The sequence below is a fragment of the Streptomyces sp. MMG1533 genome (assembly GCF_001279775.1).
In the GTDB taxonomy this organism is placed as follows: Bacteria; Actinomycetota; Actinomycetes; order Streptomycetales; family Streptomycetaceae; genus Streptomyces.
In genome coordinates this window covers 1-57,671 of sequence record NZ_LGDG01000230.1, presented here as the reverse complement: position 1 = coordinate 57,671, position 57,671 = coordinate 1, and the positions used below count along the sequence as shown (strand labels likewise).

General features: G+C 71.5%; 44 protein-coding genes and 1 pseudogene (1 of these 45 running past the window's edge). 15 read left to right on the top strand and 30 right to left on the bottom strand.

Annotated features, from left to right (window positions below; genetic code table 11):
• From ADK57_RS28580 to ADK57_RS28565, 4 genes are all read right to left on the bottom strand, one after another.
• Positions 1–1,300, bottom strand: partial view of an extracellular solute-binding protein gene (locus ADK57_RS28580; protein WP_053752482.1) — the 5' portion only. 71 nt of this gene lie to the left of the window's left edge; the window shows 1,300 of its 1,371 coding nt (coding positions 1–1,300); the start codon lies at positions 1,298–1,300; the stop codon falls past the left edge of the window.
• 144 nt (positions 1,301–1,444) lie between these two features.
• The gene (locus tag ADK57_RS28575; protein WP_053752481.1) at positions 1,445–2,071 is read right to left on the bottom strand and encodes a hypothetical protein; all 627 of its coding nucleotides are present in this window, start codon (positions 2,069–2,071) and stop codon (positions 1,445–1,447) included.
• Positions 2,068–6,300, bottom strand: a complete 4,233-nt coding sequence (locus tag ADK57_RS28570; RefSeq protein WP_053752480.1) for an NEW3 domain-containing protein — start codon at positions 6,298–6,300, stop codon at positions 2,068–2,070. Before ADK57_RS28570 ends, ADK57_RS28575 begins: the two co-directional genes overlap by 4 nt.
• A 133-nt stretch (positions 6,301–6,433) precedes the next feature.
• On the bottom strand, positions 6,434–7,321 hold the full coding sequence (locus ADK57_RS28565) for a MurR/RpiR family transcriptional regulator (RefSeq protein WP_053752479.1): 888 nt from the start codon (positions 7,319–7,321) through the stop codon (positions 6,434–6,436).
• A 121-nt stretch (positions 7,322–7,442) separates the two neighbouring features.
• Here ADK57_RS28565 and ADK57_RS28560 point away from each other — a divergent pair, with 121 nt between their 5' ends.
• Positions 7,443–8,207, top strand: coding sequence for a sugar isomerase domain-containing protein (locus tag ADK57_RS28560; protein WP_053752478.1), 765 nt, complete (start codon positions 7,443–7,445; stop codon positions 8,205–8,207).
• 52 nt (positions 8,208–8,259) lie between these two features.
• Here the strand turns inward: ADK57_RS28560 and ADK57_RS28555 are convergent, their stop codons facing one another.
• From ADK57_RS28555 to ADK57_RS28540, 4 genes are all read right to left on the bottom strand, one after another.
• Positions 8,260–11,319: a beta-N-acetylglucosaminidase domain-containing protein gene (locus ADK57_RS28555; RefSeq protein ID WP_199830704.1), complete on the bottom strand. Its 3,060-nt coding sequence runs from the start codon at positions 11,317–11,319 to the stop codon at positions 8,260–8,262.
• A 112-nt stretch (positions 11,320–11,431) separates the two neighbouring features.
• Positions 11,432–14,584 (bottom strand): KGGVGR-motif variant AAA ATPase, encoded by a 3,153-nt coding sequence (locus tag ADK57_RS28550; protein ID WP_053752477.1) that lies wholly within the window; start codon positions 14,582–14,584, stop codon positions 11,432–11,434.
• Positions 14,581–15,822, bottom strand: coding sequence for a TIR-like protein FxsC (locus ADK57_RS28545; RefSeq protein ID WP_053752476.1), 1,242 nt, complete (start codon positions 15,820–15,822; stop codon positions 14,581–14,583). Before ADK57_RS28545 ends, ADK57_RS28550 begins: the two co-directional genes overlap by 4 nt.
• 235 nt (positions 15,823–16,057) lie before the next feature.
• Positions 16,058–17,374: a hypothetical protein gene (locus ADK57_RS28540; RefSeq protein ID WP_053752475.1), complete on the bottom strand. Its 1,317-nt coding sequence runs from the start codon at positions 17,372–17,374 to the stop codon at positions 16,058–16,060.
• A gap of 113 nt (positions 17,375–17,487) precedes the next feature.
• Here ADK57_RS28540 and ADK57_RS28535 point away from each other — a divergent pair, with 113 nt between their 5' ends.
• Positions 17,488–18,744, top strand: coding sequence for a molybdopterin-dependent oxidoreductase (locus ADK57_RS28535; protein WP_053752474.1), 1,257 nt, complete (start codon positions 17,488–17,490; stop codon positions 18,742–18,744).
• Positions 18,745–19,075: 331 nt separating this feature from the next.
• Here the strand turns inward: ADK57_RS28535 and ADK57_RS28530 are convergent, their stop codons facing one another.
• Genes ADK57_RS28530 through ADK57_RS28520 form a run of 3 tightly spaced genes read right to left on the bottom strand, consistent with a single transcriptional unit; the run spans position 19,076 to position 21,179 of the window.
• Positions 19,076–19,849: a class I SAM-dependent methyltransferase gene (locus ADK57_RS28530; protein ID WP_053752473.1), complete on the bottom strand. Its 774-nt coding sequence runs from the start codon at positions 19,847–19,849 to the stop codon at positions 19,076–19,078.
• Positions 19,846–20,457, bottom strand: coding sequence for a TIGR04282 family arsenosugar biosynthesis glycosyltransferase (locus ADK57_RS28525; RefSeq protein WP_053752472.1), 612 nt, complete (start codon positions 20,455–20,457; stop codon positions 19,846–19,848). The genes ADK57_RS28530 and ADK57_RS28525 overlap by 4 nt, the downstream gene beginning before the upstream one ends.
• A complete protein-coding gene (locus tag ADK57_RS28520) occupies positions 20,454–21,179 on the bottom strand; it encodes a glycosyltransferase family 2 protein (RefSeq protein ID WP_053752471.1) in 726 nt (241 codons plus the stop codon). Before ADK57_RS28520 ends, ADK57_RS28525 begins: the two co-directional genes overlap by 4 nt.
• A 103-nt stretch (positions 21,180–21,282) precedes the next feature.
• Here ADK57_RS28520 and ADK57_RS28515 point away from each other — a divergent pair, with 103 nt between their 5' ends.
• On the top strand, positions 21,283–21,999 hold the full coding sequence (locus ADK57_RS28515) for a response regulator transcription factor (RefSeq protein ID WP_053752470.1): 717 nt from the start codon (positions 21,283–21,285) through the stop codon (positions 21,997–21,999).
• A gap of 2 nt (positions 22,000–22,001) precedes the next feature.
• Positions 22,002–23,114: a sensor histidine kinase gene (locus tag ADK57_RS28510; RefSeq protein WP_053752469.1), complete on the top strand. Its 1,113-nt coding sequence runs from the start codon at positions 22,002–22,004 to the stop codon at positions 23,112–23,114.
• A gap of 4 nt (positions 23,115–23,118) precedes the next feature.
• Here the strand turns inward: ADK57_RS28510 and ADK57_RS28505 are convergent, their stop codons facing one another.
• The 3 genes from ADK57_RS28505 to ADK57_RS28495 are packed head-to-tail and all read right to left on the bottom strand — an operon-like array spanning position 23,119 to position 26,383.
• Positions 23,119–24,108: an NAD-dependent epimerase/dehydratase family protein gene (locus ADK57_RS28505; RefSeq protein WP_053752468.1), complete on the bottom strand. Its 990-nt coding sequence runs from the start codon at positions 24,106–24,108 to the stop codon at positions 23,119–23,121.
• A 53-nt stretch (positions 24,109–24,161) separates the two neighbouring features.
• Complete coding sequence (locus ADK57_RS28500) at positions 24,162–25,619, bottom strand: sensor histidine kinase (RefSeq protein ID WP_053752467.1); 1,458 nt, start codon at positions 25,617–25,619, stop codon at positions 24,162–24,164.
• Entirely contained in the window at positions 25,616–26,383 is a 768-nt protein-coding gene (locus ADK57_RS28495; protein ID WP_078973390.1) for a response regulator transcription factor, read from the bottom strand. The genes ADK57_RS28500 and ADK57_RS28495 overlap by 4 nt, the downstream gene beginning before the upstream one ends.
• A gap of 91 nt (positions 26,384–26,474) precedes the next feature.
• On the opposite strand from ADK57_RS28495, the gene ADK57_RS28490 reads away from it, so the two are divergent.
• The 4 genes and pseudogenes from ADK57_RS28490 (at position 26,475) to ADK57_RS28475 (ending at position 30,065) form a co-directional block, all read left to right on the top strand.
• The gene (locus tag ADK57_RS28490) at positions 26,475–27,812 is read left to right on the top strand and encodes a ferric reductase-like transmembrane domain-containing protein (RefSeq protein WP_199830699.1); all 1,338 of its coding nucleotides are present in this window, start codon (positions 26,475–26,477) and stop codon (positions 27,810–27,812) included.
• Between the two features lie 10 nt (positions 27,813–27,822).
• Positions 27,823–28,303, top strand: a pseudogene (locus ADK57_RS52595) (FMN-binding protein).
• Between the two features lie 2 nt (positions 28,304–28,305).
• Complete coding sequence (locus ADK57_RS28480; protein ID WP_053752464.1) at positions 28,306–29,046, top strand: FAD:protein FMN transferase; 741 nt, start codon at positions 28,306–28,308, stop codon at positions 29,044–29,046.
• A gap of 476 nt (positions 29,047–29,522) precedes the next feature.
• The gene (locus ADK57_RS28475) at positions 29,523–30,065 is read left to right on the top strand and encodes a hypothetical protein (protein WP_053752463.1); all 543 of its coding nucleotides are present in this window, start codon (positions 29,523–29,525) and stop codon (positions 30,063–30,065) included.
• A 64-nt stretch (positions 30,066–30,129) separates the two neighbouring features.
• Here the strand turns inward: ADK57_RS28475 and ADK57_RS28470 are convergent, their stop codons facing one another.
• Positions 30,130–32,205, bottom strand: coding sequence for an ArnT family glycosyltransferase (locus tag ADK57_RS28470; RefSeq protein WP_053752462.1), 2,076 nt, complete (start codon positions 32,203–32,205; stop codon positions 30,130–30,132).
• A complete protein-coding gene (locus tag ADK57_RS28465) occupies positions 32,202–33,095 on the bottom strand; it encodes a glycosyltransferase (RefSeq protein ID WP_053752511.1) in 894 nt (297 codons plus the stop codon). The genes ADK57_RS28470 and ADK57_RS28465 overlap by 4 nt, the downstream gene beginning before the upstream one ends.
• 185 nt (positions 33,096–33,280) lie before the next feature.
• On the opposite strand from ADK57_RS28465, the gene ADK57_RS28460 reads away from it, so the two are divergent.
• The 4 genes from ADK57_RS28460 to ADK57_RS28445 all read left to right on the top strand — a co-directional run bounded on the left by ADK57_RS28460 (position 33,281) and on the right by ADK57_RS28445 (position 37,131).
• Entirely contained in the window at positions 33,281–34,480 is a 1,200-nt protein-coding gene (locus ADK57_RS28460; RefSeq protein ID WP_063786023.1) for a DUF1266 domain-containing protein, read from the top strand.
• A gap of 124 nt (positions 34,481–34,604) precedes the next feature.
• On the top strand, positions 34,605–35,762 hold the full coding sequence (locus ADK57_RS28455) for an ABC transporter ATP-binding protein (protein ID WP_053752460.1): 1,158 nt from the start codon (positions 34,605–34,607) through the stop codon (positions 35,760–35,762).
• Positions 35,759–36,466, top strand: coding sequence for an ABC transporter permease (locus ADK57_RS28450; protein WP_053752459.1), 708 nt, complete (start codon positions 35,759–35,761; stop codon positions 36,464–36,466). Before ADK57_RS28455 ends, ADK57_RS28450 begins: the two co-directional genes overlap by 4 nt.
• On the top strand, positions 36,463–37,131 hold the full coding sequence (locus ADK57_RS28445) for an ABC transporter permease (protein ID WP_053752458.1): 669 nt from the start codon (positions 36,463–36,465) through the stop codon (positions 37,129–37,131). The genes ADK57_RS28450 and ADK57_RS28445 overlap by 4 nt, the downstream gene beginning before the upstream one ends.
• 51 nt (positions 37,132–37,182) lie before the next feature.
• Here the strand turns inward: ADK57_RS28445 and ADK57_RS28440 are convergent, their stop codons facing one another.
• From ADK57_RS28440 to ADK57_RS28425, 4 genes are read right to left on the bottom strand one after another with little or no spacing between them, the layout of a single operon-like run.
• Positions 37,183–37,785, bottom strand: coding sequence for a GTP-binding protein (locus ADK57_RS28440; protein WP_053752457.1), 603 nt, complete (start codon positions 37,783–37,785; stop codon positions 37,183–37,185).
• Positions 37,772–38,218: a DUF742 domain-containing protein gene (locus ADK57_RS28435; protein WP_053752456.1), complete on the bottom strand. Its 447-nt coding sequence runs from the start codon at positions 38,216–38,218 to the stop codon at positions 37,772–37,774. The genes ADK57_RS28440 and ADK57_RS28435 overlap by 14 nt, the downstream gene beginning before the upstream one ends.
• Before the next feature lie 36 nt (positions 38,219–38,254).
• Complete coding sequence (locus ADK57_RS28430) at positions 38,255–38,731, bottom strand: roadblock/LC7 domain-containing protein (RefSeq protein ID WP_053752455.1); 477 nt, start codon at positions 38,729–38,731, stop codon at positions 38,255–38,257.
• A complete protein-coding gene (locus tag ADK57_RS28425) occupies positions 38,728–41,688 on the bottom strand; it encodes a HAMP domain-containing histidine kinase (RefSeq protein WP_053752454.1) in 2,961 nt (986 codons plus the stop codon). Before ADK57_RS28425 ends, ADK57_RS28430 begins: the two co-directional genes overlap by 4 nt.
• A 381-nt stretch (positions 41,689–42,069) precedes the next feature.
• On the opposite strand from ADK57_RS28425, the gene ADK57_RS28420 reads away from it, so the two are divergent.
• Complete coding sequence (locus tag ADK57_RS28420) at positions 42,070–43,026, top strand: ABC transporter substrate-binding protein (protein ID WP_053752453.1); 957 nt, start codon at positions 42,070–42,072, stop codon at positions 43,024–43,026.
• Between the two features lie 100 nt (positions 43,027–43,126).
• Here ADK57_RS28420 and ADK57_RS28415 read toward each other — a convergent pair whose 3' ends face one another.
• The 6 genes from ADK57_RS28415 to ADK57_RS28390 all read right to left on the bottom strand — a co-directional run bounded on the left by ADK57_RS28415 (position 43,127) and on the right by ADK57_RS28390 (position 50,804).
• A complete protein-coding gene (locus ADK57_RS28415) occupies positions 43,127–44,506 on the bottom strand; it encodes a glycoside hydrolase family 43 protein (RefSeq protein ID WP_053752452.1) in 1,380 nt (459 codons plus the stop codon).
• Positions 44,507–44,612: 106 nt separating this feature from the next.
• Positions 44,613–45,530 carry an ROK family protein gene (locus ADK57_RS28410; RefSeq protein WP_053752510.1) on the bottom strand — a complete coding sequence of 306 codons (918 nt, stop codon included), beginning with the start codon at positions 45,528–45,530 and terminating at the stop codon, positions 44,613–44,615.
• A 5-nt stretch (positions 45,531–45,535) separates the two neighbouring features.
• Positions 45,536–47,173: a dipeptide ABC transporter ATP-binding protein gene (locus ADK57_RS28405; RefSeq protein WP_053752451.1), complete on the bottom strand. Its 1,638-nt coding sequence runs from the start codon at positions 47,171–47,173 to the stop codon at positions 45,536–45,538.
• On the bottom strand, positions 47,170–48,042 hold the full coding sequence (locus tag ADK57_RS28400; protein WP_053752509.1) for an ABC transporter permease: 873 nt from the start codon (positions 48,040–48,042) through the stop codon (positions 47,170–47,172). Before ADK57_RS28400 ends, ADK57_RS28405 begins: the two co-directional genes overlap by 4 nt.
• Positions 48,043–48,086: 44 nt before the next feature.
• The gene (locus ADK57_RS28395) at positions 48,087–49,046 is read right to left on the bottom strand and encodes an ABC transporter permease (protein WP_053752450.1); all 960 of its coding nucleotides are present in this window, start codon (positions 49,044–49,046) and stop codon (positions 48,087–48,089) included.
• A complete protein-coding gene (locus ADK57_RS28390) occupies positions 49,047–50,804 on the bottom strand; it encodes a peptide ABC transporter substrate-binding protein (protein WP_053752449.1) in 1,758 nt (585 codons plus the stop codon).
• A gap of 175 nt (positions 50,805–50,979) precedes the next feature.
• Between ADK57_RS28390 and ADK57_RS28385 the strand changes: the two genes are divergently transcribed.
• Together ADK57_RS28385 and ADK57_RS28380 are read left to right on the top strand one after the other, a co-directional pair.
• On the top strand, positions 50,980–52,215 hold the full coding sequence (locus ADK57_RS28385; protein ID WP_053752448.1) for an ROK family transcriptional regulator: 1,236 nt from the start codon (positions 50,980–50,982) through the stop codon (positions 52,213–52,215).
• A 46-nt stretch (positions 52,216–52,261) separates the two neighbouring features.
• Positions 52,262–53,770: a M81 family metallopeptidase gene (locus ADK57_RS28380; RefSeq protein WP_053752447.1), complete on the top strand. Its 1,509-nt coding sequence runs from the start codon at positions 52,262–52,264 to the stop codon at positions 53,768–53,770.
• Here the strand turns inward: ADK57_RS28380 and ADK57_RS28375 are convergent.
• Genes ADK57_RS28375 through ADK57_RS28360 form a run of 4 tightly spaced genes read right to left on the bottom strand, consistent with a single transcriptional unit; the run spans position 53,751 to position 57,591 of the window.
• Entirely contained in the window at positions 53,751–54,401 is a 651-nt protein-coding gene (locus ADK57_RS28375; protein ID WP_053752446.1) for a GTP-binding protein, read from the bottom strand. The two genes, ADK57_RS28380 and ADK57_RS28375, sit on opposite strands and share 20 nt — an antisense overlap.
• Positions 54,388–54,750, bottom strand: coding sequence for a DUF742 domain-containing protein (locus ADK57_RS28370; protein WP_053752445.1), 363 nt, complete (start codon positions 54,748–54,750; stop codon positions 54,388–54,390). Before ADK57_RS28370 ends, ADK57_RS28375 begins: the two co-directional genes overlap by 14 nt.
• Before the next feature lies 1 nt (position 54,751).
• Positions 54,752–55,183 carry a roadblock/LC7 domain-containing protein gene (locus ADK57_RS28365; protein ID WP_053752444.1) on the bottom strand — a complete coding sequence of 144 codons (432 nt, stop codon included), beginning with the start codon at positions 55,181–55,183 and terminating at the stop codon, positions 54,752–54,754.
• A gap of 11 nt (positions 55,184–55,194) precedes the next feature.
• A complete protein-coding gene (locus ADK57_RS28360) occupies positions 55,195–57,591 on the bottom strand; it encodes a nitrate- and nitrite sensing domain-containing protein (RefSeq protein WP_053752443.1) in 2,397 nt (798 codons plus the stop codon).
• Positions 57,592–57,671: the final 80 nt, after the last annotated feature.

Here is a 57,671-nt window from a genome sequence, read left to right as displayed (position 1 = left end):
TGCCCTGCATGGCCAGCTGCACCTGGCCCACGATGGCGTTCTGCACAGCGGTGGAGATGTTGGTCTGGTAGGCGGTGGCCGTCTTGAGCTGCTCGGCGACGAGCTTGCGGGCCTCGGAGAACGGGTCGTCACCGCTGACCTTCTGGAAGAACGGGTCGTCCAGCGAGGTCGTGGTCGTCGGGAAGATCACCACGTTCGGGTCCTTGCACCAGGCCGTCTGGTTCTCGGCGTTGGTGAGGAACTCCGCGAACGCCAGTGCGGTGGGGGCGTTCTTGCTGGTCGCGGCGGTCGCGATGTACTGCGGGGCGCCGGTGGTGTGGCCGAGCGCGTCGAAGGGCTGCTGGCCGACGGCGGTCTTGGCGTAGACCGACGGGCTGTTCTGCTTCACGAAGCGCACGAAGCTCGGGTTCGTCGAACCGTAGGCGACCTTGCCCTGGCTGTAGAGCGTGGAGGGGTCGTTGTTGGAGGACAGCGAGTCCTTCGGCATCGCGCCCTCCTTGTACAGCTTCGTCATCCACTCGACCCACTGCACGGTGCGCGGGTCGTCGGCGAAGACGGCCGACTTGCCGTCGGCGGACAGCGTCTTGATGTTCATCTGGTCCCAGTCGGCCGGTATCCGCCAGACCGGGTTGGCCATCGTCGCGTAGTACTTGCCGTCGGCCGCCTTGGCGATCTTCTCGTAGTCGGCGAACAGCCCGAACATCGTCGTCGGCGGCTTCGCCGGGTCGATGTCGGCCTTCTTCAGCAGGTCGGTGTTGTACGTCAGGACGACGCCGCCGGTGTACCAGGGCAGCACCGTGTGCACCGAGGCGCCCGAGGAGTCCTTCATGGTGCTGGACTTCCAGAACGCCGGGACGAAGGGCTTGCCGGCGTCCGGGTCCTTCACGCCCAGGTTGAGCAGGTAGCCGGCCTTGGTGAGGGAGGTCGCGGTCGGGGAGTCGACGTTGAGCACGTCCGGCAGGGTGCAGGCCTGGGCGTCGGCGACGGTGCGCTGGCCGAAGGTCGCGTCGCCGGGGTCGTCGATCCACTTGACCGAGGCGTCCGGGTGGGCCTTCTCGAACGCCTTGATCACTCCGTTGAAGAAGTCCCCGAAGTCCTTCTTCAGGTTGGTCGTCTGGAACGTGATCTTGCCCTTGACGTCGCCGGAGAGCTTCCCCGACCCGACGTTTCCCTTGTCGACCTTGCAGCCGCCGGCGGTGGCGTCGCCGCTGTCGGAACCGCCGGACAGGCCGCAGCCGGCGGCGGTCAGCGACAGAACGGCGATACAGGTCAGGGTGCGGGTCAGTCTTCTTGCACGCATGTGATGGGCCCTCCTGCGACCGGGCGAGTCAAGGGTGTGTTGGCTGGTTCAATCAACCAACTTCGACTCCGATTGATGAAAATGTGGACCAGAATTCATCGGAGGTCAATGGGTTGCCGTGTTGCTTTTAGGTTCCGTCGGAGATCAGTGCCGGTGTTCGTGGTCCGGGTGCGACGGATCGCCCGGATGCTCGTGGCCGTGCGCGTACACCACGCCCGCACGAGCCTGGTCCAACCAGTCGAAGAAGGCCCGCCGGCCCGCCGCCCGCCGCAGCTCGCGCACGATGGCCGCGCGGGCGTCCTCGTACGGCAGGAAGTCCGCCCCCGCGGCCGCGCCGAAGGGGTCGGTCCCGCGTCTGAGCGCCTCCGGGGTGAGGAAGCGGTCCCGGTTGCGCTCGTAGTAGTCCCGTACGGCCGCCTCGGGGATGTCCTGCTCGCGCTCGAGGCGGGCGAGCAGGACCCGCGCCGCGGGGGAGTGGGCGAGCGCCGCCGCGACGATGCTGCCGAGGTCGGCCACGTCCGTCTCGGCCACCGCGAGCACCTGCGCCGGGGACGCCTCCGCCGGTGGCCTCAGGCCCCGGTCCGCGCAGGCCCGGCGGGCGAGTTCGTCGGTGACGACCACCTGGGTCGCCCAGCGCCTGCGCTGCCGCTCGGCCCGGGCGAGGGCCTCAGGCCGGGTCTCGCGGTCGCGCGGCGGAACGGCCCGCAGAAGGGCGTCCACGCGCTCCTTCGCGACCGCCTCACCGTTCACCATGGCCGCATGCCCGCTCATGGAGTCACCTCCAGAACGACCGCCTCCGTATAGGCGACGCAGCCGTGCCAGGCGACCTTCGCCATCAGCCAGTACGACCCCGGCGGCACCGCCGAGCCGTCCACCTCGATCACACACTCCCGCTGCTCCCCGCCTGCCACGGTGAACCCCTGGAGGCCCGGCCCGACCCCCGGCCAGGTGCCCCAGGACGACACCGCCCACAACTGGCCGCTCACCGGCCCGAGGGTGGTGTTGCGCACGGTCACCGGAACCCTGACGCGCTCGTCCCGGCGCACCGTGATCCGATCAACTCCCAGGCTGGACAGCAGACTTGGCCCGGCCTGCCCGCCCGGCACGTCGAGCGCCACGACGTCCTCGTACGTCTGCCCGCCGTACGACAGCCGGGCCGCCAGCCAGTGCCGGCCGGGCTCGGCGTCGGCCGGCGGCGTCACCGTGACCTCGGCCAGGGTGAAGCCGCCGGGGCCCAGCGCGTACGGCAGTTCGGCGGGCTCGGCGGACCAGCCGGCCGGCACCTCGAAGTCCACCGTGCCCGACACGGGGGCGTCGGTCAGCTCCGAGCCGACCCGGACGGTCGCGGTGACGGGGCCGCAGGCGGTGAGCGCGGCGGGCGAGACGTATACGGCCACGGGCATGTTGCCGCGCGGGGCGGGCCCGGAGTTGTGGAGCCAGTAGCGGGTGTGGACCGGCTGGGCAGGCTCCCGGGCGGCGACGCCGGGGGCGTGCTCCGGCCGGCTGCCCGGCGCCGGCGTGGCCAGGACGGTGGCCACCTCGAAGCCGGTCAGTGCGGCGAAGAGGCCCCCTTCCCGGTCCGGCGCCAGCCGTTCCCCGGGCCTTTCCAGTACGTCCGCACGGGTGCCCTGCGCCCACTCCGACGGCCCGTGCACGCGCGCCCGCACCGGCCGCCCGTTCACCTCGTGCATCCGTACGACGACGCCGCGCCCCGGGTCGGCGGGCGCCGCGCTGCCCCGGGCGAGCGGGGAGCCGAGGGGCTTGAGGGCGTCGAGCAGAACCTCGCGGGCGGGCTCCAGTGTGAACAGGGAGGCGCTCCTGGGCAGTCCCTCGGTTCCGCCCTCGGCACGCAGCCGCGCGGTGAGCGGACGGTTGAACTCGTGCCCGCGCGCGGGCAGTTGCAGCTCCCGCCAGTCGCCCTCGCCCGCCACGACGGCGTACTCGAAGGTGTGCGACCAGCGCTGGAGCTGGAAGGCGGACCCGTCGGGAGCCGTGCGGCGCGGCGGGTCGACCCAGATGCCGGAGGGCCAGCCGGTGCAGGAGCGCATCAGGGACATGTAGAGGTCGCCGGAGGCGGTGACCACGCAGCCGGGCGTGCCCCGGTTGAGGACGGCGAAGCCGCGCCCGTCCCAGGCGTCGCCCGGGGGCAGCGCCTCACCGCCGCCCGCCGCGGTGGCCGTGATGCTGAAGTCGTCCAGGTCGGCGATCAGTACCTCGACCGCCTTGGCGTCGTCCTCGGGCCTCGCCCCCGCCACCACGAGCAGCGGCAGCCGCTCCAGGTCGCGCAGGTCGGCCCCGGGCACCCACTCCTCGCGCAGCCCGGCGCGCGGCGCGACCCACACGGCCGCCACGCCCCGCTCGGCCAGCTGCCGTGCGAGTTCCCGCCCGGCGGCCGGGTCCCAGCCCAGCGCCTCGGCGACCACGGAGTTCCGGTCGGGGCCGCCGACGGCGATCCGGATGTCGGGGAGGTTGGAGTCGACCTCCAGGTCGCCGTAGCGGGGGCCGCCGGCGATCGTCGAGGTCGCGGTGACGCCCGCACGGACGAGGGCCGCGGCGAGCGGCGTGCCCAGCTCACCGGCTGTGTCCCAGTCCGGGTACACCAGCTCGGCGACCCCGATCGCACGGTGACCGAGGAGGGCACCGGAGTCGTCCCGCACCGCGACCCGCGCGGTGGACCCCAGCCCGAACCAGGTGTTGGCCGGGTTGTCCAGCGTCCATGGGAACCGCTCGCTGTCCACCTCCACGAACCCGAACCCGCGCCCGATGACGGCGTCCGCCACCTCGTGCACCGGCAGCCCGCCCCGCACGTCCGACGGCCAGCGCACGCGGATCAGCCGGTCGGCGCCGTCGTAGCCGTCGACGGTCGTGGCGACGTCGAGCCGGTCGACGCCCGCCCACAGGGTCAGCCGCTGGGTGTACCGCAACAGGCCGAGATCGGCCCGGACCGTGATGCGCGAGCCGGCCGGGGAGTGCTCGACATCGATGTCGGCCCGCACGTCCCGGCTGCGGGCGGCGGTCGTGCCGGTCGGCGTGAGGTGCCAGGGACCCTCGCCGAAGCGCGGATGCCTCGGGTACTCCTCCTGCACGACGAGCTCGTTGCCGATGTCACCGGGGCGCAGCAGCTCCCGGCCGCCCTCCTCGGCGAGCGCGCGCAGGCTGCTGACGGCCCCGCCGCGCGCGGGGTCGACCGTCACCTCGTAGAACTCGTTGCGGATGGTCACGCCCTCGCCGCGGGTCCACTCGGGTATGGAGCCCGCCGAGAGGGGGAGCGCCTTCAGGCCCATGCCCGGCACCTCCGGTACGACGACCCGGAGCCGACCGTCCTCCTCGCGTACGGCGGGCAGCGGCCGGAAGTCGTCGCCCAGGGGCACCGCCCCGGGATCGTCGATCGTCAGCACGTCCCGCCGCTGCCAGGTCGCGGAGTTGAAGACGACCAGGTCGGACCCGGTGCCCCTCGTGACCCGGTCGGCGAGGGCCTGGGTCGCGTCGGCGTGCACGGTCTCGGCGAGGTCGTACAGCTCCCGCCACCCCGTGAGCAGGTCGATGTACACCTGGTCGGACTCGGAGCCGGTGATGGCGTCGTGGTGGGCGCCGTAGATCAACTGCCGCCACGCCTTGTCGAGCGCCGCGTCGGGGTAGGCGTGGCCGGTGACCAGCGAGGCCAGCGTCGCCCAGGCCTCGGCGTCGGCGAGGAGTGCCTCGCCGTACCGCTGGGCCTGCTTGGTGTCGATGTAGGAGACGTCCTTGCCGGTGTAGACCGGGTTCATGTCCCGGGTCTGCGGAGACGCCCTGCGGTCCTCCGCCTCCAGTTGCGCGCGTACGGCGGCGAAGAAGTCCCGCGGGATCGCGCTGACGAACCTCGGCCAGACGTACCGGTCGTTCCAGTCCCGGTGGATGCCCATCACCCAGCGGCACGGCGGCGCGTAGTCCCCGCCGACCGGCAGCAGCACGTTGCGGGTGAGCGCGACCTTCTTGAGCCCCTTGAACAGCTTGAGCGCTGCCGCCTCCGCCTCGGGCAGGGTCGGCGCGTTGTCGATCGCCCAGCCGGCGCCGTAGTGGTTGACCATGTACGCGGTCAGCAGCCCGCGCCCCGAGGGGGCGATCCAGCTGAACTCGGCCGGGAACTGCATCCGCTGCGGGTCCCGCGGCTCCTCCCCGAACACGGACAGTGTCGGCCCCCACTGGTGGAAGGGACCGCGCGCCCACGAACTGGAGGTGACCCCCGCGTCCGCCATCAGCCCCGGGAACTGCGGATCGTGCCCGAACGCGTCCAGCTGCCAGGCGGTCTCCGGGGACGCCCCGATGATCCCGCGCTGGAACCCGTCGCCGTACAGGGCGTTGCGTACGGTCGCCTCCGCGCCGGTGAGATTGGTGTTCGGCTCGTTGTAGGTGCCGCCCATGATCTCGACGCGGCCGGTGCGGATCAGCTCGCGCAGGAAGGCCCGCTCCTCCGGGAAGGCGTCCCAGTACGGCTTGAGGTAGTCGACCTCCGCGAGCACGAAGGTGTACGCCGGGTCGCGCCGCGCCAGATCGCAGTGGGCCCGCACCAGGCTCATCCCGGACTGGCCGCGCGAGTCGAAGGTGCGGGCGGGCAGACCGGTGAGGGCCGGGTCGTCGGCGACGTCCCAGGTCTCGGTGTAGGCGGCCTGGGTGTTCCACCAGACGGGGTCGTAGTGGAAGTGGCTGACCATGAACATGGTCCAGCCGGGCTCGGCTGCCGTGAACTCGCCTGTACGGCGGGCGAGTCGGTCGCCGTCGACGGCGGTGACGGCGATCTCGCGGCGTTCACCGACGGCCAGGTCGGTGTGCACGGGTATCTCGGCGTGCGCGGTGCCGTCGTCGGCCGTCGTCACGCGGGCCTCTCCGGTGATCCCGGGGCCCTCGACGGTGAGGCGGACGGTCCGGCCGGGGGTGTGGCTCAGCTCGACGGCGACCACCTGGCGCGGCTGCTCGGCGGTTTTGACGAAGAGCTCGGTCGACTCGACAGAGGACACGCGCATGGGGCTCCTACGAGGATGCTCGGGGGAGCCCCATCGTGGCACCGAGGGGGTGGTTCAAACAACCATCTTTACGTTTCCTCGGTGGTTCATCCATGCATCTTCGGCCGGAGCCGGCCGGTGCCTCCGGTCGGGATCAGCGGGCGCGTCGGTTCTTCACCGTGTGGTGCGGGGTGATGTGGTCGGTCAGCGCCAGTGAGGCGCTCGCGCGCTGGTAGGAGAGCTGCGCGACCCGGACGTAGAGGCAGTCGATGAGGACGAGCACGGAGTGCCGGCCGCCGATGCTGCCCGTGTGGAGGAAGCTGGTCTCCGAAGTGGCGGAGATCAGGCGGAGGTCGGCCACCTTGGCGAGCGGCGAGCGCGGGTCGGAGGTGATCGCCACGGTGGTGGCGCCGCGCTCCTTGGCCAGCTCGAACGGCTCGATGGTCTCCCGGGTGGCCCCCGAGTGGGAGATGCCGATGGCGACGTCCGCCGGGGTGAGCAGGGCGGCGGAGGTGGTCGCTCCGTGCACCTCGGTCCAGCCGCGCACCGAGCAGCCGATGCGGAACAGCCGGGTCTCGGTCTCCTGTGCCACCGCACCGCTGCCGCCGACGCCGTACACGTCGATCCGCCGGGCCCGGGCCATGGCCTGGGCCGAGCGTTCGATCGCGTCGAGGTCGATCCGGTCGATGGTCTGCTGGACCGCGCGCAGGTCGGCGGTGCCGACGACCTGGACGACCCGTTCCAGGTCGTCGTCGGGGGAGATGTCCGGCCCGATCTCGGCGGTGCCCCAGTCGGAGGCCTCGCCCCGGCCGCGCTCCTGGGCCAGCTCGATCAGCAGGTGCTGGTAGGAGTCCAGGCCGATCGCGCGGCAGAAGCGGGTCACCGTGGCCTGGGAGGTGCCGGTGCGGCGGCCCAGTTCGGCGGCCGAGCAGTGCGTGACGGCGGCCGGATCCTCCAGGATCAGCTCGCCGACCTTCCGCAGGGAGCCCGCCAGCCGGGGCAGCTCGGTGCGGATCAGTGTGGTGACGTCCGTCGGGGGCATGGGAAGAATGTATCAGCCACCGTTCAGGGGGTGGATTGAATACCAGGACCGCTCGTGATTTATTGATTCACCGCTGGAGATGTATAGGGTGGTTCAATCCATCAGTAGTGGGGAGTGTCGCGTGTCCGTCGAGTCCGTCAGCGCCCAGGGGTTCGCGCGCGAGAGCCTGGCCGTCCTCCAGCACGTCACCGAGTCCGCCCGCGAGGACGTGGCCCGCGCCGCCGAACTGATCGCCGGGTGCATCCGCACCGACGGTGTCATCCAGGCCTTCGGTACCGGCCACTCGCAGGCGATCGTCCTCGAACTCGCCGGCCGCGCGGGCGGGTTGGTGCCCACCAACCGCCTGAGCATCGCCGACCTCGTCCTCTACGGCGGCGACGACCCGAGCGTCCTCGACGACCCGCTCCTCGAACGCCGGGCAGGCGTGGCCGCGCGCCTCTACGACCTCGCCACCCCGAACTCCCAGGACCTCTTCGTCATCATCTCCAACTCCGGCGTCAACAACGTCATCGTCGAGATGGCCCTGCACGCCAAGGAACAGGGCCACCGCGTCCTCGCCGTCACCTCCGTCGCGCACACCCGCGCCGTCCCCGCCGGCCACCCGAGCGGCAAGAAGCTCGCCGACCTCGCCGACGTCGTCCTCGACAACGCGGCCCCACGCGGCGACGCCCTCCTCGACCTTCCCGGCGGCGGCGCGGTGTGCGCCCTGTCCACGCTCACCGGCGTGATGCTGGTGCAGATGGCGGTCGCGGAAGCCTCCGCCCGGCTGCTCGCCGCCGGGGAGCGGCCGCCGGTGTACGTCTCGGCCAACGTGCCCGGCGGCTTCGAGGGCAACCTGGAGCTGGAGAAGCGGTACGCCGGACGGATCCGGCGCACCGCGAGCTGAGCCTCACAGGGCTGGTGGCCGGGGCCCGTGAGCGGGCCCCGGCCACGGCCGTTCATCCGACGGGTACGGGTACGGGTGTCAGAGCGACGGCGAGCGGATAGGCGCCGGTCGCCAGGGCCGGCTCGGTGGTGCCCGAGGCCGTGTCCACCGGTACCAGGCTGTTCCCGTCGGCCGTGGTGACGTACGCCGTGCCGCCGTTCCAGTCCAGCCCTACGTCGAACGCGGACCTGCCGACCTCGATGCCCGTGCCGGGCGCGCCGGTGACCGTGTCGACGGGGGTGACGGTGTCGCCGTTGCTGGGGCTGACCCACAGGGTGCGGCCGTCCGGCGAGAGGGCGAGACCGTACGCCTGGCCGGAGACCAGGAGTGTCGGCTCGGTGTCGTTCGTGGCCGTGTCGATCGGGGTGACGGTCGAGCCGCCGGAGTCGGACACGTACACGGTCCTCCCGTCGGGAGCGGCCACGACGTTGAAGGGGCGGGGGCCCACGGGGACGGCGGCTTCGGCCTTCTGTGTGGTGAGATCGACGGGGGTGACGGTGTCGTCGTGGATGTCGGCCACGTACAGGGTCCGGCCGTCGGGTGTGATCGCCATGTTCTCGGGCCCGGAGCCGACCGGAACGGCCGTGCCCGCCTTCAGCGTGGTGGTGTCCACGGGCTGGACAGTGCCGTCCGTGTAGTTGGCGACCCACAGCGTGCCGCCGTCGGGCGTGAGCGCGAGACCGGCGGGGACGCGGCCGACGGCGACCGTGGCGGTGACGGTGTCGCCGGCCACGTCGATCACGCTGACCGTGTTCGAGCCCTGGTTGGCGGCGTAGGCGGTCCGTCCGTCGGCACTCACGACCACCTCGCCGGGGTTGTTGCCGACGGCGATGTCGGTGCTCTTCCCGGTGGCGAGGTCGACGGAACTGACGGACGCGCCGCTGAAGTTGGCGGTGAGGGCTCTGAACGTGCCTGCGGTATCCGTGACCTGGACCGGTATCGCGCGACTGAGGACGCCGTCGCCCGAGACGACGACGGAGTGGACGCCCGGGGTGTCCGCGGTCAGCGTGACGGTGGCCGAGGCCGTGCCCCCGGCGGGGACGGTCGCGGTGCCCTCGGCGGGCGAGGCCGTGACGCCGTCGGGCACGGCGAGCTTCCAGGAGACGGTCTTGGCGGCGGTGGACCGCTCGTCGGCCAGGGCGAGGGTCACCGTCCGGGAGGCGCCGGGCTTCAGGGAGAGGGAGGCGGGGGAGAAGGAGGCGTCGACACCGGGATCGGGGGCGTTGTCCAGCATGGTCCTGTAGAGGAACTGATCCATGACACCCGGCGAGACCTGCTCGGGAATGGCGTCCAGTTCCTTGCGCTCGGTCCGGAGCCGGTTCCAGTACGTGGTGACCGCGTCCGTGTCGCCCCGCTTGTTGGCGAGCAACAGGTCTACGGCCGTCCGCCCCGCGGTGCCGTACCGGCCGAGCTTGTCCAGCCAGGCCGAGGTCTCCTGCAGGAACCCGGGGTTGTCGAGGCGGGCGCGCAACTCGGCCGGCGTGGCGGCCATGTCGGCGAAGTAGGCCTGGAGCGCGGCGGCGGCTCGATCGAGGCCGCTGTCCTGCTCGTAGGCCGTACGGAAGTCGGCGACGAGGCGGGTGAGCGTGGGGGACTCGGTCGGGTCGAGTTGGGAGGAGTAGTTGTTCTCCGCGAAGATGCGCAGCCACTTGGCGGCACCGGTTCCCGCTCCGGCGAGGTCGCGGACGGAGGCGAGGAAGGCGGCCCGGGGGTCGTAGGCGTCCGGGTTCCACAGATAGGCGGCGGACGTGAACAGCGCGATCCGGCTCGCCTCCCCCTGGACCATCGGATTGGCACTCACGCCGGTCGCGGCGCTCGCGACCCCCGGCTCGCGGCCCGTGTAGGGGCCGAGCAGCAGACGGCTGGTGACGTAGTCGTTCACCGGGTAGTTGTCCCAGACCAGGATCGGATGGCCGTACACCTCACGGGCCTGCGCGACCTGGTCGGCGGTGATGGCCTGCGCGATCACGCCGACGCCGGTCCACTCCACGACCACGGACGGGTCCAACCGCTCCCGCAGCGCCTTCTTGTACGGGGAGTCGGCGAGGTCGGAGTACTCGGTGGGGACCATCTCCAGGGGGTGCAGGCCAAAGGGGTGGGCTTCGGTGAATCTCTTCCAGACCGTGTTGAGCAGCTGGGCCTGCGCGGCACCGGCCGCACCGCCTCCGGTGCCGAACTCCTTCTCGTCCTCGGCGCAGTTCCACTTCGTGTAGCTGATGTCGTCCAGCGGGATGGCGAAGGAGCGGACGCCGATCGCGTACAGCGAGTCGAACTTGGCGGTGAGGGCCTTGATGTCGGCGTCGGAGGAGTAGCAGACCGACAGTCCCGGGGAGAGGGCGTAGGTGAAGCGGACGTGGTCGGCGCCGGCCCGGTCGACCAGTTCTTCGAGCCGGGCCAGTTCGGCGGCGGGGTAGGCGTCGCGCCAGCGGGCCCGCAAGTAGTCGTCGTCCTTGGGGGAGTAGACGTAGACGTTCTGCTTCGTGCGGCCGTAGAAGTCGAGTTGGGCGAGCCGCTCGGCGTGCGTCCAGGGGGTGCCGTAGAAGCCCTCGATGACTCCGCGCAAGGCGGCGGTGGGCCAGTCGCGGATGGTCACTTCGGGCAACACGCCTTTGCCATGGACCAGTTGGCGCAGGGTCTGGGTCGCGTAGAAGGTGCCGGTGGTGTCGACGCCGGACAGGGCGAGGAGGGACCGGCCGTTCTTGCGGCCGGATGCCAGGACGTAACCGCCGGAGGCGAGGCCGTCCGGTGGTGCGGCGCCGAGTTGCTTGAGTGCCTTTCCGGTGGCGCTGTTCTCGCCGGGGCCGCCGAGATAGACGGTGAGTCCGGCGGGGGGTGGCTGGTCGTCGGCGTCGACGGTGGTGATCCGGCTCGCACCGGCGGCGCGCAGGACGGCCTCGACGACCCGGCGGGCCGACGGGTCGGTGCCGGGGCCGACGACCTCGACGACCCGGTCGGGGACGGTGAGTTGGCGGGGGCCCGTGTGCATGCTCTGCGGGGTCGGCCAGACCTGCGGTACGGCGGGGCGTGGGGCTGCCGATGCCTGGCTGGTCGGGGCTGCGAGCCCGACGGCCATCAGCAGGGCGACGGCCGTACGTCTGAGGCGCGTGGGTGGAAGCACGGGTTCTCCTCGGAGGCCGTGGGTGAATGCATCCACCGACTGATGGTAGAGATGTTGAATTGTACATTCAATGGACTTGGTGGTCCCGGTCGGCAAGCACGTCTTGGAGGCGGGCGTGGCGGAACTGGTAGAACGACCCGGCCTGGCGCAGTACGCCGCGTGCGTGTGCGTCGTCGAGGAAGCGCATGAGCCGCCAGGGCAGTCGGCCCCGCAGAGCCAGCCAGAAGACGGTTACCCAGTATCTTCCCGAGGCGCTGTTACGGAGGGTGAGGATGAGGGTGAGGAGCGCCGTGAGCAACAAGAGGAATGCCGTCGCCAGGACGGGGCGAACCGATGTCAGCGCTCCTGCTGCGACGGCCGAGGCCGCCAGGGCGCCCCCCAGCAGGGGGAACGTCAAGGTCGCCCGCCAGTCCGCCCGCAAGCTCGCCCGAGGAACGGTGAGTGTCGGCAGGCGTCTCGGCAGCCGGAGCGCGCCTCGTCCGCGGATCGTGAGGCCACTGCGTGGTTCAGGAGACCGTACGGCTGTGAACGTCACCAGCAGAACTGTCACGCCGCTCCACCCGGCGAGGGTCAGGGTGAGTTGGGGAAACAGGTCGGACACGCCGGTCTCCGCGAGGAGCCTCAGCGCCATGACCGGCGCGGTGAGCAGAACGGCGAAGCAGCCGAGGCGCAGTCTCATGCTCCATGGACTGAACGTCCGGTGCAGTTCCCACCAGGCGAACTCGCGGGTTTGTCGTTGCTCCAGATGCCGCGCGAGGAAACCGAGCCATCTGCGCGCCGCGTCCGGTGAGTAGGCGCTCCTTCGTCCGCGACCGAAGACCGGGTCGGCGACGTAGGTCGCGGGAATCAGGGCGTCGAGCAAGTGCTTCTGGATGTCACTCTCGGAGTGGAACCGCAGAAGCTCCGCGGGGTCGGTGGACGGACTGCGGTACACCTCCTCGGCCAGTCGGAGCATCAAGGGCTGAGTGAGAAGCTGTGCCAACGGAGCCTCGGGGCGCCCGGCGAGGACGTTGAGGACCGGTCCCCATCGCAGGTCGCCCGGGAGGCGGTTGTAGGAGAGGTAGGCCATCGCGTCAGCCGGCTGAAGGGGCCTGAGCTCGATGACCGCGGCCCGCGCCAGGGTACGGCCGGCGCGCTGGATGACTTCCTCGTACTCGGCGGTGCGCGAGGTCAGGACGTACCTGCCGTCCGGCGGGATGTCCCGTTGCAGGCTCTCCACCGCATGGGCCCGCGCGCTCGGTGAGAGTTCGTCGAGGCCGTCCAGCATCGGCAGCACCATGTTCGCCGTCACCAGGTGTCTCGCGGTCTGGGGCGCCATCGGGTAACAGATGCGCAGGCGATCGGTGATCCAGTCCGTGAGCGTCTGGGCAGCCGGATCCCACGACGTCAGGGACAACGACACCGGCACCGGCAGCCCGGGGACGTCCGCACGGCGCCGGAGCAGCTCCAAAGCCAGCAGGGCCAGGACCGACGACTTTCCCGACCCCGCCGCTCCGAGGATGACGAGTCGTCCGTGGGGCAGGGACGTGAAGAGGTCTTCGACGTCCCGCAGCGTGCCTGACCCGACGGGCAGGCGTCCGGCCTCGGCCGGCGTCAGGAACCGGCGGTTGAGAGACCACCGGATGTCGAACCGAAAAGGTTCGTGAAGCCTGCGCAGCCCTGGTTCCCGCAGCTGCAGCCGGTACAGAGCATGGCTGAGGGCGTCGGCCGCCTCGGCGAGTTCCGGATCGTCGTGCACTCGGCTCCAGGGCCAAGGCGAATCGAGCGGGTCGCCTTCGGTCGATCTCACCACGGGCGCCCGGCGACTGATCAGCTCCGCCAAAGGTCTGACGTCCTCAGGCGTCAGAGCGGTGACCGTGGTCCACCGTGTGGCCTCCCCCTCGTGCAGCACGTCGACCAGGTCCTCGCGGGACCCGCCCGGCAGGACGACTCCCATGAAGCGGTCGGGATGCGCGCCGTGGACGTCGCGCAGTTGCACGGTTTCCTCCACCGGCAGCCGCCGGTACGCGGGTGATGGCACCAGCAACACCACCTCGGCATCGAGGAGTTGCTGTCGCTGCCAGCGCGGCCACTCCGGCGTCCGCTGGCCCGGGGGACGGTCCAACCGGGCGTCGATTCCCTGGCCGCGCAGCAGGTACCAGAGTTCACGGACGGCTTGGAAGTGGTCGACCGAGTCGTGGGCGTAGGAGATGAACACCCGGACGGCGTGCCGCCCGTCGCTCGAGGTGCGGGGGGCCGGCTCCTGGGATCCGGCCCGCCGGAACCGGTCGAGGAGGTCCCGGCGCTCGGTCTCCTTCAGCTCTGTGACGCAGCGGGTGATCTCCTGGTCGGTGAGGTGCGCGACGATGCGCTCCGTGGCGGCCAGCACGGTGTCCTGCTGCCTGGGACGGTCCCCGATGGTCGCGAGGATCTCCTCGTACGCGTAGAAGGGCTTGTACGGCACCTCGACTTCGCCCCAGTAGCCCTCCGGGTCGGGCAGGTGGGAGAGGTAGCGGCCGAACTTGGACCGGGCGTAGTCGCGGCTCGACTCCAGCCGGGCCCGTTCGGCGTCCTCGACCCGCATCGGCACCGGGAACATGCGCAGTTGGTCGTCCGCGCGCTGCCGGTGCACCGACGCCGCGACGGCCTCGGCGCCGTCGATGGCCTGGGTGCTCAGGGCGAAGCAGTTGACCAGGATGTCCGGGAGCTGGACGGTGCAGATGCCCGCCGTGTCGCTGAGTCCCGTACGGCTGTCGATCAGCACGTAGTCGTAGCGCTCCCGCATGCTGCGCTTGAGGGCCTCGATGAACCCGCCGCCGCCGAGACGCTCGTAGAAGTTGCTCCAGTCGAAGCTGGTGACCAGCGTCGAGTACAGGGCGTCCTGTCGGCCGGCCGGCACGAAGTCGATGGTGCCCGGCCCGGGGAACTCGTGCTCGACGGACATGGCGTAGGGCTGGATCCTGGCGAGTCGTTCGTGCCAGCCCGGCTCGTCGGGTGTGGCGGGATCCATGGCCGCGGTCGCGAATTCCCAGACCAGGTCCATGACGCCCGGCGAGGACCGAAGTTCGTGGTCGGGCAGGAACGGGTGGAAGTAGCGGTGCAGGCCGGGGGCTTCCAGGTCCCAGTCCACGACCAGCACGCGCATGCCGTTGGAGGCGAGGATCCAGGCGGTGTTGGCCAGCCCCATGGAACGGCCGGTGCCGCCCTTGTACGAGTAGAACGTGATGATCCGCGACCTCAACGCCCCAGTCCTCCGGGTCCGGTCAGGACCGGCCGGTGCTGCGGCCCGGTCTCGTTCACGCGGCGCATGACCTCGGCCATCCGCATGATGCGCCCCTGGATCTCGATGAGGACCTGGCCGAGGACCTTCTCGAAGTCCTCCATCGACGGCATGTCACCCCGGAAAGTGCCCGTGCCGGCGTCCATCCAGTTCCCCAGACTGGCATAGAGCCTGTCGTACGTGTGGTTGCCCTGCGGGCTCTTGCGCATCTCGTCGATGTCCCAGGGCACCAGGACGACCGAGTTGCGCGAACGGGTCTGGTTGAGCCGGGCGAAGAGCTCCTGGTACGTGTCCAGGCCGACCGACCACGGGTCGACGATCAGCACGACCAGGCACTTGTGCTCCGCCGCCCGGTCCAGAAGCGTGAACAGGGAGTCGTCGGCCGACATCACCTGGGACATCATCTTCCGCGCGGACGCCACACCCTGGGCCCGTACGACGATGCTGTCCGAGGACGCCGGGTGGTACGGCCGCCAGTCGCCGAGGTCGTCGCCGTACACGTCCATGCCCGTGCGCATGATGTGCACCATGTCCTCCCGGTCCCCGACCGCGACGACGAAGGCCACCTTGCGCGGGCCGCCGCTGCCCCGGGACGTGACGGTCCGCTCGGCCGCCGGCGGTGACGGTTCGGCGGGGGCGAACGCGTTGGGCAGGGACAGCAGGTCCGGGACCGGTCCGGGCGGCGGAGGCGAGGCCGCCGCCTCCAGGATCATTTCTGTGTAGCGCACCAGGAAGTCCTGGTAGCGGTCCCTGTTGTCCTTCAGTTGCAACAGATACCGGAGTCCGTACTTGCGGTATTCCTCACCGAACATGTCACGGGAGTCCTGCAGGAGCCGTGCCACCGGCGGGAGTTCCCGGGGCGGAGCCCACCACACGGGCACGATGCCGCCCGGCTCGCCCCCGTTCGCCGCCCGGTGGGCGGCCACGCGGGCGGAGAAGGCGTGCCATTCCTGACCGCAGACGGGGCTGGTGAAGTAGTGCGGCGAATAGACCGGAATGAAGACCCGGCAGTTCGCCAGGGCTTCTCCCACGAGGGCCGGCCACGGCACCCCGCTCCGCTGTTCGCGGTCCAGGAATGCGACGGACTCCGGTTCGAGGCCGCCGCGGGCCGATATTTCACGGCAGAGATCGCTGTAGAACTGGTCCAGGTAGGGGTCCACGCGGTCGGCGCGCGCATAGCTGAAGAAGAAATGCCGCACACGCCCTCGCTAGTGGTCCATGTCCGCCTCCGTCTGGTGGCGCGACCCTACTGGACCGGAACCGGGGGCGGGGACCCGTCCGGAAATCTTCGACCGACCGGATGCCGGGCCGGATGCCGGGCCGGATTCCGTGACGACGCGCCCGAGCCGAAAGGCCGTCAACCGTCATGGCCACCAACGGGTTACGTCGTCCAGTGCCGTGATGACGGCGAGGAAGCGGCCGGCCGTCTGACCGTCACCAGCCGGTCAGCAGCAAGTGGTTGAGCAGCAGCGCGAGAAGGGCCTGCGCCGCCAGCCATCCCCGCACGCCCGTCAGCCACGCACCCGCCGGCAGCAGCCACATCGCGAACGGCAGCCAGATGCGTTCCGTCTCCGCCTTGCTCATGCCGGACAGGTCGGCGACGAGGAGGGCGATGAGCGCGGCGAGTACGAGCACGCCCAGGCGGACGTCCGGCCGGGGGCGCCTGTGGGCGAGCGTGACGCCGGTGCGCCGCAGCCCTGCCACCGTGGCCGGGCCCACGATCAGCACGGTGCACGCAAGGTTCGCCCACACCCAGTAGCCGTACGGCCGCACCCCGCCCGCGCCTTGGTGGTAGCGGCGGACCAGCAGCCGGTACGCCTCCCACCAGTCGAAGCCGAGGGCGGTGAACGCGATCGGCACCACCAGGAACCCGGCCAGCAGGAAGGGGAGCGGGCGGATGCGGTGCGTGCCCAGGAGGAGGACGGCGCCGGCGATGACGGCGAACAGCGTCAGGCCGTACGACAGGTAGAGGGTCAGGCCGAACAGCAGGCCCGAGCCCGAGCCGGTCCACTCCGGCCGGTGTCCCGTCACCGCCAGGGCGAGGAACGCGACCGCCCAGGCCGCCACCGCCGCGAAGTAGCCGTCGGCGGACGTGCCGACCCACACGGCGGCCGGGGCGAGGACGAGGAAGGGGGCGGCGCGGCGGGCGAGCGACTCGGCCGTGAGGGTCCGTACGGCGACCAGGACCGCGACCGCCGCCGTCGTGCCGAGGGTGATGCACCAGGCGCCCGCCCAGCCCCCGCCGCCCAGCCCGATGCGGTCCAGGAGGACGAAGGTGAGGGTGGCTCCCGGGGGATGGCCGGCGACATGGGCGGGCCAGTTGTCGGGCGCGTCGATCAGGATGTGTCCGGTGAAGTCGCGCAGGGTCGCGGGGATGTCGTCGAACCGCTCGATGACCCGGAGGTACTCGCTCCCGGTCGTCAGCTGCTCGGCGATGCCCCGGTGCCAGCCGTCGACGAGCGCCAGGGACCACGTCCAGGCCATGCCGGTGACCCACACGCACAGGAGCAACGCGCGCCACGACAGCCGGGCGGCCAGGGCGGGGCCGTACGCCACGACCGCGACCCCGACGGCCAACGCGGCCGGGGTGCCGGGGCCGACGTGCGGATCCCAGGTCGCCAGCAGGGGCGGCCATCCGACGCGGAGCGTGCCGTCGCGGTGCTCGACGGCGTTGCCGACCAGGACGGCCGTCGCCACGAGCAGTGCTGCGGCCAGGGCCGCGTACAGGTCACGTCTCAGATCGCGGTTCACGCACAAACGCTAGGTCGCGAGGGCTCGCCCGGACGGCTGACAGGCGTGGACGTCAGAGATTCGTCATGGTTCGCGGGCCGGTCCCCGGGGTGGCGCGGGCCTACGGTCGGGGCATGGCCCGCACCTCCTCATCGCCACGCAACCCCTCGTCGCCGCGCACTCCCTTCTCGCCCGCCTTCTGGCGCAGCCCGCTGCGCGGCCCCTGGTTCACCTCGGTGCTCGGTGTCGTGCTGCTCGGCGGAATCACCGTGCTGTTCGTGACCGGGCTGCTGTCGTACGCCGCCTACAACCCAGACCTGTCACCGGTGAACGACAAGACGCCGGACAAGGGGATCCTCGGCTTCTACCTCTTCTCCTGGCCGACCGACCCGCACTGGCTGTACCGCCTCAACCAGGGCGTCCACGTCACCCTCGGGATCACCCTCGTGCCCGTCCTGCTGGCCAAGCTGTGGTCGGTCGTGCCGAAGCTGTTCACGCTGCCGCCCGCCCGGTCGCTCGCGCACGCGCTGGAGCGGCTCTCGCTGGTGCTCCTGGTCGGCGGCGGGCTCTTCGAGTTCGTGACCGGTGTGCTCAACGTCCAACTGGACTACGTCTTCCCTGGCTCCTTCTATCCCCTGCACTTCTACGGCGCCTGGGTGTTCTTCGCCGCGTTCGTCGCGCACGCGGTACTGAAGACACCGATGGCTCTGCGAAATCTGCGCCAACTGCGGGAGGAGAAAACCGAGTTGGTGGCTCCGGACCCCGCCGATCCCACCGTGTCCCGGCGCGGTGCCCTCGGGCTGGTCGGCGGCGGCTCGCTGCTGCTCTTCGTCACCACGGCCGGGCAGAACTTCGACGGGCCGTTGCGCAGAACCGCTCTCCTCGCCCCGCACGGCGGTGCCGAACCGGGCACGGGACCGGGCGGCTTCCAGATCAACAAGACGGCCGCGTACGCGGGGATCGATGCGGCGGAGACGAATGAGGAGACGTGGCGGCTGGTCGTCGCCGGGCGTGACGGGACCGTCCGGCTGGGCCGTGCCGACCTGCTCCGACTCCCGCTGCACAGCGCCGCGTTGCCCATCGCCTGCGTGGAGGGCTGGTCGACGTCCGACCAGTGGTGGCGCGGTGTGCGCCTGCGCGACCTCGCCGCCCTCGTCGGGTACGACGATCCGCCCGACGTCCTCGTGGAGTCACTGCAACGCCGCGGCGCCTTCCGGCGGGCCGCCCTGCGCGCCAACCAGGTCGCCGACCCGCGCTCCCTGCTCGCCCTGTACGTCAACGGCGAGGATCTGACCCCCGACCACGGCCACCCGGCGCGGATCATCGTGCCCGCGGCGCCCGGTGTGCTCAACACCAAGTGGGTGGCCCGGATGACCTTCGGTGACCTGTGAAAAGGACGGTGAGGAGACCGGTGACGCGTCCCAGGCTCGCTGTCGGCAGCCCCTTTCAACTCCTGCTGCTCGCCTGTTCGTTCGCCCTCGCGGGATATGCGGGCGCACGGCTGCTCGCGGGGGACTGGTTCGGCGTCGCGCTGTGGTTCGTGGGCGCGGCCCTCCTCCACGACCTGGTGCTGCTGCCGTTGTACGCCGTGCTCGACCGCGCCCTCGTGAAGACGGCGGGCCGCCGACGCGCACAAGTGGCGTACGTCCGCGTGCCCGCCGCCCTGTCCCTGCTGCTCCTGCTCGTGTGGTTCCCGCTGATCAGCGGGCGGGTGGCGGGGCGTTACGCCCCGGCCACCGGCCTGTCCGGCGACGGCTTTGCGGCCCGCTGGCTGCTCCTGACGGCCGCGCTGTTCGCCGGCTCGGCGCTGCTGTTCGTGCTGCGGCTGCGCAGGGCGACGAAGGAACGCCCGCCGACCGCCCACTGACCGTCGGCACGCCAGCCCGCGCGGTTGGCGTGCCGCAGCAGGGCCGGTGTGCCGAGCCGCGCCCAGGGGAACGGGCTGCCGACCGCGCCCCGGGCGTCGGTCACGTGGACCAGCACTCGTTCGTCGAGGTCCAGCTCCGGCACCGTCTCCACGATCAACAGACCGCCTGAACCGAGGAGTTGGGACATCCGGGCGAGAAGAGCCGCCGGATCACCGCCGATTCCCACGTTGCCGTCGATCAGGAGTGCGGTGCCCCAGCGGCCCTCGCCGGGCAGCGGCTCGAAGACCGAGCGCCGCAGCGCCGGCCCGCCGAGCGCCCCCGTCCGGGAGACGGCCGCCTCGCTGACGTCGATGCCGAGCACCCGCCGCCCCTGCGCACCCAGCGCCGCCACCAGGCGCCCCGGGCCGCAGCCGACGTCGAGCACCGCGCCCTCGCAGCGCCGCAGTACCTCCAGGTCCGCCGCGTCGGCGTCGGCGCACCAGCGCTCCACCTCCAGCGGGAGCAGCCAGCCGTCGGCACGGCGCAGGAAGAGCGGGCCGCGGCCGGTGCGCAGGGCGTCGGCATAGGGGTCGGCGGACCAGGGATCGGCGAGCGGCGCCCTTTGCCGAGCGATCCGTACGGTGCTCATCGGGCCCCGGCCGCACTGAGCCGGGCCAGCTGCGCGGCGAACCGCCCGCCGGGCGCGGCCCGGGCGACCACGTCCGCGTCGTGGGCCGTGTCCACGTCCCTGAGGCGTGGCAGGTCCCGCACCCGCAGTCCCGCGAGCCGCGCACGCTGCACTGCCCCCGTCGAGGGCGTCGACATCGGCACGCCCCGCAGCAGTGCGGGATCGGGTGCGGCCAGCCCCAGCGCCCAGAAGCCGCCGTCCTCGGCGGACCCGAAGTACGCGTCGCAGTCCGCGAAGTCCACGGTGAGCAGCTCCGGCGTCACCTGCGGGGTGTCCATGCCGATGAGAAGGGCGGGGCCGTCGCAGCCCGCGAAGGCGGCGGCCAGCCGTTCGTCGAGGCCGCCCGCGCACTGCCGTACGACCTCGAAACCGGTCGGCAGCCAGGGGCCGGGCTCGCCCTCCAGGACCAGGACCCGGCGCCGTGCGGGCGTCCGCGCCACCGCGTCCAGGGTGTCCGCCAGGGAGGCCTCCGCGAGCGCGGCGGCCTCCCTGGGCGTGAACGGCGGTGTCAGCCGGGTCTTCACCCGTCCCGGGCGAGGCTCCTTGGCGATGACGAGCAACGTGGTCACGCACGGACTCCCTTCTCGGTGGCCGTCCCGGCCTCGGCCAGTACGCGGCTCATGTCCCGTACCGCCTGCCAGGTGCCGCGCCAGGTGCCGGTCACTTTGGAGGCGCCGGTGCGCGGGTGGTAGGGGACGTCGTGTTCGGTGATCCGCCAGCCGGTGTCGGCCGCGTGCACCACCATCTCCAGCGGGTAGCCGCTGCGCCGGTCCGTGAGGCCGAGGGCGAGCAGCGCCTCGCGCCGGGCGGCGCGCAGCGGGCCGAGGTCGTGCAGGCGCAGACCGGTGCGACGGCGGAGCAGACGGGTCAGGGCGAGGTTGCCCGCCCGTGCGTGCAGCGGCCAGGCACCGAGGCTCTGCGGGCGGCGCCGGCCGAGGACCAGGTCCGCCTCACCGGCCACGACCTCGCGCACGAACGGCACCAGGTCGGCCGGGTCGAGGGACGCGTCGCAGTCGCAGAAGCAGACGATGTCGGCCGTGGCAGCCGTCAGGCCGGCATGGCAGGCGGCGCCGAAGCCGCGCCGCTCCTCGTGCACGACTCTCGCGCCGAGCGCCCGGGCGATGCGGGCCGAGCCGTCCGTGGACCCGTTGTCCACGACCAGCGCACGCCAGCCGGGCGGGATGCGTTCCAGCACCCACGGCAGCGCCTCGGCCTCGTCGAGACAGGGGAGTACGACGTCCACGGACACGGAGTCCGGAACGGAATCGGAAGAGGTCGTCACGGCTCTCACCCTACGAGCGCGAAACGGGCATTTCGGACCCAGGCTCCTTACGAAACGCGGACGTCGACAGCCGGGGGCCGCAGGGGAACGCCCGAGGTGCGAGGCTGGCGGCATGGAGCAGCAACCGTACGAAGGGGCGGGGGCCCGGGTCCTCGTCGTCGACGACGACCCGACCGTCGCCGAGGTCGTCTCCGGGTACCTCGACCGGGCCGGATACGTCGTGGACCGCGCCGGGGACGGGCCCGACGCGCTCGCCCGGGCCGCCGCGCACTGGCCGGACCTGGTCGTCCTCGACCTGATGCTGCCGGGCATGGACGGCCTCGAAGTGTGCCGCCGGATGCGCGGGCGCGGCCCCGTCCCGGTCATCATGCTCACCGCGCGCGGTGACGAGGACGACCGCATCCTCGGCCTGGAGGTCGGCGCCGACGACTACGTCACCAAGCCCTTCAGCCCCCGTGAACTCGTCCTGCGCGTCGAGTCCGTACTGCGCCGCGCCCGCCCGGCCCAGCCGTCGGGAACCCTCCGCGCGGCCGGCCTCACCCTGGACCCCGCGGCCCGTCGCGCCGCCAAGCACGGCATCGAACTCGCCCTCACGGTAAGGGAGTTCGACCTCCTCGCCTTCTTCCTGCGCCACCCCGGCCGGGTCTTCAGCCGTGAGGACCTGATGCGGGAGGTGTGGGGCTGGGACTTCGGTGACCTGTCGACCGTGACCGTCCATGTCCGGCGGCTGCGGGGGAAGGTCGAGGACGATCCGGCCAGGCCCCGTCTGATCCAGACCGTGTGGGGCGTCGGCTACCGCTTCGACACCGCCGCCGACGACGAGGGATGACCATGCGCGACACGATTCTCATCGCCCTCTTCGCCTTCCTCGGCGCCGCCGCGGTCGGCGTCCTCGGCGCGTGCGTGCTGCTGCTGGTCCGGCGCCGCTCGCTCGTCACGCATCTCGGCGTGGTCTCCGGCGTCGCCGTCACCGCGATGCTCGCGGGCACGCTCGCGGTCGCGCAGGCGATGTTCCTGTCCGCGCACGACCTGAAGGTCGTCACGACGGTCGTCGCGATGGCCGCCGTGGTCTCCCTGGCCACCGCGCTGCTGCTGGGCCGCTGGGTCGTCGCCCGCAGCCGGGCCCTCACGCTCGCCGCCCGCTCCTTCGGCGACGGCGGCGACTTCACCTCGCCCGTCGGTCCCGCCACCGCCGAACTCGCCGCGCTCAGCTGTGAGTTGAAGGCCACCAGCGTCAAGCTCGCCGAGTCCCGGGAACGTGAACGCGCCCTGGAGACTTCGCGGCGCGAACTCGTCGCCTGGATCTCGCACGACCTGCGCACCCCCCTGGCCGGCCTGCGCGCGATGTCCGAGGCCCTGGAGGACGGCGTGGCCGCCGACCCCCAGCGCTATCTGCGGCAGATCCGCACCGAGGTCGAGCGCCTCAACGGCATGGTGGGCGACCTCTTCGAACTCTCCCGCATCCACGCGGGCACCCTGACGCTGTCCCCGGCCCGGATGTCCCTGTACGACCTCGTCGGCGACGCCCTCTCGGGAGCGGACGCACTCGCCCGCCAGCACGGGGTACGGCTCGTCGGCGCCGGCGTCGAACCGGTGCCGGTCGAAGTGGACGGCAAGGAGATGAGCCGGGTGCTGGGCAACCTGCTCGTGAACGCCATCCGCCGCACCCCCGCCGACGGCACGGTCGCGGTCGCCGCCGAGCGCGGCCCCGACGGGGTCGTCCTGTCCGTCACCGACGGCTGCGGGGGCATCCCCGAGGAGGACCTGCCCCGTGTCTTCGACACCGGGTGGCGCGGCACGCATGCCCGGACCCCGCCGGCCGGCGCGGGTCTCGGCCTCGCCATCGTGCGCGGGATCGTGGAGGCCCACCAGGGGCGGGCCACCGTGCGCAATGTCATCGGCGGCTGCCGCTTCGAGGTGACGCTGCCGGCTGCCGAGGCGTGAGGGATCACTCGGCCTCCGCGAACTCCCGCATCCCCTCCTCGAACCCCACCTCCGCCTTCCACCCCAGCTCCGCCCGCAGCCGCGCCGAGTCGGCCGTGATGTGCCGTACGTCCCCCAGCCGGTACTCCCCGGTGACGACCGGGTCGGGACCGCCGTGTGCGGAAGCCAGCGCCCGGGCCATCTCGCCGACCGTGTGCGGCTCGCCGCTGCCGGTGTTGTACGCGGTCAGCGCGCCCGCGCGTGAACTCGCCTCCAGTGCCGCCACGTTGGCCGCCGCCACATCCCGTACGTGGACGAAGTCCCGCCGCTGACAGCCGTCTTCGTAGACCCGCGGGGCCTCGCCGCGGGCGAGCGACGAGCGGAAGAAGGAGGCGACGCCCGCGTAGGGGGTGTCGCGCGGCATCCTCGGCCCGTACACGTTGTGGTAGCGCAGCGACACCGCGCAGCCGTCCGTGGCGCGTGCCCACGCCGCCGCCAGGTGCTCCTGGGTGAGCTTGGTCGTCGCGTAGACGTTGCGCGGATCGACCGCGGCGTCCTCGCCGACCAGGCCGGGCGACAGGCCGGCCCCGCACTCCGGGCAGCGCGGCTCGAAGCGTCCCGCTTCCAGGTCGGACACGGAGCGCGGACCGGGCCGGACCACCCCGTGCCGGTCGCAGGTGTAGCGGCCCTCGCCGTACACCACCATGGACCCGGCGAGGACCAGCCGCCGGACACCCGCGTCGGCCATGGCGGTGAGCAGCACGGCCGTACCGAGGTCGTTGCGGGAGACGTACTCCGCCGCGTCGGAGAAGTCGACGCCGAGGCCGACCATCGCGGCCTGGTGGCACACCGCGTCGATGCCGGTGAGGGCGTGGCGGACCGCGGAAGGGTTCCGTACGTCCGAGGCCGGGTCGGCGCGGACGTCGTAGACGAGGGGCTCGTGCCCGTGGGCCCGCAGGGCCTCGACGACATGGGACCCGATGAATCCGGCACCGCCGGTGACCAGTACACGCATGCGGCCACGCTAGGGCCGTGAGCGGGCCGGACGACCCGGCCGCGCCCGGCACGTCACGGCTTCGTAAGACTCGCCGGGCTCAGCGGAAGCGCCACCGTGAAGACCGTCGCCCCGGGCCCGCTGCTCAGCTCGACCGTGCCGCCGTGCGCCGCGACCAGGGAGCGGGCGACCGCGAGGCCCAGGCCGCTGCCGCCGCGGTCGCGGCTGCGGGCCTTGTCGACGCGGTAGAAGCGGTCGAAGACCCGTGCGTGGTCGCCGGGCGGGATGCCGGGGCCCGCGTCCGCGACCCGCACCAGTGTCCGGCCGGGCTCGACGGAGACCGTCACGGTCACCTCGGTGCCCGCCGGGGTGTGCACGGCCGCGTTGGTGAGGAGGTTGTCCAGGACCTGGCGGATGCGCTGCGGATCCAGGCGCAGCGGCAGCGTCCCGGGGCCCGCCGCCACCGTCAGCGGATGGTCCGGATGGCTCGCGCGGAACGCGTCGGCCGCGTGGTCGACCAGCTCCACCAGGTCCGCCTCAGTGATCCGCAGCGGCGTCTCCACCTCGGCCGCGTCCAGACGGGCGAGCAGCAGCAGGTCGTCGAGGAGAAAGCCCATCCGCGCGGCCTCCGCGCGCAGCCGGGCCAGGTGCTTGTCGCGTTCCTCGGGGGCGTTGGCGGCGGCGTACTGGAAGAGGTCCGCATAGCCCCGTACGGACATCAGCGGGGTGCGCAGCTCGTGCGAGGCGTCCGCGACGAAGCGGCGCAGCCGCTGCTCGGCCTCCGCGCGGACCGCGAGGGAGTCGTCGATGTGCTCCAGCATCGTGTTGAACGCCGTGCGCAGCTCGTCCACCTCCGGGCCGCCGTCCCGGCCGTCCGCGCGCAGCGGCAGCCGGGCCGCCGACTCGGTCAGGTCGTGCGAGGTGATGCCGTGGGCGGTGGAGGCCATGTCGCTCAGCGGTTGCAGCCCCCGCCGCAGCAGCTTCCGGCCGAACACCACCAGCGCCAGCACCGCGAGGGCGAACGCGATCACCTGCACGGTGATCAGCCGGTCCACGGTGTCCTCGATGTCCTCCATGGGCGCGGCGCTGACCAGCACCACCCCGGGCTCGACCTCGCAGGCCCGCAGCCGGTAGACGCCCTTCCCGTCGATCTTCACGGTGCGCAGCAACTCGGTGTCGGAGTGCGCCATGCGTTCGGCGAGTGCGGTGAGGGGGCCGGTGTCGTCCGGGATGTCGGCGGGCCGGCGCAGGACTGCCGATTCGCCCGACACGTCGTACACCGCGGTGAACCAGCCCCAGTACGGCTTCTGCTGCACCGTGCCGTTGGCCTCGGCGTCCTTGGACTGCACGGTCTGGACGACCTTCAGCTGGTAGCCCAGCTGGCTGTCCAGGTAGTCGCGCATGTACATCGTCAGGGCGTAGCCCACGACGGCGAACACCACCAGGGACAGCGCACCGAGGCCCAGCGCCAGCCGGGTGCCCAGGCGCAGCCTGCGGTAGGTCCGGCGCAGGCGCCGGAGGGTTCCCTTCACTCCGCGGCCTGGCGGACCACGTAGCCGAAACCACGGACGGTGTGGATCAGCGGCGCCCTGCCGGCTGCGGCCTCATCGGGTCCGTCGAGCTTGCGTCGCAGGCGGCTGACGACCAGCTCCACGACGTTCGAGCGGCCCCCGAAGCCGTACTCCCACACGTGGTCCAGGATCTGGGCCTTGGTCAGCACGGTCGGCGACTTGCGCATCAGATACCGCAGCACCTCGTACTCGGTCGGCGTGAGCGTCAGCAGCCGCTCACCGCGCCGCACCTCGCGGGTGTCCTCGTCCATCGTCAGGTCCGCGACCTGGAGGACGGACCGCTGGAAGCCGGGCCCGGCGCTGCGCCGCAGCACGGTCCGCAGCCGGGCCATCAGCTCCTCCACCGCGAACGGCTTGACCAGGTAGTCGTCCCCGCCCCGGGTCAGCCCCGCCACCCGGTCGGCGACCGCGTCCCGGGCCGTGAGGAACACCACCGGCACCATCGTCCCGGAGCGCCGCAGCCGGTCCAGCACGCCGAAACCGTCGATGTCGGGCAGCATCAGATCGAGCACCACGATGTCGGGATGGAACTCCGCGGCACGGCTCAGCGCCTCCTCACCCGAGTTCGCGGTGACGGCGTCCCAGCCCTCGTAGCGGGCGACCGTCGCCACCAGATCGGCGATCGGCGGGTCGTCGTCCACAACGAGGAGTCGTACTTTGTCCACCTGCACATAGTGCGTCACGCCGCCGCCCCGACCAGAGGGGGGCCGCCACCGCGGCCACATCGATAACCACTTGAAAGTCGTACGACAGTAAATCGACAGCTCCCGCCGGAGAAGCTCGGTTACCCAGGACCCGGATCAAGGAGCTCTGTCCGTGACGACCGTCCAATCGCCCCCTGCGCCCCCCACGGCGATACGCCCCAGGGTGGTGGCCCGCACGGGTCTGTACGCCGTGCTGGCCGCGAACGTGGCCGTGGTGACCTTCTTCTTCACCCAGGCGGGATTCGCGTCGAACGCCCTCATCGTGCTGGGCCGCCTGGCCGGTCTGTACGGCGCGCTCCTGATGGCCTTCCAGCTGCTCCTGGTGGCCCGGCTGCCCTGGCTCGACCGACGTATCGGCATGGACCGGCTGACCTCCTGGCACCGCTGGACCGGCTTCGGCATCCTGTTCACGCTGCTCGCGCACGCCGTCTTCATCAGCTTCGGCTACGCCGAGTCGTCCGACATGGACCCCGTCAGCCAGCTGGTCGACCTCGCCGAGACCGTCGAGGGCGTGCTCCGCGCGGTCGTCGCGCTGGCGATCATCATCGTGGTGGGCGCGGTCTCAGGCCGCTACGCCCGGCGCCGGCTGGCCTACGAGACCTGGCACTTCATCCACCTGTACACCTACGTCGCCGTGCTGCTGGCCTTCACCCACCAGGTCGCGGTGGGTACGACCTTCACCTCGTCGTCCGCCGCCACGACGTACTGGTACGGCGTGTGGAGCGTCGCGCTGACCTCCGTGTTCGTCGGCCGTCTGGTGCTCCCGCTGTGGCGGAACCAGCGCCACCAGCTGCGCGTCACCGCCGTCGTCCCCGAGTCCGACAACGTCGTCTCCGTCTACATGGCCGGCCGCGACCTCGACCGCATGCCCGCCCGGGCCGGCCAGTTCTTCCTGTGGCGCTTCATGACCCGGGACCGCTGGTGGCAGGCCAACCCGTTCTCCCTGTCGGCCGCCCCCGACGGCCGCACCCTGCGCCTGACCGCCAAGGCCGCCGGCGACGGCAGCGCCTCCCTGCGCCATGTGAAGGTCGGCACGCGCGTCTTCGCCGAGGGCCCCTACGGCGCCTTCACCGCGCTGCACCGCACCCGCCCGGAGTCGGTGCTGATCGCGGGCGGCGTCGGCGTCACCCCCATCCGCGCCCTCCTGGAGGAGCTGGACGGCCACGCCGTCGTCATCTACCGCGTCGCCACCGACCGGGACGCGGTCCTCTACGACGAACTGCGCGAACTCGCCCACGCCAAGGGCTGCGAGCTGCACCTGGTGACCGGTCCGCCCGTCCCGGACAAGCTGGCGCCGGCCGAGCTGGCCCGGCTGGTGCCGGACATCGCCGACCGGGACGTCTTCCTGTGCGGGCCGCCGCCCATGATGAACGCGGTGCTGGGCAGCCTGCGCGAGCTGAACGTGCCCAAGCCGCAGATCCACTTCGAGCGTTTCAGCCTGGCGGGATGAGGAAGTCACCGTGAAGCGAGCCATACCTGTCGTCGTCCTGAGCATCGCGGGCCTGGTCCCCGTCTGGCTCTACGAACCGTCGGCCGACACCTCCACCGTCCAGGTCGCCACACCCGCGCCTTCCGCGTCCTCCTCGTCCTCGTCCTCGTCGGGATCCGCCAACGTCGTCTCGGGTACGACGGTCGACACGGAGAAGGGCCCCGTCCAGGTCCAGGTGACCTTCGCGGGCCAGAAGATCACCGCCGTCAAGATGCTCCAGCAGCCGAACCACCCGCAGACGACGGCCGCGGTGCCGAAGCTGATCGCAGATCACCGCCGTCAAGATGCTCCAGCAGCCGAACCACCCGCAGACGACGGCCGCGGTGCCGAAGCTGATCGCGGCGACGCTTCAGGCGCAGAGCGCGGACATCGACACGGTGTCCGGTGCGACGATCACGACCGAGGGCTACAAGGAGTCCCTCCAGGCCGCGATCGACGCGAAGGGCGCCTGACCGTGCACCGCGTCGAACACGTCATGGGCTTCCCGGTCTCGCTGCGGATCGACGACGAGGGCATCTCCGAGTCCGCCGCGGACGCCGTCTTCGCGTGGCTGCACGAGGTCGACGTCCGGTTCAGCCCCTTCAAGCCCGACAGCGAGGTGTGCCGGCTCGACCGGGGCGAGCTGCCCGACCGGGACATGAGCGCGGACCTCCGGGAGGTCCTCGACCTGTGCGAGGAGTACCGGGACGCCACCGGCGGCGCCTTCGACGTACGGCTGCCGGGGCGCGGTCTCGACCCGTGCGCGGTGGTGAAGGGCTGGTCCGTGCAGCGCGCCGCCGACCTCCTCCGGGCGGCCGGCGCCACCCGCTTCTGCCTCAACGCCGGCGGCGACGTCGTCACCGCCGGCGGGCCCTGGCGCGTGGGCGTACGGCACCCCGAGCACGCCGACAAGCTGTGCACGGTGCTTCAGCTCACCGACGGGGCGGTCGCCACGTCCGCCCGCTACGAGCGCGGCGACCACATCCTCGACGGGCGCACCGGACGCCCGGCGACCGGACTGCTCTCGCTCACCGTCGTCGCCTCCTCCCTGACGATCGCCGACACCACGGCGACCGCCGCGTTCGCGATGGGCGCGGAGGGCGTCGAGTGGGCCTCCGAACGGCCCGGCTGCGAGGTGTTCGCCGTGGACGCCGAACGCCGGGTGCTCCGTACGCCGGGCTTCCCGGTGGCGCCGGCCCAGTCGCCGGCGGCGTAGAAGGGGCCGATTCCACCGGCTGACGAGACGGGACGGCGGCGGCATCATGTCCAAGGACATGCGAGTGCCGTCGCCGGCCTCATGGGGCCGCGCAGTCGGGGGAGCGGCGCGTGACGTGGCTCGGACGAGGGCGGGCGCCCTGGTGGACCGAAGGTTTGAGCGGCGAGGAGTGGGCCCGCGGCGCGCCCTGTATGCAGCAGGTGCTGCGTGAGTACGGCGGCGGCACGTCGACCCGATGACGGCGCACCGGTGTCATCGCGCCGGCGACGGATTCAGGGAACCCGATCAGGTTCTTCCTCGGCCCGCTGCTGCACCACACCAAGCACCCCGATCCCGATGTCTGGACCGGCGGCATCAGGCGGGAGTTCGCGTTCCAGGCCGAACGCACACCCCAGGTCCGGTGGGCCACGAGGGACGAGGAGCGGCTGCGCCCGCGCCTGCTGCCGCTGGTCCTGCCCACCCGGGAGGTCTCCGGCATGACCGACGCCCTGGTCCGCAGATGGTCGGACCGGGTGACGGCGGTTCTCTGCCAACGGCACCCGGAGGGAACGCGATGGGTCAGCCACGACCAGGCGAGGAGGGTCGGAGCGGACCCCGCCGCGTTGTGGGACGCCGCCCTGGCCAACGTACGCGCCGAACTCCTCCGGCTGGAGACCGTCGCGGGGGACGGCGGTGCGGCGGACCTGGCCTTTGCCACCGGGGACGACCGGTTCGGCCTGGGCCATCTGCTCCGGCTCGGCGAACTGATCCAAGGACCGGCCCCGCACGGGGTACTGGTGGGGATCCTCGGAGCACCCGGCCTCTTCGCGTTCCACAAGGTCGTACGACGCCGCGAGGCCGAGGCGGCGGTGGAGGCGCTTCGGCGGTTGAGCCCGGACGGCCGCCACGACACGTCCTTCACCGGCGTCTTTGCCGTGCACTGGTGGAGGGGCGGCGGCCCGAACGACACGGAGGAGGTGGCACCGAGGGCCGAGCTCTCCCCGCGGATGGCGGAGATGCTGGACGGGCTGCCGGACTGACGCGACGACGCCCCGCCGCGTCGGAAGGATGCGGCGGGGCGTCGAGGGGGGGAGGGGGCCGGCGTCAGCCGACGTCGGAGGCGTCCAGGCGGTACAGGCCGCTGTAGTCGGTCACGGCCGTTCCGTTCGCCTTGACCCAGGTGGAGACCGCGGAGTCGGTGCCGCTGCCCTGCCCGCTGTCACTGATGACGATGTAGTGCAGCTTGCCCGACTTCACCAGGCTCTTGAGCTTGGCGAGGGTCATGGCGTTGTCGCTGCCGGACCAGCCGCCCATGGAGATCACGGGCTGACCGGACTCCAGGATGATCGAGGACGCGGTCTGGTCGGTGGCCACCGCCACCAGCCAGGTCGCGCCGTCCTGGTTCTTCTTCAGGTACGTGATCATCTCGGACGAGACCTGGGTGCCGCCGCCCATGCCACCGCCGCCGGTCTGTGCGGTGCCGGACTCCGAGGACGAGGTGCTGCCGGACGGGGGCTGCCCCGTGGACTGCCCGTCGGAGGTGCCGGAGCCGGAGCCGGCGTTTCCGGTCTCGCTCGGCGCGCTGCCGCTGGGCCGCTGGCCGCCGCCCATGCCACCGCCGCCGCCCATGCCGCCACCGGTGTTCGGCCCGGCCGTGGGGTTCGTGCCGTTGGTGCTCGCGGTGGCCGCCGACACCGAGTACGCGGCGGGACCGGCGAGCAGGGCCACGACCGCCGCCAGGGCGGCGACCCCCATCAGCCGCTGCCGCTTGGTGAACCGGCCGACCAGCAGCCCGATCACCGCGGCCGCACCCGCGACCCCGGCCACGACCTCCGCGGCCGTGTACAGCGTCCCGGAGCCGGAGACCCGCTGGAGCAGGACGACCGCCCAGACCGTGCTGCCCGCGACCGCGGCCGGCAGCACCCAGCTCCACTTCGCCGCCGAGCCCTCCTGGAAGGCCCGGTAGAGCATCACGGCGCCGATCCCGGCGAGGGCCGCGATGCCCGGAGCCATGGCGGTGACGTAGTACGGGTGGAAGGTGCCCTCGGCGAGCGCGAAGGTCAGGTAGTGCAGGACGAACCAGCCGCCCCAGAGCATCAGCGCAGCACGCTTGGCGTCGGTACGGGGAGCCCGGCCGCGCAGCACGAGTCCGCCGGCCAGGGCGACGAGCGCGAAGGGGATCAGCCAGGAGATCTGGCCGCCCATGATCTCGTTGAACATGCGGTAGAGGCCGGCGTCGCCGCCGAAGCTCGCCCCGTTGCCCTGCGAGCCCACCGAGGAACTCGCCCCGAAGATACGGCCGAAGCCGTTGTAGCCGATGACCAGGTCCCAGACCGTGTTGTCGGTCGAACCGCCGATGTAGGGGCGCGAGGACGCCGGGATCAGATCGACGACCACCATCCACCAGGCGCTGGAGACGACCAGCGCGACCGTGCCGACGGCGAGGTTGCGAACACGGCGGCCCAGGCTGCCCTTCGCGGCCCACAGATAGACCAGGAAGAACGCGGGCAGGACGACGTACGCCTGCATCATCTTCGTGTTGAACGCGAAGCCGATCGCGACGCCGGACCACACCAGCGGCATCAGCCGCCCGGTGCGCACGGCCTTCATCAGTGCGGCCGCGCCGAGCAGCATCAGGAAGACCAGGACCGGGTCCGGGTTGGTGTCCCGGGTGATGGCGACCGTGATCGGGGTGAGAGCGAGCGCGAGGGCGGCGATCGTGCCCGCCACCGGCCCGAAGTCCCGCTTCACCATGCGGTACAGCAGGGCTACCGAGCCGACGCCGACCGCGACCATCGGCAGCGCCAACTGCCAGGTGCCGTAACCGAAGACGCGGGCGGAGAGGCCCATCACCCACAGTGCGAACGGCGGTTTGTCGACGGTGATGAAGCTGCCCGAGTCGAGCGCGCCGAAGAAGAACGCCTTCCAGCTCTTGGTGCCGCTGTAGACGGCGGCGTTGTAGAAGGTGTTGCCGGTGACGGAGGACAGGTTCCAGGCATACAGGGCCGTGGCCAGCACCAGGACCGCCCACAGGGCGGGGCGCGCCCAGCGGGGGTCCTCGGGGGCGCCGGTGAAGAACCTGCGGGTACGGGCGGCGAGGCCGCCGCCGGCCGGCGGTTCCACCCGGTGCCGGGGCCCGCCGTCCTGGACGGGCGCGGGCGGAGGGGCGAGGGTTGTCATGACGCGTACTCCAGGTTCGCCTGGTGGGACGGGTGGTCGGAAGCGGTGCGGGCGGAGGGGTCCGTGCCGCTGGGCAGGACCCCGGGGGACGTGCGGGCGGCCGGGACCTGCGGGGCGCTGGTCCGGCGCGGTACGGCGGTGATGCGGGCGCGGCCGGTGACGGTGGCGCGCAGCATCCGGCCGATGCCCCTGAGGTCGTCGACGGCGGTGCGCACGATGTCGACCCGGCTGTCGGGGTCGTCGACCCAGTCGACCGGCACCTCGTGGATGCGCAGGCGGTTGCGCTGGGCCAGGACCAGCAGTTCGGTGTCGAAGAACCAGGCGTTGTCCTCGATGTGCGGGGCGAGGGCCCGGAAGACGTCGGAGCGTACGGCCTTGAAGCCGCACTGCGCGTCCGAGAAGCGGGCCGCGAGGCCCACCTTGAGCAGCAGGTTGTAGGAACGGGAGACGAACTCCCGCTTCGGGCCGCGGACGACGTCCGCCTGGTGGTGCAGACGGCTGCCGATCGCGAGGTCGCTGTGGCCGGAGAGCAGGGGTGCCACCAGCGGCAGGAAGCCTTCGAGGCCGGTGGAGAGGTCGACGTCCATGTAGGCGACGACATCCGCGGACGACCGGCTCCAGACGTGCTTCAGGGCGCGGCCCCGGCCCTTCTCCTCCAGGCGCACCGCGTGCACGTGGGGGAGCCGGAGCGTCAGGCCGGTCGCCACCGGCCAGGTGGCGTCCGTGCTCGCGTTGTCCGCGACCGTGATCCGGAACGGGAACGGGAAGGACGTTTCGAGGTGTGCGTGGAGACGGCCGATGCTGTCGGCGAGGACGTGTGCCTCGTTGTGGACCGGCACCACGATCTCGACCGACCGCTGCCGGACGCCTCCCGCGTTCGTTTCGTTCATGTCAGTGACCATCGGGGCCGCTTCTGGGGGATCCCTGAGGCCGCTCTGAGGGAAAGGTGAGAATCAGCGGACTCACAGCTTGCGCACAGCGCGGTGACGCCGGATGCCAAGGGTGCGGCCCGGGAGGTGGGTCGAGCGGGGGCGGCACGGGCCGCCGGGGACGTGATCGCTAGGCTCTGACTCCCATGGGGACACCGACATCCGGGCAGTTCGGCCCGCCGCCCGCCGTGTGGACACCGCCGACCGACGTCGAACGGCGGCTGCTGGAGGCCAAGTCCCGTGCGGACTGGGACGGTTACCTGCGGGTGCTGCTGGGTGCGGACACCTTCGCCTATGCGCCGAAGGAGCAGATCGACCGCGGCAAGAAGGCCGTCAACTGGCTGCCGTACCGCGCGGCGGACGGCGGCGACTACGTAGCCGTCCACACCCGGGGCGTGCTGCTGCCGCGCCGCCCCGACGTGGTGGCCTGCGAGCTGAAGCTGCCGCTGGCGCCCGAGGAGTGGTGGGGCGAGGGCTGGCGCGGGCTGGTGGTCAACCCCGGTACGCCGGTCGAGGCGTGGTTCCCCGACGCCCGCAACCGGCGCCGCCACTGGAAGGCCCTGAAGAAGGACGCGCCGTCGCGAGGCCATGACGACGACGAGCTGATCACCAAGTACGACGGCCCCCTGCACGGCCCGCTCGCCCACGGCCTGGCCTGCGGAACCCATCTGGCCGTGCACTGCCAGGTGTTGTGGAACGACGTCGGCGACGTGTACGCCGACTACCAGGCCGACGTGGAGGGCCTGCGCGAGTCGTGGGGTACGACGGACCGCGGCCGTTGGCAGCAGCAGTTGACGTATCTCCTCGAGGGCCGCAACAGCCCACCGCACCCGGAGTTCGCGCTGAACGTGCGCCGCGAGCTGGCCGTCCACCATCCCGGAGCGCATGCCGACCCGGAGGTGTGGCGGGCGGTGTCCGTCGAGTTACTGCGGGATCGCGGGGCGGGCCAGGCGGACATCGCCGAAGTGCTGGAGGCGATCGGGCAGATCGTCCGCTACGAGGCACGCTTCCGCGCCGACGGCATCCTGCCACCGGACGGCTGGGTCACCTCCGCCCTCGGCTACGACTACGGCCGCGCGGTCAACTACGCCCGCTGGGGCGTCGGCGCCCGCTTCGCCGAACCCGCCGAGGCCGAACAGGCGGTGCTGGCGGCCGGTGAACTGTGCCGCGAGACCTACACCTCCTGGGAGGCGTTCTCGGCGGGTTACGTCCTCGGCCGGGCCCTGCGCTTCGACGAGGAGTCCTTCGGCCACATGTACTCCTCGGCCCTGACCCCGCACCGCATCCTCACCACCGACCCGGCCAGCCCCTGGCGCCACATCCCCTTCCGCTCCACGACGACCTGACAGAACCGGCCGCTCGCCCGACAAGGACACGCAACACACGAGGTCTAGACTCTCCCCGCAACGGCCTGCACAACCGTGACCGAAAACGGGCAGATTCTGCCAAACCCGAGGGGCATTCGGCGTTTTGATACGGATAGATTCAGTCACCAAGCGGTACCCGGACGGCACGGTGGCGGTCGACCGGCTCTCGTTGGAGATACCCGACCGCTCGATCACCGTCCTCGTCGGACCCTCGGGCTGTGGGAAGACGACGACCCTGCGCATGATCAACCGGATGGTCGAGCTCAGCGAGGGCACCATCCTCCTCGACGGCAAGGACATCCGGCAGCAACCCGTCAACACGCTGCGCCGGTCCATGGGATACGTCATCCAGAACGCCGGGCTCTTCCAGCACCGCACGATCATCGACAACATCGCCACCGTGCCCCGCATGCTCGGCTGGGGCAAGGACAAGGCCCGTGCGCGGGCACGTGAGTTGATGGAACGGGTCGGCCTCGACGGCGCGCTCGCCAAGCGGTACCCCTACCAGCTCTCCGGCGGACAGCAGCAGCGCGTCGGCGTGGCCCGGGCGCTCGCCGCGGACCCGCCGGTGCTGCTCATGGACGAGCCGTTCTCCGCCGTCGACCCCGTGGTCCGCAAGGGTCTGCAGGACGAACTCCTGCGCATCCAGGAGGAGTTGGGCAAGACCATCGTCTTCGTCACGCACGACATCGACGAGGCGGTCAAGCTCGGCACGATGGTCGCCGTGATGCGCACCGGCGGCAAACTCGCCCAGTTCGCGCCGCCCGCCGAGCTGCTGTCCAGCCCCGCCGACGCCTTCGTCGAGGACTTCCTCGGCGCGGACCGCGGCATCCGCAGGCTGTCCTTCTTCTCCTCCACGGAACTCGCCCTGCTGACCACGCCGATCGTCGCGATCGACTCCACCGCCGAGCAGATCGCCGCCCGCCGCGCGGCCGACGCCCCCTACCTCCTCGTCACCGACCTGGACGGCAGGCCCCTCGGCTGGAGCGAGCCACGGGGCCTGACCGCCGGGGACATCAAGGCGGACGAACTCCTGCCGTACGGGCGGCCGTTCGTCGCCGGAACGGACTCGCTGCGGGCCGCGCTCGACTGCGCGGTGCTCTCACCCACCGGCTGGGCGGTCGCCGTGGACGGCGAGGGCCGCGCGGCCGGGGTGGTCTCCCAGCAGACCATCGGCGAGGCGATCCGCGGCGCCCACGCGGAAGGCCGCACGGACGGCAAGGCCGCGAAGGCCGCACAGGTCGCCCGGGTCGCCGAATGAGCGGCTTCTTCGACATCCCCAGCGACCTCCAGCACAGCTGGCTCGGCCTCGTCGGCCTGCACCTGCGCGAGGCCCTGCTGCCGGTGCTGGCCGGGCTGGTGATCTCCCTGCCGCTCGCCCAGCTGTGCGTGCGTTTCCGCTGGCTGTACCCACCGGTGCTGTGGATCACGACCGTGCTGTACGCCATCCCGTCGCTGGCCTTCTTCGTGCTCCTCATCGACTACACCGGCCAGACCGAGCTCACGGTGATGATCCCGCTCACCGTCTACAGCCTCGTCGTCCTGGTCCCGTCGATCGTCGACGGCGTCCGCTCGGTCCCGCAGGAGACCCTCGCCGCCGCGACCGCCATGGGCTTCGGGCCCGTACGCCGTTACGTCCAGGTCCAGTTGCCGATCGCGGTGCCCGCCATCATCGCGGGGCTGCGGGTAGCGACCGTGTCGAGCATCAGCCTCGTCAGCGTCGGCACCCTCATCGGCAACCAGGGCGCCCTCGGCAACCTGCTCAACGACGCCAACATCTACAACCGGCCCGAACTCGCCGTGAACGCCGTGCTCACCATGGCCGCCCTGGCGATCCTCGCCGACGGCCTGCTGGTGGTCCTGCGCCTCCTGCTGACGCCGTGGATGCCGCGCCGGGCGCACACGAAACCGAAGGCCGACCGGCCCGACCCGGCCGCCCTCGCCCTGGAGGACGCAGCCCGGTGAACCTGCTCAACTTCATCAACGCCTTCTTCAGCGACGGCGCCCACTGGACCGGCTACGACGGCATCCCCACGCGGGTGGGCGAACACATCCAGTACACCTTGGAGGCGCTCGCCCTCGCCGCCGCGATCGGGCTGCCGGTCGGCCTGGTCACCGGTCACTTCGGGCGCGGCGGGAACGCCCTCTCCCTGATCGCCACCGCCGGGCGGGCCCTGCCCACCTTCGGCCTGCTGGTGCTGATGACCCTGATGCTCGGGTTCGGCCTGGTGAACGTGATGATCCCGCTGGTCGTCCTCGCCGTCCCGCCGATCCTGGTCACCACCTACGAGGCGATGCGCTCCGTCGACCCGTCGCCGGTGGACGCCGCGCGGGGCATGGGCATGAGCGAGGCCCAGGTGCTGTTCCAGGTCGAACTGCCGGCGGCGCTCCCGCTGATCCTCAGCGGCCTGCGCTCCGCGGCCATCCAGATCGTCTCCACGGCCACCATCGCCGCGTACGTCTCGCTCGGCGGCCTCGGCCGGTACATCGTCGACGGCCTCTACCAGCGCAACTACGAGAAGGTCGTGGGCGGCGCCACGCTGGTCGCCGGGCTGGCGCTGGTGACGCTCGCGTTGTTCTGGGCGGTCACGCGGTTCGCGGTGTCCGCGGGGGTGCGCCGGAGCGGCTGACACACGAAAGGGCCCGGGGAGATGTGCCGTCTCCCCGGGCCCTCTCGCAGCTCAGCCCTCGCTGCGCGCCAGCGCCTGCTCCAGTACGACGAGCAGGGCGTCGCGCACCGAGCCGCGCTCGCGGGCGTCGAACACCACGACCGGGACCCGGTCGTTGACGTCGAGCGCCCAGCGGACCTCATCCATCGTGTGCTCGACGTGCCCGTCGAAGGCGTTGACGGCCACCGCGAACGGGATCTGCTTGTGCTCGAAGTAGTCGACGGCCGCGTAGCAGTCGTCGAGGCGCCGGGTGTCCACGATGACGAGCCCGCCGACCGCGCCCTCGACGAGGTCGTCCCACATGAACCCGAACCGCTCCTGGCCGGGCGTGCCGAACAGGTACAGCTTCAGGGTCGGGTCGATGGTGATGCAGCCGAAGTCCATCGCGACCGTGGTGGTGGTCTTGCGCGGGGTGTGGCTGAGGTCGTCCACGCCCGCCGCCACCTCGGTGATCGCGGCCTCGGTGGTCAGCGGCTCGATCTCGGAGATCGACCCGACGGCGGTGGTCTTGCCCACCCCGAATCCGCCCGCGATCACCATTTTGACCGGCAGCGGTGGTCGTACGGCCGGGGCCTGCGCGGCCCCGGGGCGGGTGGCCGGTTCAGTCGGTGTCACGGAGAACCCCTCGGGAGTCGGGGATGGCCCTGAGGCCATCGATAACCCTTCGCAGGACTGATGCGTCGTGGGTGACGCCGGAGTCGGGCACGTGTACCGTCAACTGCCCCGCCGCACGCAGGTCCTCGGAGAGGATCCGGACCACGTTCAGGTGCAGCCGCAGCCGGGCCGCGATCTCCGCGATGGACTGCGGCCGGCGGCAGGCGGCGACGATGTCGTGCTGTTCGAAGGAGAGCCGGTCGAGCCCGGCGATCCCCTCGGCGGTGGCCACCACCTGGGTCTCGACGGGCATCGTCCGGCCGTTGGCGCTGGGTGCCACCCGGCCGGCGGTGACCAGGAACGGCCGTACGGCGGGGACGGGGCCGACCGGGTCGGGGCCCGGGGGCGTACTGCCGTCCTCGCCGGCACTGCTGGGAGTGCGGCCGTCCGCCATGGGTCGTTCTTCCTCCTCGGCCGGGCGGGCGCCCGGTCAGCGCTTCGACGCGGCGCCGACGCTGTTCTTCAGTTCGAGCACCAGCTGGGGACTGAGTGCGCTGCCCGCACGGTTGGCGAACAGTGTCATCTCGTAGGCGATGTTGCCTAGCTTGGCCTCCTTGTCGGTGACGACGCCGAGGACGGCGCCGCTGCCGACCGCGGAGACCAGCACGTGGCCGCCCTCCAGGTCGATGATGACCTTGTTGAGGCCGCCCAGGCCGTAGTTGCCGGAGGCACCGGCGGCCAGGCTGGTGATGCCGGAGACGATCGCCGCGAGGCGCTCGGAGTCGGCGTGCTCGCGCAGCTCGGACACGGCGATGAGCAGGCCGTCGGAGGAGACGGCGATGGCGTCCACGACGCCCGCCGTCTCGGTCGCGAAACGATTCAACAGCCACGTGAAGTCGGCTGCGGCGGCCTGCAGTTCGGCCGGCGTGGTGCCTCCCGTGGGAGTGTCGCCTGTCGACGTGCTCACTGCTCCGCTCCTTCCGGGGAGTGGTTCTGGCGTTGCGGGGGGTTGGGTGCGGTCACGGGATCGGGGGTGGTGGCGGTGTCGTTTCCGCTGTCGCGGTGGGCGCGCTCCACGGCCGCCTCGAACTCGTCGAGCGCGGCACGGACCGCGTCCGCGTCGGCGGCGCACGGCGCGGCCCGGCGGGCGGCCTGCTGGTCGGGGTCGGTTCCGAAGGTCGTACGGAGGGTCGCACCACGGACGCGACGGCGCAGGGGGCGGGCGCCGGGGCCGTCGCCGGGCGCCCCACCGGAGGCAGAGGCGGCCGGGGACGCCCCGTCGGCGCGGCCCTGAGCGGACGGTGCGGGCTCGCCGGTGCGGGCCCTGGGGATGAAGGGGACGTCGGCGGACTGGAAGCCGTCGGCCGACTCGCCGCCGGGGGCGGCTGAATCGCTGGTGGCCGGCAGGTCGTTCGGGCCGGTGGCGGTTGGCGTGTTGTCCGGTCCGGAGGTGGCTGACTCGCCGTTGGCGCCGGTGGTGGCCGGAGCGTCATTCGGGCCGGTGGCGGCCGTCTTGCCGTTCGTGCCGGAGATCGCCGAGGTGTCCGTCGGGGCGGTGTCGCGCCGGGGCACCCTGCGGGGGAGCGGGGCGGGCTCGTCGTCGGCCCGGGCGGTGCTGTGCGGGGAGGCGGCGCGGGTGGCGCGTACGGGCTCGTCCGCCGTGGACTCGGCGCCCGCCCCCGTGTCGACGGAACCCGCGCGACCGGCCTCGGCGGCCCGCCCCGACCCCGCAGCCGAACTCTGACCGGGACCCGAGGCCGACTCCGAACCCGACTCCGCCTCCCGCCCCGGACCCAAACCCGAACCAGAGGCCGAGCCAGAAGCCGAGCCCGAACCCGAAGCTGAGGCCGAGCCCGACCCCGACCCCGACCCCGAACCCGCACCCGAACCAGCCGCCGCCTCCAACCCCGAAGCGGATCCCGCGGCCGGCGTCGGCCGGGAGTTCGCCGCCGAACCGCCGGAGGCGCCCGCGGCGACCGCCACCGGGCTCATCGTCAGCAGCAGGGACGACGGAATGGTCACCTCGGCGGTCACGCCGCCGCCGGGCGTACGGGACAGGGTCACGCTCACCTCCCAGCGGCGCGCCAGCGTGCCCACCACGAACAGGCCGAGCACCTTCGTGGGGACGAGGTCGAGGCGTTCGCGGCGGATCAGGCGGGCGTTCTCCTCGGCGAGCCGCTCGGCGCTCATGCCGAGGCCGTGGTCGGCGACGACGACCAGCGCGCCCTCGGCGCCCTTGCGGACGGTCACCTCGACGGGACTGCCGGTCGGTGAGAACGACACGGCGTTCTCCACGAGTTCGGCCACCATCAGCGTGAGGTCGCCGATGATGTCGGGCTCGACCATCACCTCGGTCCCGGCGTGGAGCTGCACCCGCTGGAAGCCCTCGATCTGGCCGAGCGCGGCCCGTACGACATTGGTCAGCGCGAGCGGCCCGGAGTCGAGGACGGTCTCCCGGATGCCGGCCAGCAGCATCAGGCTGTCGGCGTTGCGGCGCAGACGGACCGCGATGTGGTCGATGGAGTACAGCCGCTCCAGGAGTGCGGGGTCGGTCTCGCCCCGCTCGACCGCGTCGATCAGCGCCAGCTGCCGGGTGGTCAGGTTGCTGACGCGGCGACCGACGTTGCCGAACATCTCGGCGACGTTGCGGCGACTGAGCACCTGGCGTTCCAGCAGCGCGGACGCGGTGGTCTGTACGTGGTTGAAGGCGTCGGCGAGGTCGCCGATCTCGTCCTTCGCCGTGACCGGGATCTCGCGCAGCCGGATCGGCCCGTCGTCCTCGGTGTCCTCGTCGGCGACGCGGGCGAGTTCCCGGCCGGCGACGTCGGCGACCTCGCGGGCGGCACCGGTGAGTGCCTGCACGGGACGTACGACCGAGCGGCGCACCAGCACCGCGAAGGCGATCCACACGGCGAAGAGGAACAGCGCGAGGCCCAGCAGCAGGACCGCGCGCCAGGCGGCCTCGCTGGAGGCGGCGTCGGCGCGGTCGGCGATCTGGTCGATGAGGGACGTGGTGATCTTCAGCCGGGTCTCGGCCTGCGCCCGGTAGTCGGGATAGGAGTCGAGGGCCTCGGCGAACGCCCGGCGGATCTTCCGGGGCGTGTCGGCCTGGAGGTTGCTGGGGTCGATCTGGAGCTCGGCGTAGTGCTGGCCGATGGCCGCCTGGGAGCTGTTGTGCTCGATGCCGCCCAGCTCGTCCGCCTGCGCCTCGGTGGCGAACCGGGCGAAGCGCTCGGCCTGGTGGGTGTACAGCTCGTAGGCGCCGACCGCGCCGATGAACTCGATGAGGGCGTTGCTGTCCCCGGTGCGCGCGGAGAACACGGCCGTCTCGAAGGAGCTGTGCGCGGCGTCGGCGCGCAGCAGGGAGTCCAGCAGGTTGCCGGTGAAGGTCGCCGCGAGGGCCGCGTTGCGGTCGAGGCCGAGGCCGTCGATCAGTCCTTTGGTGGCGTTGGTGTAGGCGGGGTCGATGTTGTCGGCGGGCAGATAGCCCTGCTCGACGGTGTCGCGCAGGCTGCCGAGACCGTTGATCTCCTTCAGGGCCTGCGCCTCGGTGTCCGGCAGCCGGTCCCCGAAGGTCTCGCGCACCTTCTCGACCTGCGTGTCCACCTCGGCCTGCGCCTTGCGATAGGCGGAGGGGACGGGCATGGCACCGCTGTCGGAGGACTCGTAGCGCACGGACAGCAGGATGGCCTGCTGGTGCTCGGTCTCCACCCGGTCCACCAGCTCGGCGACCTGCGTGCTGTCCCGGACCAGCTCGGCCGCGGAGTTCGCGTTTTGTGCCTGGGACACCTGGTCGGCGATGAGGTAGGCGAGCAGCGTGGCGAGTACGGCCAGCGGCACGCCGACAAGGACGTTGAGTTTGCGGCGGAACGGCCAGCGGTCGGCGAATCCCCGAACGCCACCCCGGGGCTCGTTCGTGGACACCAGGCCTCCTTCGTGACCGATTGTGATCGCTCGTGGATCGGTGCGCCAAGGGCACCAAAGTCGTTTGGAAACGCCCCCGTACCGGGGCGGGACAACACTCGTGCGGCTCCCGCACGCCACTGTGACCGGCGCCAACTTCCGCGAGACTACAGCCTCTTCGGACACCGCTTCGTGCACCCTGAGTCAAGAATCCATTACGACCCGCTCCGCTTAGGCGGGTTCCGTGCGGGCCCGTTCATTTCCCCTTCACAATGGGCGATGCATTGAAGCCAATTGGTAACAGGGCTGCACTTGACTGACCAAGAACCGGCTGGATTGGATCAGCGGAAGAGTTTCCGAGCAACCATCGCCGAGCAACCCCCAGAGTCCGGAACGGGAATCGTGACTTCAACAACCGCACACAGCAGGCCCTTCAGGACACATCCCGGCGTGGCCGCCGTCGCCCTCGCCGCCGCCACGGCCCTGCTCGCGGGATGTTCCTCCTCTGACGACACGTCCGACCCGCTCTCCGGGGACAAGGCGGACGGCGGCACCGTCGTCGTCGGCTCCAACAACTTCGCCGAGAGCATCCTGCTCGCCGACATCTACGGCGAGGCCTTGAAGGCCAAGGGTGTCAAGGTCACCTACAAGCCCAACATCGGCAGCCGTGAGACCACTTACGGCCTGCTGAAGAACGGCTCCATCACGGTCCTGCCGGAGTACAACGGCTCGCTGCTCGCCTATCTGGACCCGAAGGCGGAGCAGAAGACGGCCGAGGCGGTGAACGCGGCCGCGAAGGCCAAGCTCGACTCGAAGCTGACGCTGCTGGACTCGGCGCCCGCCGAGGACAAGGACTCCGTCAGCATCAACGCGGCGACCGCGAAGAAGTACAACCTGACGGCCCAGTCCACCCTCGAGGACCTCAAGGGCATCGCTCCGGATCTGGTCATCGGCGGTTCGCCGGAGTTCCAGACCCGGCAGCAGGGCCTGCTCGGCCTGAAGTCCGCGTACGGACTGGAGTTCAAGTCGTTCAAGGCGCTCGACGCGGGCGGCCCGCTGACCCAGGCGGCGCTGACGAAGAACACCGTGCAGGCCGCGGACATCTTCACCACGGACCCGACCATCACCAAGGAGAAGTTCGTCGTCCTCCAGGACCCGAAGAACCTCTTCGGCTTCGCGAACGTGACCCCGCTGGTCTACAAGTCCGGTCTCTCCCAGGAGGGTGTGGCCGCCCTGAACGAGGTCTCGGCCAAGCTGGACACCAAGGCGCTCCTCGACATGGACTCCCAGGTGCAGCTGGAGAACAAGGACCCGCTCGACGTCGCCCAGGCCTGGCTGAAGTCGGTCGGCCTCGACTGACGCCACCCACGGTCGTCCGCTGCGGGGCGAGGTGACGTCCGCGCGCGAACTGCCCACGGCGCCGACGGAGTTGTAGATCTCCGCCGGCGCCGGGGCCCGCTCAGTAACCTACGGAGAACGTGGCGTCCTGCTGCTCGGTGCTCGTCGAGATCGGGTCGATCCGCAGGACGAAGTTCGAGTGCCGGATGTACCGGGTGGGGTTGTTGTACGAGCGGAAGGACGACCAGGAGGCGTCGGCGAGCCCCGCGGTCCGGTAGAAGGTCGCGTCCGCGGCGAACGACGACGTGCCGTCGTTCACGTCCAGCCGCAGGTTGTAGCTGTAGTGCCGCAGGTAGCGGGTCGGGTGGCTGACCGACTGGAAGGACACGCCGGACGAGTCGGCGAGGCCCGGCACGAGCTTCCACTGGGAGTCGGTGTACGGGTCGAAGGGGTACTCGTCGATCCGGCCGACGTAGCTGCTGTGCCGCACGTAACGGGCCGGGTAGTTGTAGGACTTGAGCCGGTTCCAGGCCGGGGCGCCCCACTTCGCGACGAGGTTGTCGTACTGGGCGGAGGTGATCGGCTGGATGCCGCAGTGCTTGGAGTTGAGCGGCTGGGTGTAGAGGCGCTGGTCCAGGGCGGTCCAGGTGCCGGCCGCGAGGTTGGTGGACTGCCAGGCGTAGAAGACGCCGTTCGGCGTGTAGGTGTCGCCCCAGAGGTAGTAGGTGCTCGACGTCAGGGACTTCACCACCGTCGGTGCCTCCGTGCCGCCGTGCGCGACCGGGGTGCTGAAGGGGGTGAAGCTGCCCGGGTTCAGGGAGGTCGACCGGGCCCCGACGAGCGTCTGGTCCTTCTTGAAGTACAGGTAGTTGACGCCGTTCACGCCGACGGTGAGGTTGCCGTCGATGACGTCGTAGCCGGGGTCGAAGAAGACCTGGGGGTTCGTCGTCGTCTTGAAGTCGGTCGTGTAGCTGACCATGATCACGTTGTGGCCGCTGCTGTTCACCGACGAGTAGAGGATGCCGTACTGGCCGCGCCCGGCGTCCCAGTAGGCCTCCGGCGCCCAGCTGTGCGTGGTGGTCATGTCGTGCAGTTTCAGCAGCCGGTAGCCGGTGAAGGTGCGCAGGTCGGCCGAGTCCCAGACGTGGATGTTCACGCTGGTGCGGGTCCAGTCGGTGCCCTTGAGGTCCGTCGCCATGACGACGAAGGTGCCGTCCTGTTTGCGCAGGATGAAGGGATCGCGCAGACCGCCGGCGCCGAGGGTCGGGGTGACCACCGGGTTGTTCTGGTTCAGCGGCATCCAGCGCAGGCCGTCGGTGCTGACGGCCAGATGGAGGCCGTAGTTGGCCTCGAGCATGGTCGTGGACTCGGTGAAGTAGGCCATGACGTATGCCGAGTCGGCGGCGTGGGCGGTGCCCGCGCCGAGGGTCAGAGCACCGGTGGCGGCGAGCGGGGCGGTCGCGGCCAGGCCGAGGATCAGTCTGCGGGAGGGGTGGGGCATGAGGTCTCCAGGGGGGGTGCGGGTTGCTGGAGTGACCGAATCTCGTTCGGAATTACGAACAGGGTTCGGTGAATCGATCAGAAGGTAGGGTCGCGGTGAGTGCACGTCAATCACACGGTCGGGCTTGGCGGATTTCCGCCATCGCCCGCGCCGCCGCCCCGATCGCCACCGCGTCCCCGCCGAGCAGCGCGGGCAGCACCCGCACCGGGTGACCGCCGACCGGAGGTTCGGCGGCGAGCGTCCGCCCGATCACCGGTTCGACCAGGGCCCACGCCCCGGTGACGCCCCCGCCGATCACGAAGGTCGTGACGTCCAGGAGGCCCGCGGTGACCAGGATCGCCCGGGCCACGGCGGCACCCGCGCCCTCGTACACGGCGAGCGCGTCCGGGTCGCCCTGGACGGCCGCCTCGGCGACCGCGCGGGCGGTGACCGGCCGGCCGGTGAGCTCGCCGTACCGCGCGGCGATCGAGCGGCCGGACGCCAGGGTCTCCAGGTGTCCCCGGCCGCCGCACGTGCACGGCAGGTCTCCGAAGCCGGGGACGTGCCCGATCTCGCCGGCCGCCCCGTGCGGGCCGTCGTACAGCGCCCCGTCCAGCCACAGGGCCCCGCCCACCCCGGTGCCGAGCGTCATCGCGAGTACGTGCGGTTCGCCCGCGACCGCACCGGCCGCCGCCTCACCGCGCAGGAAGGCGTTGACGTCGTTGTCCAGGAACGCGGGCACCCCCAGGGCCTCCTCGACGGCCGCCGTCACACCGAACCCGGCCCAGCCTCGGAACGAGTCGCTCGCCACGAGGATCCGCCCGGCCCGCGCGTCCACGACCCCCGCCGCGCCGACCCCGACGCCGAGCAGCCTTCCGGGCGTACGGCCGAGCAGCAGGCGTACGCCGTCCAGCGCGGCCCCGACCATCGCGGCCCCGCCCTCCTCCGCCGGGGTGGGCACCTCCAGACGGTCGACGACGTTCAAGTCCTCGCCGCACAGGGCGACCTGGGTCGTCGTGCCGCCGATGTCGACACCCGCGATCATGCACGTCACGCGTCGGCCCCCGTCCGGTCTGCCGTACGCCGACGCCGTTGCACCACCGGATCCGGCACGGGTACGGCGGCGATGAGCCGACGTGTGTACTCCGTCTCCGGACGCAGCAGCGTGCCCATGGTCGGCCCCTGCTCCTCGACGTGCCCGGCCCGCATGACGACGACCCGCTGCGCGAACTCCTGCACCACGGCCAGGTCGTGCGACACGAACAGGCAGGCGAACCCCAGCTCCCGCTGCAGGTCGGCGATCACCTCCAGGACCGTCCGCTGCACACTCACGTCGAGCGCGCTGGTCGGCTCGTCCGCCACCAGCAGCCGCGGCCGCAGCACCAGCGCCCGCGCGAGACTCACCCGCTGCCGCTGACCGCCGGACAGCTCACGCGGACCTCGCCGCATCAACTCCCGTGGCAGCCGGACGAGTTCGAGCACCTCCGCGACCCGCTCCCGCCGTTCGGCCGCCGACATGCCGCGCCGGTGCATCCGCAGCGGCTCGGCGACACACTCCGCGACGCTCATCCGCGCGTCCAGCGAGGCCACCGGATCCTGGAGCACCACACCGACACCGGCCAGCAGGGCCCGGCGCGCCCGCCCTCCTGCCCGGCTCAGGTCGGTGCCGAAGAGGGACACCGAGCCGTCGTCCGGCGGAACCAGACCCAGCGCCACCCGCGCCGCCGTCGACTTGCCGGACCCGGACTCGCCCACCAGCCCGACCGTCTCACCGGGGTGGACCGCGAGCGACACGCCGTCGAGGGCCCGTACGGCTCGGCGGCCCCGTCCGAACTGCACGCAGACGTCACGGAGTTGGACCACCGGAGCATCCTCGACGGCCCTCGGCGGCGGCCCTTCACCGCTGAGCCTGAGCCGCGGCACGGCCGCCAGCAGCCGCTGCGTGTACTCGTGCGCCGGCCGCAGCAGCACCTCCTCCACCGGCCCCGTCTCCACGACCTCCCCGCGCAGCATCACGGCCACCCGGTCGGCGAAGTCGGCGACCACGCCCATGTTGTGCGTGACCAGCAGGACACCGGTGCCCGAGTCGACCGCCGACTTCCGCAGCAGGTCCAGGATGTCGGCCTGCACGGTGACGTCGAGAGCGGTCGTCGGCTCGTCCGCGATGAGCAGCCCGGGGGAGTTCGCTATCGCCATGGCGATGACGACCCGCTGCCGTTGCCCGCCCGACAGCTGGAACGGGAACGCGGACGCCCGCCGCTCCGGCTCGGGAATGCCGACCCTGCGCAGGAGCTCGACCGCCTCCCGGGCGGCCTGCGCGCGCGAGACGGGACGGTGATTCCGTACGACCTCCGCTGTCTGCCGGCCGATCCGGGTGAGCGGATCCAGCGCGGTGGCCGGCTCCTGGAACACCATCGACGCGGTACGGCCGCGCAACCGGGCCAGCTCCGCCTCGCCGGCCGCCACCACGTCCGTACCGTCGACCGTCACCCGACCCGACGCCCGCGCGTTGCCCGGCAGCAGCCCCATCGTGGCCAGCGCGACCGTCGACTTGCCGGACCCGGACTCGCCGACCAGCGCCAGCGTCTCGCCGGGCCGGACGTACAGGGACACGTCCCGTACGGCGGGCACGTCACCCGTGTCCGTGGTGAACGTGACCCCGAGGTTCTCCATCTCCAGGATGTTCATCCGCGTCCCCTCACGTCGAAGGCGTCGCGCAGCCCGTCGCCGATCGCGTTGAACGCGCACACGACGAGGATGATCGCGAGGCCCGGCGGAACGATCAGCCACCAGCGCCCGGAGTACGCGGCCGTCAGACCGGCCGACAGCATGCCGCCCCAGTCCGTCGACGGCGGCTGTACGCCCAGCCCGAGATACGACACGTACGCGACGAGCAGGATCGCGTCGGCGACCTGGAAGGTGGCCGCGACCACGATCGTCGACACCGAGTTCGGCAGGACGTGCCGGACGATCGCCCGGCCGTGGGTGCCGCCGGTCGCACGCAGCGTCAGCACGTAGTCGCGGTTCTTGAGCGTGAGCGTCTCCGCCCGGACCAGCCGGGACGGCACCAGCCACGACACCAGGCCGAGGATGACGATCAGCCCGAGCGGGCCCGGCGAGGTGATCGCGGAGACCACCAGCAGGACGAACAGCGCGGGGATCGCGATCCCGGCGTCCACCACCCGCATCATCACCGCGTCCACCCAGCCGCCCGCGTACCCCGCGACCGCGCCCCACAGCGTACCGATGACGGTAGCGAGCAGCCCGGCGGCCAGCCCGACGAGGAGCGAGACCCTCCCGCCGTACATCAGCCGCCCGAGCTCGTCGTGCCCCACGGCGTCGGTGCCGAGCCAATGGGCCCCGCCGGGCGGAAGGTTGACCTGGGTGAGTTCGGTGTGGGTCTGGTCGGTGGAGTACAGGAGTGGTCCGACGAAACAGAACAGCAGAGAGAGGGCCACGATCAGAACTCCGGCGACTGCCGACTTATTGCGCGCGAAGCGCGCAACCAGGGGCGAGGGACGGTGTCGATTTCCGGCTCCGCCGCGGGGCGCGCCCAGCCCCCACCGGCCCGCACTTCGAACACGACCTTCTTGCGCAGTAGTCACGCCCGGCCCTCCTTCACACGCGGATCGACAACCCGCTGCACCACGTCCGCGAGCAACGTGCCCACGACCGTCGCGACGGAGATGACCAGGACGCAGCCGAGCAGCACCGGATAGTCGGAGGACTGTGCGGCGGACCAGAACAGCAGCCCCATCCCCGGGTAGTTGAAGAGCTGCTCGACGACGAGAGCACCGCCGAAGAGCACCGGCACGTAGTAGCCGAGCATCGCGATCACGGGGGTCAGCGAGTTGCGGAACACGTGCCGCCACAGGATCGCCGCCTGCCGTGCGCCGCCGGCCCGCGCGGTGCGGACGTAGTCCTCGGAGAGGTTCTCCAGGGTCGCGGCCCGCATGTACCGGCTGAACACGGCCACCATGGACGCGGCTCCCGTGACGACCGGCAGCACCAGCGCCGCCGGGTCCGCGAACACCTGGGCCAGAGTGTCCCCTTGGGGAGCCTGCGAGGGGAACCAGCGCAGGGTCTGGGTGAAGAGCATGACCAGGATCAGGCCCAGGAAGTACACGGGCGTCGAGTACGCCACGAAGCTCAGCGTGGTGATGACGTAGTCGGCCGGCTTGTTGCGGCGCACGGCCTGCCACATGCCGAGCGGGACCGCCGCCAGCAGTCCGACGAGCGCGGACAGCACGGTCAGCACCAGCGTTTTCGGCAGACGTTGCCCGATGAGCCGGGAGACCGCCTCGTTGAGCGTGTACGACGTGCCGAGATCGCCGTGCAGCAGGGTGTTCAGATAGTAGACGTACTGGACGGGCAGCGGACGGTCCAGGCCCTGTTCGTGGTTGAACGCGGTGATCTGCTCGGCCGTCGCCTGCGGGCCGAGGATCCCGCGCGCGGGACCCCCGGGCAGTGCGTGCAGCAGACAGAAGACCACGATCGTGACGATCAGGATCACGGCCAGGGCCTGGAGGACCCGCCGGGTGAGGTAGAGGAGTGTGTCCACTCAGCTGGTCCACTTCCACTGCGCCGGGTGGAAGTTGGCGAGGGAGTCCTGGGAGAAGCCGCCGAGACCGTTCTTGACGACCGAGATCTGGTAGACGGGCTCCGGCAGCCAGATCACCGGCAGGTCCTTCGCGAGGGCCGCGCTGTAGTCCTGGATCGCCTGGTTCGAACTCGACGTCGTGGAGGCGGAGATGAGCTTGTCGACCTCGGGGTTGGAGTAGTTGCCGAAGTTGGAGCCGCCCTTGGACTGGAACAGTGAGTCGCCGGTCGGGAAGGCGTTGAAGTACCAGCTGCCCGCCGTACCGAAGAAGGACAGTTGCCACTTGCAGACCGACTGGCCGGAGGTGCACGGCGGGGTCTGCGACAGCACCGAGTTCACGGGCGCGGTCTTGATGGAGAACTTGATGCCGGTCTTCGCGAGCGAGGACTGGATCGCGCTCATCATGTTGTCCGTCACGGTCGACCCGGACTGCGACAGCACCTGCATCTCGAACTTCGTGCCCTTGGCGACGCCTTCACCGCACCGGGACGCGCCACTGCCGGGGCTCGTGCAGGTCATGACCCCGCCCTGCTCGGTCCAACCGTGGTCGGTCAGCAGCTTCTGCGCCGCCGATGTCGAGAACGGGTACGGGTTGCTCTTCTGCACGGACGACACGAAGTCCGACGCCTGCCCCTGCGGGATCGGCCCGTAGCCGGGCACCGCCGTGCTGTTGAACACGACCTTCGCCACAGTGCCCTGGTCGATCGAACGCTGGACCGCCTGCCGCGCGTACAGCTGCTTGAACACGGCGCCCATCGCGGGGTTGTTGAAGTTGTAGGGCATATAGGTGATCGCCCAGCCCGACCATGGCTTCACCGAGTAGCCCTGCGCGGTGAAGCTGTCCTTCTGGTCGAGGTCGGTCGCCTCGATGTAGCCATAGTCGACGCCGCCCGAGCGCAGCGCGTTCTTCTCGGCGTCCGCCGTGGTGAACGGCAGCAGGTTCACGGTCGGGACGGCCGGCTTCTCGCCGCCGTCGTACTTCGTGTTGGCGGTGAGCACCACCTTGCCGGCGGTCGAGAAGGACTTGACCGCGTAGGGGCCGCTGATGGCCTTCCACAGGGCGTTGGTCTGGTAACCGGCGATGTTCTTCGCGGCGTTGTTGAGGTACGTCCACACCTGCTCGGCGTCGCCGCCCTTGTCCCAGACATGCTGCGGCAGCGGCGTGATCTGGCTCAGCTCGTTCGCCAGCATCCACTGGGGGTTGTAGGACTTGTCGAAGGTGATCGTGAAGTGACGGTCGTCCTCGGCCTTGAAGGACGTCCAGTTGTCCGGGGCCTTGCCGGGGTTGTACCCCGCCCATTGCGCCTTGTTCGCCTTGATGAGGTCGAACCAGAACTGCACGTCACGGGAGGTGATCGGCTTCCCGTCGCTCCAGTGCCGGTCGCCGAGGGTGATGCGGACGCTCTTGCCGTCGGAGGCGAAGTCGGCTGCCGTGGCGACCGAACCCGCCTTGTTCCAGGCGATCTTGCCGGTCGAGCCGTCGTACGCGACGAGCGGCTCCCACAGCGTGTTCGCGATGGAGATGTTGTTGGTGTTCAGGTGGGCCGCCGTGCCGATCGGCAGGATCCAGTTCGGCGTGAAGTTCGCGGGCAGCGCGTAGTCGATCGAGTCGTGCGACGCCGACGACGAGCCGCTCGCCCCGGAGCAGCCCGCGAGCAGCGACGTGCCTGCCAGAAGGGCGGCGGCACCGGCGACGAGCCTCGTGCGAGCAGGGGACATGGCTCTCCTCAGGGGGAACAGAAGCGGGGTGCAGCCAGTGAACGACCCCTGTGTTGGAAGAAACAGGCATGCCGCCGTAAAAAGCCTGTTTCTGCTGTTCTGGAAAAACACGGGAGGGGGTTTCGACGGCCTACGCTCGGGGCCCCGGCCGCCGATGACGGGAGTAACTTCGTCCATGACCGAAAAAAGTGCGTCGCGTCGGAGAGGCGGAGTGGGCGTCTCCTCGCTGACCGAGCGCGTCCTCGAACTCCTCGCCTCCGGGCAGGCGACCACGCGTACCGAACTCGCCGCACTGCTCGGCGCCGCGCCCTCGACGGTGTCGTTCGCGGTGGGCCGGTTGATGTCCCACGGGCTGGTCGCCGAGGAGGGCACGCTGTCCTCGACCGGCGGACGCCCGCGCAAGGTGCTGCGGCTCGGCGGCAGCGACGGATACGCGGTGGCGGCCGAACTCGGCGGCAGGCACGCCCACGTGGGCGTCGTCCACCCCGGCGGCGGTCTCACCGACGTCTCCACCGTGCCGTTCCCGACGGCCGACGGCCCCGAGGCGGCGCTCCCCGGACTGGCCGGCACCCTCGAAGAACTCGCCGACCGGCACGGGCGTCACCTGCTGCGGGGCGTCGGCCTCTCCCTGCCGGGCCCGGTCGACGTCGACTCCGGCGTGGTCACCCTGCCTTCCCGGATGCCCGGCTGGAACCGCTACCCCGTCCGGGACTGGCTGGAGGACCGCTTCGGGGTACGGGCGGCCGTCGAGAACGACGCCAACTGCATGGCCGTAGGCGAGCACACCGTCCAGCCCGCCGAGCGCCGCCAGTCGGTCATGGTGAAGTCCGGCACCGCGATCGGCGCGGGCGTCATCGCCGACGGCCGCCTCTACCGGGGCGGCTCCGGGGCCGCCGGCGAGATCACCCACGTCCGCGTCGAGGCCGCCCACGACACGCCCTGCTCCTGCGGCAACACCGGCTGTCTGGAGACCGTCGCCTCCGGTGCCGCCCTCGTCCGCATCCTGCGCGAACGCGGCCTCGACGTGACGTCCACCGAGGACGTCGTACGGCTCGCCCGCGACGCCGACCCGGAGGCGACCCGCGCGGTCCGCCAGGCCGGCCGCTACCTCGGGCAGGTGCTCGCCGCGAACGTCAACTTCTTCAACCCCGACGCGGTGTACCTCGGCGGCATCCTCTCCACGCTGGAGCCGTTCGTCGCCGCCGTCCGCAGCCAGCTCTACGAGGGCTGCCATCCCCTCGTCACCGAGCACCTGGTCATCGAGCGGGCCAGCCTCGGCGCCGACGCCGGTCTGGTCGGCGCGGGCCAGTTCGCTTTGCAGCGGGCGCTGACGCACGCGCTGGAGGCGGTCACCGGAGCGCACCTTTCACCTCCCGGCAACCACCCCTCATCTGCCGGCAACCACACCTGAGCCCCGGTCAGCCACCCTTGACCTTTCGCCGACGTCTGGAGCACCCATGCCGGAACCCCGTCCCGTCATCGCCGTCGCCGGACTCGGCATCGAGTCCTCGACCTTCTCCCCGGCGCGCACCGGGGCCCCCGCCTTCCACCCGCAGCGCGGCGCGGACGTGCTGACGCGCTACCCCTTCCTGGCCCCCGGGCAGCCCCTGCGCAGCGCCGCGCACTGGCGCGGCGCACTGGTCGGCAAGGCCCTCCCCGGCGGCCCGGTGACGGGAGGCGCGTACGCCGAACTGGCGGCCGAACTCCTCAACAGACTGAGCGAGTCGGGTCCGATCGACGGCCTCTGGTACGACATCCACGGCGCGATGACGGTGGAGGGCCTGGACGACGCCGAGGCCCAACTCCTGTACCGCATACGGGAAGTGGTCGGCCCGAACGTCCTCGTGTCCACCTCGATGGACCTGCACGGCAACGTCTCCCGCGAGCTCGTCCACCAGAGCGACCTGATCACCTGCTATCGCACGGCCCCGCACGAGGACGCCATGGCGACGAAGGAGCGCGCGGCCCGCAATCTCGTGGACCTGCTGGCGAGCGGCGCACCCCGCCCGGTCAAGGCCTGGATCCCGGTGCCGGTGCTGCTGGCCGGCGAGCAGACCTCGACCCGCATCGAACCCGCGAAGAGCGTGTACGCGGCCGTGGACGAGGTGGCGGCGGCGGACGGCGTGACGGACGCGGCGATCTGGGTCGGCTACGCGTGGGCGGACGAGCCGCGCAACCGGGCCGCGGTGGTCGTCACGGGGCCCTCGCCGGACGCCGTCACCGCCGGTGCGGAGCAGCTGGCGGCCGGCTTCTGGAAGGCCCGCCACGACTTCGACTTCGTCGCACCGACGGCCACGCTGGAGGAGTGCCTCGACGCCGCGCTCGCCTCCACCGCCCGCCCCTACTTCATCAGCGACACCGGCGACAACCCGACCGCCGGCGGGGCCGGGGACGTCACCTGGGGCCTCCAACAGGTCCTGGAACGAACGGAGTTCAAGGACCCGTCCGGCCCCACGGTCATCTACGCCTCACTCCCCGGCCCCGGCGCCGTCGACACGGCGGTGGCGGCCGGCGTCGGCGCGAGAGTCACGGTCACCGCGGGCGCGGAGGTCGACGACCGCCACGCCGGCCCGCTCACCCTGACCGGCGTGGTGCACGCGGTCCGGCACGGCGACCGGGACGCGGAGGCCGAGGTCGTGCTGCGGGTGGGCAGCGTCCATGTGGTCCTGACCCGGCTGCGCAAGCCGTATCACCACGAACACGACTTCACCGAACTGGAGTTGGACCCGCGTGCGGCCGATGTCGTCATCGTGAAGATCGGCTATCTGGAGCCCGAGCTGTTCGCCATGGCCGCCGACTGGAAGATGGCGCTCACCCCGGGCGGCGTCGACCAGGAGCTGACCCGCCTCGGCCACCGCCGCATCCGCCGGCCGCTGTTCCCCTTCGACCAGGACATGCCCGACCCGGACCTCACGGCCCGGCTGATCGCGCCCTCGAACAAGGAGCTCACCGGCCCGGACGAGTGAGCTGAGCCCCGCCCCCGCCCGCCTCGGCGATCAGCCGGTCCAGCAGGGCGATCAGCACGTCCCGGCTCGACTCGCGCTCGCGCGCGTCGCACAACAGCACCGGGACGTGCTCCGGCAGCGCCAGGGACTCCCTGATCTCCTCGGCCGGATACGGGTGCTGCCCATGGAAGCCGTTGACACCGACGACGAACGGGATGCCCCGCCGCTCGAAGAAGTCGACGGCGGCGAAGCTCGACTCCGGTCTGCGCACGTCGAACAGCACGACGGCGCCCAGCGCACCGACGGCCAGGTCGTTCCACATGAACCAGAACCGCTGCTGCCCCGGGGTGCCGAAGAGATACAGCACCAGCCGGTCGTTGATGGTGATCCGGCCGAAGTCCAGGGCGACCGTCGTGGCCGCCTTCTTCTCGATGCCGGCGAGGTCGTCGACGCCCAGGCCCGCCACGGTCAGCGGTTCCTCGGTGCGCAGCGGAACGATCTCGCTGACCGAACCGACCATCGTGGTCTTGCCGACGCCGAACCCTCCGGCGATCAGGATCTTGACGGTGTCGGGCGCGACGGGTGTGACGGGCGCGACGGATGCGTCGGTCGCCTCGGGCGCCGCCCGGGCGGCGGGATCAGAGCCGGCCAAGGCCGTCCCTCACTTTCTGCAGCAGGTCCAGGTCCAGTTCCGGGGTCCGGGAGACGGGGTGCGGGGGATGGGCGGTGATCAGGCCGGCCTCCAGCAGATCGCAGAGCATGATGACGACCACGCTCACCGGGAGGTCCAGCAGCGCGGCCAGCTCCGCCACCGCGAGCGGCCGCTCGCACCGGCGCAGGATCCGCGCCTGCTCGGCCTGCGGCCGTGGGGCCTGCTCCGGCGGCGGGTCCACCGCGGTCACCGTCGTGATGAGGGTGAAGTCGGCGCGGCTGGGCCGGGTCCGTCCGCCGGTCAGAGCGAAGGGCCGTACCAGCCGCCCCGCCGCGTCGCTTCCGCTCACCTCACTCGCCGGTGGGGGTCGTTGGGCCCACATGCGCCCGCGGCGCCGCGCTGAGGTGCTCGCCGATCTTCTTCACCAGCATGTTCATCTGGTACGCCACCACACCGACGTCCGCGTTCGGTCCGGTCAGCACGACGAGGTGGGCACCGGGTCCGGCCGAGGTGAGTATCAGGTAGCTGTGGGCCATCTCGATGAGTGCCTGGCGCACGGGGCCGCCCCGGAAGTCCATGCTGACCCCCTTGCTGAGGCTCATCAGCCCGGACGCGGTCGCCGCCAGCCGTTCCGCGTCGTCGCGCACGAACCCGGTGGACCTGCTGACGACCAGTCCGTCCTCGGAGAGCACCACGGCGTGGTTCACGTCGGCGACCCGGTCCACGAGTCCGGTGAGCAACTGGTCCAGCTGGGTGTCCGTGGCGGGGGTGGGGCGTGTCATGGCGGTGTCCTTCATGAGCGGTCGGTGTCGGAAGTCGGGGTGCCTGCCGGTTCCGGGGAGGGGGCCTTCGGCGCGGCCGGTGCGTCTTCGCCGTATGGCGCCTGCTCGTCGTCCGGCGCCTGCTCGTCGCACGGCGCCTGCTCGCCCCTGGCCTCGCCCTCACGCTCGTCCTCGTCCCGCGCCCGGAACGTACCGCGTTGGAACCCGGCGAGCGAGCAGGCGGCACGTTCCGCGGTGAAGTCGTCGAGGTCGTCCTCGACGGCGGGCGCGGAGTCCTCGCGGAGTTCGTCGACCAGGCTGGTCTGCGGCACCCGGCGGGGCAGCGGGGCGAGGCCGTCGGACCGGGGGGTGAGAGCGGGGGCGGTGCGTGCGGCGGGAACGGGCCGGGCCGTGCGGGCGGGCGGCCCGGCCTTCACGAGCTCGGTCTCCGCCACGTCCTTTGCGTCCGCCGAGCAGTCCGTGTCCGCGTCGGCCCCCTCCCGCACCACGATGTCGTGCGGGATCAGCACGATCGCCGTGGTGCCGCCGTACGGCGAGGAGCGCAGCGTCACGGCGATGCCGTGCCGGTTGGCGAGCCGGGAGATCACGAACATGCCGAGCCTCAGGTCGTCCGCCAGCGCCACCACGTCGAACTTCGACGGCCCGGCCAACTGGGCGTTGAGAGAGGCGTAGTCGTCCTCGGACATGCCCAGGCCCCGGTCCTCCACCTCGACGGCCAGACCCTTGGCCACCATCGCCGCCCGCACTCCGACGGGGCTGGGCGTGGGGGAGTACACGGTGGCGTTGTCGATGAGCTCGGCCAGCAGATGGATCACGTCCGCCACCGCGGGCGGGGCGAGGCACACGTCCTCGTCGGTGTGCACCTCCACCCGCCGGTACTCGGCGACCTCGCCGACCGCGCTTCGCAGGATGTCGATCAGCGCGACCGGCTCGGTCCAGCTGCGCCGCGGCTGCTCGCCGCTGATGATGACGAGGTTCTCCTCGTAGCGGCGCAACTGGCTGGCCGTGGAGTCCAGTTCGTACAGGCCCTTGAGGACGTCGGGGTCCTGGTGCTCGCGTTCCAGTGCGTCCAGCTGGCTGAGCTGGAGGTTGACCAGGTTCTGGCTCTGCCGGGCGATGCCCAGGATCACCTTCTGGAAGCCGCGGCGGGTGTCGGCGAGTTCGACGGCGGTCACCACCGCGGTGCGCTGTGCGGTGTTGAACGCCTGGGCCACCTGGCCGAGTTCGTCCGAGCCGTAGTCCAGCGGGGGCGCCGCCAGGTCCACGTCGACGGTCTCGCCCTTGTCCAGCCGGCGGACCACGTCGGGCAGCCGTTCCTCGGCCAGGCCGAGCGTGGCCTGCCTGAGGCCGCGCAGCCGCCGGGACAGGGAGCGGGTGATCCGCCAGGACATGCCGGCGCACAGCAGCAGGGCGACCAGTCCGCCCGTGCTCAGGGAGGCCGCCGTCAACAGCAGGTCGTCGGCCTTGTCGGCGCTGCGGGTGAGCAGTCCGGACGTCTGCTGCCGGATCAGGGTGCCGTACCGGTCGGAGACCTTCTGCAGTGCGGCGGTCCACTGCTTCTGCACGTCGTCCGGCAGCGTGACCCGGCGGGCGTCGCCGGTCGGCCGGGCCGCGAGCACCTGGTCCTCGATGGTCTGCAGGGTCTGCCACTCCGCGCTCTGCAGGATCCGCTCGGTCTGTGTCTTCGCGGGGCCGCGCAGCGAGGGGATGATCTGGTCCTGGACGATCCAGCGGCGGGTGCTCACCAGCCGGCCGAACTCGGTCCACGCCTTCTCGTCGACGTACCCGGCCGGCCAGGCCAGCGTGAGCAGCGCGTCCTCCTGGGAGACCAGCTCCGCCGCGTGCTCCAGCGCGACCAGCGGACCGGCCTGCGAGGTGAGGTCGCCGTCGTCGACCTGGGAGAGCTCCTGGAAGGCGTGGATCTGGTCGTCGATGATCGAGGTGTACTGGCCCAGCGCCTGCTTGGCGGTGATGTCGCCGGGGTCGTCGATCTGGCTCCGGTAGTACTCCAGACTGCCCACCGACCCGACGACCGAGTACAGCCGGTCCGCGATACGGGCGGGGGCCCGCTGGACCTGGTCCGAATGGCCGACGAGCTTCGCGACCGCCGCGTCGGTCTCCTTGCGTGCCTGGTCCAGCGCGGCCCGGGAGCCGGGCTGCGAGGCCAGCCAGGCGGCCGACAGGCCGCGTTCCTGCTGCAGCGCGAGCGTGGCGTCGGTGCCCATGGCGCCGGTGGACATGCTCAGCTCCGTCTGCGAGCGCAGCCGGAGGCCCTCCGAGAACATCTGCGTCGTCGTCAGACCCCACACGGCGGCGAGGGTGACGCTCGGGACCAGCGCCAGGAGGATGAGGGAGAGACGTATGGAACCGAGGCGGCGGCGCCGCCGGGTACCTGTCCGTCGAGACATGGCCGTCCTTGGGCGATCGAGCGGGGAACGGGGAGCGGGAGGGAGCGGGAGACGAGGGGGAGGGGAGGCGAGGGGAGGGG

Coding starts and splice junctions, on each gene's coding strand:
- ADK57_RS28495 (WP_078973390.1), bottom strand. CDS start 26,383: ATGTGGCCGCGGTGGCGGCCCCCCTCTGGTCGGGGCGGCGGCGTGACG.
- ADK57_RS28565 (WP_053752479.1), bottom strand. CDS start 7,321: ATGCCCCCGACGGACGTCACCACACTGATCCGCACCGAGCTGCCCCGG.
- ADK57_RS28510 (WP_053752469.1), top strand. CDS start 22,002: ATGCGCGACACGATTCTCATCGCCCTCTTCGCCTTCCTCGGCGCCGCC.
- ADK57_RS28530 (WP_053752473.1), bottom strand. CDS start 19,849: ATGAGCACCGTACGGATCGCTCGGCAAAGGGCGCCGCTCGCCGATCCC.
- ADK57_RS28460 (WP_063786023.1), top strand. CDS start 33,281: ATGGGGACACCGACATCCGGGCAGTTCGGCCCGCCGCCCGCCGTGTGG.
- ADK57_RS28465 (WP_053752511.1), bottom strand. CDS start 33,095: ATGAACGAAACGAACGCGGGAGGCGTCCGGCAGCGGTCGGTCGAGATC.
- ADK57_RS28535 (WP_053752474.1), top strand. CDS start 17,488: ATGGCCCGCACCTCCTCATCGCCACGCAACCCCTCGTCGCCGCGCACT.
- ADK57_RS28415 (WP_053752452.1), bottom strand. CDS start 44,506: ATGCCCCACCCCTCCCGCAGACTGATCCTCGGCCTGGCCGCGACCGCC.
- ADK57_RS28405 (WP_053752451.1), bottom strand. CDS start 47,173: ATGAACATCCTGGAGATGGAGAACCTCGGGGTCACGTTCACCACGGAC.
- ADK57_RS28515 (WP_053752470.1), top strand. CDS start 21,283: ATGGAGCAGCAACCGTACGAAGGGGCGGGGGCCCGGGTCCTCGTCGTC.
- ADK57_RS28470 (WP_053752462.1), bottom strand. CDS start 32,205: ATGACAACCCTCGCCCCTCCGCCCGCGCCCGTCCAGGACGGCGGGCCC.
- ADK57_RS28555 (WP_199830704.1), bottom strand. CDS start 11,319: ATGGCCGTCGGGCTCGCAGCCCCGACCAGCCAGGCATCGGCAGCCCCA.
- ADK57_RS28505 (WP_053752468.1), bottom strand. CDS start 24,108: ATGCGTGTACTGGTCACCGGCGGTGCCGGATTCATCGGGTCCCATGTC.
- ADK57_RS28360 (WP_053752443.1), bottom strand. CDS start 57,591: ATGTCTCGACGGACAGGTACCCGGCGGCGCCGCCGCCTCGGTTCCATA.
- ADK57_RS28410 (WP_053752510.1), bottom strand. CDS start 45,530: ATGATCGCGGGTGTCGACATCGGCGGCACGACGACCCAGGTCGCCCTG.
- ADK57_RS28385 (WP_053752448.1), top strand. CDS start 50,980: ATGACCGAAAAAAGTGCGTCGCGTCGGAGAGGCGGAGTGGGCGTCTCC.
- ADK57_RS28390 (WP_053752449.1), bottom strand. CDS start 50,804: ATGTCCCCTGCTCGCACGAGGCTCGTCGCCGGTGCCGCCGCCCTTCTG.
- ADK57_RS28435 (WP_053752456.1), bottom strand. CDS start 38,218: ATGGCGGACGGCCGCACTCCCAGCAGTGCCGGCGAGGACGGCAGTACG.
- ADK57_RS28575 (WP_053752481.1), bottom strand. CDS start 2,071: ATGAGCGGGCATGCGGCCATGGTGAACGGTGAGGCGGTCGCGAAGGAG.
- ADK57_RS28380 (WP_053752447.1), top strand. CDS start 52,262: ATGCCGGAACCCCGTCCCGTCATCGCCGTCGCCGGACTCGGCATCGAG.
- ADK57_RS28450 (WP_053752459.1), top strand. CDS start 35,759: ATGAGCGGCTTCTTCGACATCCCCAGCGACCTCCAGCACAGCTGGCTC.
- ADK57_RS28475 (WP_053752463.1), top strand. CDS start 29,523: ATGACCGACGCCCTGGTCCGCAGATGGTCGGACCGGGTGACGGCGGTT.
- ADK57_RS28570 (WP_053752480.1), bottom strand. CDS start 6,300: ATGCGCGTGTCCTCTGTCGAGTCGACCGAGCTCTTCGTCAAAACCGCC.
- ADK57_RS28365 (WP_053752444.1), bottom strand. CDS start 55,183: ATGACACGCCCCACCCCCGCCACGGACACCCAGCTGGACCAGTTGCTC.